This window comes from Streptomyces sp. H27-H1 (genome assembly GCF_026627445.1).
Taxonomy (GTDB): Bacteria; Actinomycetota; Actinomycetes; order Streptomycetales; family Streptomycetaceae; genus Streptomyces.
Map to the genome: position 1 here is coordinate 221248 of NZ_JAPNLJ010000006.1, position 57671 is coordinate 278918.

The window sequence follows — 57671 nt, forward strand, 5'->3', positions numbered from 1 at the left end:
CCCGGGCTCCGCCCGGCGATCCGGAGCGTTCCGGGAACACGACGCGAGGGCCGATGGCAGCCACACCAGAGCACGGTGAAGTCACTCTGCTCGCCGACGGGACCGGGCTCGACGGCGGCCCCGTCGAGAGGTCCGCGGGGCCGGAGGGGCCCGAGGCCTCCGGCAAATCGGCCCGGTTCTCCGCCGGGCCCGCCGCCCCGGCCCGCACCCTCGTCGACGTGTTCGAAGCCTCCGTACGAGCCCACCCCGACGAGCCGGCCCTCGACGACGGCGCCACCCGGCTGACCTACCGGGCGCTCGCCGCCGAGGTCGAGCGCCGACGGCAGGCCCTCGCGGCCGCCGGGGTGGGGCTCGGCGACCGGGTCGGCGTACGGGTGCCGTCCGGGACCAACGATCTGTACGCGGGCATCCTCGCCGTGCTCGCGGCGGGCGCCGCCTACGTGCCCGTCGATGCCGAGGACCCGCAGGAGCGGGCCGATCTGGTCTTCGGCGAGGCCGGAGTACGGGCCGTGCTGGGCGCCGGACAGCGCATCGAGGCCGCCGCGCCCGCCGCCGCGCCCGCGGGCCCGGCCACCGGACCGGCCGAAGTCCGTGCCCCCGCCGCCCGCCCCGGCCCCGAGAACGACGCGTGGATCATCTTCACCTCCGGCTCCACCGGCAAGCCCAAGGGCGTCGCCGTCAGCCACCGCAGCGCCGCCGCCTTCGTCGACGCCGAGGCCGCCCTGTTCCTCGCCGAGGAGCCGATCGGCCCCGGAGACCGGGTCATGGCCGGACTGTCCGTGGCCTTCGACGCCTCCTGCGAGGAAATGTGGCTGGCCTGGCGCTACGGCGCCTGCCTCGTGCCCGTGCCCCGCTCCCAGGTGCGCAGCGGCGCCGACCTCGGCCCCTGGCTGGCGGAGCAGGAGATCACCGTGGTCTCCACGGTGCCGACCCTGGCCGCACTGTGGGAGCCCGAGACCCTCAACGAGGTCCGGTTGCTGATCTTCGGCGGCGAGGCCTGCCCGCCCGAGCTGACCCAGCGCCTGGTCACCGAGGGCCGCGAGGTCTGGAACACCTACGGACCCACCGAAGCCACCGTCGTCGCCTGCGCCTCGCTCCTGACCGGCGAGGAGCCGATCCGGATCGGCCTCCCGCTGAACGGCTGGGAACTGGCCGTCGTCGACGAATCCGGCGAACCGGTGCCCATGGGCGGCAGCGGCCAGCTCGTCATCGGCGGCGTCGGCCTGGCCCGCTACCTCGACCCCGGGAAGGACGCCGAGAAGTACGCCCCACTGAAATCCCTCGGCTGGCAGCGGGCCTACCGCAGCGGCGACCTCGTCCGCGCGGAACCCGAGGGGCTGGTCTTCCTGGGCCGCGGAGACGAGCAGATCAAGCTCGGCGGCCGCCGGATCGAACTGGGCGAGGTGGACGCCGCCCTGCAGGCCCTGCCCGGTGTCGCAGGCGCGGCCGCCGCAGTCCGCACGGCGCGCAGCGGCAACCAACTGCTCGTCGGCTACCTGGTCACCCAGGACGGCTGGGACCACGCGGCGGCGGTGACCCGGCTGCGCGCCGAACTGCCCGCAGCCCTCGTACCGCTGCTCGCGCCGGTCGAGGAGCTGCCCACCCGCACCTCCGGCAAGGTGGACCGCGGCGCACTGCCCTGGCCGCTGCCCGAACTGGAGACCACCGGCCCCGCCGAGCAGCTGTACGGCACCGAGGCCTGGCTCGCCGAACAGTGGAGCGAGACCCTCGGCGTGGCCGTCACCGGCGCCGCCGACGACTTCTTCGCGATCGGCGGCAGCAGCCTCGCCGCCGCCCAGCTCACCACCCGGCTGCGCACCCGCTACCCGAGCGCGGCCGTACTCGACATCTACCAGCAGCCCACCCTGCGCAAGCTGGCCCGGCACCTGGAGAAGTCCGCACAGGACGACACGGCGGTCCGCACCGTCGCGCCCGTGCCGCTGCGCACCCAGGTGGTGCAGTTCCTGCTGCTGCTCCCGCTGTTCACGCTGGTCGGCCTGCGCTGGACGGTGGCGCTGCTCGCACTGGGCAACGTACTGCACTGGTTCGGGGCCTATCCGTGGGCGCCCGCGGCCTCCTGGTGGCTCGTCGCGGCGGGCGCCGCACTGCTCTTCAGCCCGCCCGGCCGCCTCGCGATCGCGGCCGGCGGCGCCCGCCTGCTGATGCGCGGGGTGCGGGCGGGGCGCCACCCGCGTGGCGGAAACGTTCACCTGCGGCTGTGGACGGCCGAGCGGCTGGCCGAATACTCCGGCGCGACCTCGCTCACCGGCTCCTGGCTGGAGCGCTACGCGCGGGCGCTCGGCGCCAAGATCGGCCCCGAGGTCGACCTGCACTCCCTGCCCCCCGTCACGGGCATGCTCAAACTGGGCCGCGGCTGCGCCGTGGAGTCCGAGGTGGACCTCTCCGGCCACTGGCTGGACGGGGACCGGCTGGAGATCGGCGCCGTGAAGGTCGGCGCGGGCGCCGTGGTCGGCACCCGCAGCATCCTCTTCCCCGGTGCCAAGGTCGGCAAGCGGGCCGAGGTGGCCCCCGGCTCCGCCGTGGTCGGCCAGATCCCGACCGGCCAGCGCTGGGCCGGAGCGCCCGCCGTCAAGCTCGGCAAGGCCAAACGCAACTGGCCGAAGGAGCGCCCGCCGCGCGGTCTGCGCTGGCGCACCGCCTACGGGGCGGCCGGCTTCGGCCTCACCGCCCTGCCCGTGGTCGCCGCCCTGCCCGCCCTCCTCGTGGCCGGCCGGTTCGTGCCCGCCGACGCCGGACTCGCCCCGGCCCTGGCCGGAGCGCTGCTCGCCGTGGTGCCGGGGGCGCTCGCCTTCGGGTTCGCGTACGCAACCCTGCTCCTGGTCTCCGTACGCCTCCTCAGCATCGGGCTGCGTACGGGAACCCATCCGACGCACAGCCGGGTCGGCTGGCAGGCCTGGACGGTCACCCAGCTGATGGACCTCTCCCGGGAAACCCTCTTCCCCCTGTACGCCGGACTGATCACGCCGGTGTGGCTGCGGCTCCTCGGCATGAAGATCGGCCGGGGCGCGGAGGTGTCCACCGTGCTCGCGCTGCCGAGCCTCACCACCGTGGGCGAAGGCGCGTTCCTCGCCGACGACACCCTGACCGCCCCCTACGAACTGGGCGGCGGCTGGCTGCGGATCGGCCGCTCCGAGATCGGGCGCCGGGCCTTCCTCGGCAACTCCGGCATGACCGCGCCGGGCCGCAGCGTGCCGGACGACGGGCTGGTGGGCGTACTGTCCGCCACCCCCAAGAAGGCGAAGAAGGGCAGCTCCTACCTGGGCCTGCCGCCGGTCAGGCTGCCGAGGTCCGCCGCCGGCGCCGACCAGAGCCGGACCTACGATCCGCCCGCGCGGCTGCTGTGGGCGCGCGGGCTGGTGGAGCTGTGCCGCCTCCTCCCGGTGTTCTGCTCCGCCGCGCTGGGAGTACTGACCGTGGCGGCGTTCTGTGCGCTGACCGCGGTCGACGGGCCCGGGCTCTGGGGGACCGCGCTGCTCTCCGGTGCGGTCCTGCTCGCGGCAGGGGTGGCCGCCTGTGCGGTCGCGGCGGCCGCGAAATGGCTGCTGGTGGGCCGGCACCGGGCGGGCGAGCACCCGCTGTGGAGCGGCTTCGTATGGCGCAACGAACTGGCCGACACCTTCGTCGAGGTGCTGGCCGTGCCCTGGCTGGTCGGCTCGGTCCCCGGCACACCGGTGCTGTCGCTGTGGCTGCGCGGGCTGGGGGCCCGGATCGGTCGCGGCGTGTGGTGCGAGAGCTACTGGCTGCCCGAGACCGACCTGGTCGCACTGGGCGACGGCGTCAGTGTGAACCGGGGCTGCGTGTTGCAGACGCACCTCTTCCACGACCGGATCTTGAGGACGGATACTGTGGTCCTCCGTGAGGGCGCCACCCTGGGCCCGGGTGGAATCGTCCTGCCCGGAAGCACGGTCGGGGCCCGCAGCACGCTGGGTCCCGCGTCCCTCGTGATGGCCGGGGAATCCGTTCCCGCCGACACCCGCTGGCTGGGCAACCCGATCGAGGCCTGGCGGCCCTGACTGCGCGGCCCCGAACATGCGGGCACGGTTCCACCAGCACGTCGTACGAGCACAACGCAGGGAGCGGAAGCGGCAGTGAGCGGCCAGAAGACAGCGGTATCGGACCCGTACTTTCCGGCCAACGGCGACCACCGCTACCGCGTGCACCGGTACGAGCTCGCCCTGGAGTACCGTCCCGGACCCAACCGGCTCGCCGGGACGGCCCGGCTCAGCGCGATCGCCGGGCGGGCGCCGCTCACCGAGTTCCACCTCAACCTGGCCGAGTTCAAAATAGGCCGGGTCCTGGTGAACGGCCGGGCGCCGCACTACACCCACCGTGGCGGCAAGCTCCGCATCCGGCCGCCCAAGCCGCTCTCCGCCGGCGCCGCCTTCACCGTGGAGGTGCACTGGGCGGGCAACCCCACACCGGTACGCAGCCCCTGGGGCGGCCTCGGCTGGGAGGAGCTGACCGACGGCGCGCTGGTGGCCAGCCAGCCGGTCGGCGCCCCCTCCTGGTACCCGTGCAACGACCGGCCCGCGGACAAGGCCTCGTACCAGATCTCGGTCAACACCCCCTCCGCCTACACGGTCGTGGCCGGCGGCCGGCTGCTCACGCGGACGACCAGGGCCTCCACAACGACCTGGGTGTACGAGCAGCCGGCGCCGACCTCCAGCTACCTGGTCGGGCTGTCCATCGGCATGTACCAGACGGTGCTGCTCGGCGACCCCGGGCTCGGCGGCGTTCCGCAGAGCGCCCACGTACCGGCGCACCTGCTGCCCCGCTTCTCCCGCGACTTCGCGCGGCAGCCCGCCATGATGCAGCTGTTCGAGGAGCTCTTCGGCCCCTACCCCTTCGGGGAGTACGCGGTGGTCGTCGCCGACGAGGAGCTGGACGTACCGGTGGAGGCGCAGGGCCTCTCGCTGTTCGGCGCCAACCACCTGGACGGCGTACGCGGCTCTGAGCGGCTCATCGCCCACGAGCTCGCGCACCAGTGGTTCGGCAACAGCGTGACCATCGCCGACTGGCGGCACATCTGGCTCAACGAGGGCTTCGCGAAGTACGCGGAATGGCTCTGGTCGGAGCGCTCCGGCGGCCGCACCGCGCACGAACTGGCGGCCGCCGCGCACCGCCTGCTGTCGGCGCAGCCGCAGGACCTCCTGCTGGCCGATCCGGGACGCAAGCTGATGTTCGACGACCGCCTGTACCAGCGGGGCGGCCTCGCCGTGCACGCGGTCCGCTGCGCACTGGGGGACGGCCCCTTCTTCCGCATGCTGCGGGAGTGGGCCTCCGTGCACCGCCACGGTGTGGTCACCACGGCCGGTTTCACCGCGCACGCGGCCCGGTACGCGAGCGAACCGCTGGAGGACCTGTTCTCGGCCTGGCTGGCCGAGCCGGCCCTGCCGCCGCTGCCCGCGCCGGCCGGGGCGCTCTAGGCGTTCCGGCCGGTGACGATCAGGGGCAGGTGACGCCGACGGATGCTGCGACGAGTGTTTCGTCGGGACAGGGCGGAAGTTCCGGGCTTGACCTCGGACTTCACGTCCTCGATGAACTGGTCGTGGATGCCGACGTCGGCCAGCGATCCACCGAGGGCGCCCACGGCCGCGCCCACGGCCGCGCCGAGCGCCGCGTCGTGCACCTGTATCAGCTGTTCCTTCTGCAGCGCGCCCGCCGGCCATCTGCACCATCCTGACCTGCGCGTATGCAGGATGGCTGCGGTTCAGTGCTCGCAGAGGGAGAATTCTCGTTCGTAGAGCTGCTCGTTGTGTTCGGCAACGAAGAACTTGCGTTCCTGCATGAGCTGTTCGCGGAAGTCCTTTGCCTGGGCGAGCGTCATGGTCGAGGTCTCGGACCACGGCTGCTGCGGTGGCACATCGGATGTCGAGACGATCTTTTCCGACGGGTCGACCAGGAAGAAGGCGAGAATCTTGCGATGGCCCGGGCGGGTGGAGTCCTTGAGGCGGAACGAGCCGACGCGGTGTTGCAGGATGTTCGGGAAAGCCAGGCAGCGGCCCGCTGGGGTCGATGCCGATCCCAGTATCTGGTTCAGTGCGTCTTCGTTCTCCAGGCCGTAGACCTCACGCATTCCGTTGTCGTCGTTCTGCTCGTAGTTGGGGTCATCGAGCGCCGCCCGGAAACTCAGCCGGCTTTCGGTGATGTTCTCGCTGTCCCAGTAGTAGATGCCGGTCGAGACGATCCGCTCGTTCACCATCCCCTCGACGTGCCAGGAACCGCCGTGGTACTCGGGCTTGTCCGGGGTGAGATGAATGGTGGCGAGCTTGACGATGACCTGGAGACGACGGCCGCGCAGGTCGACTCGGCCGGACGCGTCGGGCAGTTCGGGCGGAGTGAAGGCCGGGGCGTCCGGGACGACGGGGCGGCGGTCCTCCCACCATTGGTCCTGGGCCTGTTCCCAGGCGTGAACGGCGGCTTCGTAGGCATCGTCACTGTAGTCGGATTTGTTCGGGTGCTCCGGCTCCGAGTCGTACCACCCGTAGGGATTGACCTCGATCCGCAGGGGCCGGGGGTGGCGCAGATCGGTGAGTACGTTCTCCAGTAGCGGGCGCATTCCTGCGAGCAAGTCCTGCAAGACGGACACCAGTTCGCGATGAATCTCGGGGTGGACGTTGTTTACGTACGAACGGAAGGCGACATCGCCGTCGTCACTGACGTCGACGTCCGTGGGTAGCCACTGGAATTTCTCCGAGAACTCGTACTTCGAATAGCGGTCCGTCGGGTTCTTCCAAGCCCCCTCGGGCCCGCCGCTCACCTCTCTCACCAGGCAGAACAGTGAGGGATGAACCAGATCCAATACCTGGCCGTCGGATCCGGGATGCCAGTCCCGTTCTGCTTCGGGGACCTGTTCCAGAACCTGAACCGCCTCGCGCAGCCGGTCACTGAGCTTGTCGTCGACCAGTGCGTCCGAGTGCCATACGCCGTCGACGGCGGACACCTCGACACCGGTTTGTCCGTCGCGCAGCGCGGCGTAATGCACGAGTTCGGCAAGCACGTAGCGAACCTGTGCTTCGGTGAGGCCCTGGGCCACCGCCTCTTGTGTCCACCTGGCGACGACCTCGGCATCGTTCATCTTGACGAACCAATCAGGCTTCGCCCGAATGTGTGAGCTGCACTGCATCATCTGGAGTTCCCGCAGTGTTCGGGGTGTCGCGAACGATATGGAACGGGATGCGTGAAAAGGCAGCGGGAAAGCAGACAGGCCGGTCAATTCTCTAGGTCCTCCCAGTAGATGTGCGGTGGCGGGAAGGATACTTCAGCGTGCTGACACCGCAGCCGTGCTCCCCGTCATCGACGGTCCGGGAGGTTCGCCCGACGAGGCCACCGTCGGCCCCGTCCTTACATGGCCGACATGGCCGACACGGCGGACGGCTCTTGCATCAGCTCAGCCCGCCCATCCGGATTCGAATGGCTCTTGTGGGTCTCGCGGCCGATGCCCGACTGCTCGTAGCCGACGCAGGCTTCCTCAGACTACGGAGAGCAAGTCCACCACGAAGACGAGCGTGGAACCCGCCGGGATCAACGGCGAGGGGGACTGATTGCCGTAGCCGAGGCGCGGGGGGACGATGATCTCGCGTCGACCGCCGACCTTCATCCCCCTGAGTCCCCGGTCCCAGCCCTTGATGACCCTGCCACCGCCCACGGCGAACTTGAACGGCTGACCCCGGTCCCAGGAAGCGTCGAACTCCAATCCGGACTCGAAGGTGACCCCGACGTAGTGAACCCGGACAACCCTGCCCGGCTTCGCCTCGGGCCCGTCCCCGACGACGAGGTCCCGGATTGTCAGCTCCTCGGGAGCATCGCCGGCCGGAAGTTCGACCTCGGGCTTGGTCAGTTCACTCATCGCAGCCTCATTGCTCTCCGCGGAATCCCTCGTACAGACCAGCCGGGCGCATGGTCACTCCATGCAGTAGATGATCACGCTACCGAGAAGGCCGACCGACTGAAGTACATCAAACCCCACGGAGCACGGCGCGGCGTCACTGGGCGTGCTCCGTCTTCGGTATCGCCATGGCGAGCCCTGCCGGAACAGGACCTGCAACTCGTACGGCGCAAGTCGCTCGATGAGGTCCGGTACGAACGGTTTCACGAACGATCACGCCTTGGGAAGGGACGTCCTAGAAGAAGCCGAGCTTCTTCGGCGAGTAGCTGACGAGCAGGTTCTTCGTCTGCTGGTAGTGCTCCAGCATCATCTTGTGGGTCTCGCGGCCGATGCCCGACTGCTTGTAGCCGCCGAAGGCCGCGTGCGCGGGGTAGGCGTGGTAGCAGTTCGTCCAGATCCGGCCCGCCTGGATCGCGCGGCCCGCCCGGTAGGCCGTGTTGACGTCGCGGGTCCAGACGCCGGCGCCCAGGCCGTACGCCGTGTCGTTCGCGATGCGCACGGCGTCGTCGAAGTCCTGGAAGGAGGTCACCGACACCACCGGGCCGAAGATCTCCTCCTGGAAGATCCGCATGCGGTTGTCGCCCTCGAAGACGGTCGGCTGGACGTAGAACCCGCCCGCCAGTTCCCCGCCGTGTTCCACGCGCTCCCCGCCGGTGAGGATCTTCGCGCCCTCCTGCCGGCCGATCTCCACGTACGACAGGACCTTCTTCAACTGCTCTGCCGAGGCCTGCGCGCCGATCATCGTCTCCGTGTCCAACGGATGCCCCGGCACGATCAGTTCGGTGCGGGCCACGGCCGCGTCGAGGAAGTCCCCGTAGCGGCCGTGCTGGATCAGGGCGCGGGAGGGGCTGGTGCACACCTCGCCCTGGTTGAGGGCGAACATCGTGAACCCTTCGAGGGCCTTGTCCCGCAGATCGTCGTCAGCGGTCCAGATGTCGTCGAAGAAGAGGTTGGGACTCTTGCCGCCCAGCTCCAGGGTGACCGGCTTGAGATACTCCGCGGCGTACTGCATGATCAGCCGCCCGGTGGAGGTCTCCCCGGTGAAGGCCACCTTCGCGACGCGCGGACTGGACGCGAGCGGCTTGCCGGCCTCCTCGCCGAAGCCGTTGACGATGTTCACCACGCCCGGCGGCAGCAGGTCGGCGATCAGACTCATCAGGTAGTGCACCGACACCGGGGTCTGCTCGGCAGGTTTCAGTACCACCGTGTTGCCCGCGGCCAGGGCCGGCGCCAGCTTCCACACCGCCATCAGGATGGGGAAGTTCCACGGGATGATCTGGGCGACCACGCCCAGCGGCTCGTGGAAGTGATAGGCCACCGTATCGTCGTCGATCTGGCTGAGGGCCCCCTCCTGGGCGCGCAGCGCACCCGCGAAGTAGCGGAACTGGTCGACGGCGAGCGGAATGTCGGCGGCCAGCGTCTCGCGGATCGGTTTGCCGTTCTCCCAGGTCTCCGCGACCGCGAGCGCCTCCAGGTTCCGCTCCATCCGGTCCGCGATGCGCAGCAGGATCGTGGAACGCTCGGTGGCCGAGGTGCGCCCCCACGCGGGCGCGGCGGCGTGCGCCGCGTCCAGTGCGCGCTCGACGTCCTCGGCCGTGCCGCGCGCGACCTCCGTGAAGGTCTCGCCGGTCACGGGGGAGGGGTTGGCGAAGTACCCGCCGAGCGCGGGCCCGACGTGCTCGCCGCCGATGAAATGACCGTAGCGGGACGCGTAGGACATGAGTGCGCCTTCGGTACCGGGCGCAGCGTAACGGGCCATGACGGTCCTCCCCTTGCCGGGCACCGGCCGTCGTCGGCCGGTGCTCGCCGTGACGCTAGGGGCGGGCAGGTTGCCGGTACGTTGCACGGCCGCGCGGAGAACCGGCCGGGTGCGGCGCCGCGTTGGCGCTGCCGCGAGCCGTCCCGTCCTCCCGGGCGGTGTGCACCCGCCCGGCGCGCGGCAAGTCCCCCGGCGGCGCTCCGAGTTCCGTGTCGATGGCCCGTACGCGGGCCAGCGCGGCGATCCGGCCGGCAGACGGGAGCACGGCCGCCAGGGCCCGCCAGACTTCGGCGTCCTCCGCGCCCCACGGGCTGCACACCCAGTCGGTCAGCAGCCCCGGGTCGGCCCGGGCGATCACGGCGGCCCGGGCCTGCTCCTCGATGAGGCGCCGGAGGCGGGCGACGCCGGGCGCGGTGGACGCGGGCAGCAGCGGGCCCGGGTAGCGGGCCAGCGCCGCCGAGACGGCGCCCGAGGCCAGGTGGCGGGTGACGGCGGCGAAGTCGGCCTCCATGGGCGCGGCTGTGCGGTAGGGGCGGGAGAGCGGGGCCTGGTGGCCCAACAGGCCCCGCAGCCGCGACATTTCGGCGCGCAGGGTCACCGGTGACACCGACTCGTCCTCGTACAGGGCGATCGCCAGTTCCTCCCCCGACAACCCCTCGGGGTGGTGCGCGAGCAACGCCATGATCTCGCTGTGCCGCCGCCCGAGCCGCACCTCACGGCCACCTCCGGTCAGCAGCGCCTCGTCGCGGCCCAGCGCGGTGAGACGGTCCCCGGCTGCCGGGGGCGCCGGATCGAGCAGCGCGAGCCGGGCCTCCGCAGCGCAAGCCACCGCCCGCACGAAGCCGAGCGAGTGCGGATGGGCCAGCCAGTCGCCCCCGGTGACATCGACGGCGCCGAGCAGCCTTCCGGTGCGCGGATCACGGACCGGAGCCGCCGCGCAGGTCCACGGGTGCACCCTCCGGCTGAAGTGCTCCGCGCCGAAGACCTGGACCGGCTCCCCGACCGCGACCGCGGTGCCGGGGGCGTTCGTGCCCATCGCCGTTTCCGCCCAGCGGGCACCCGGTACGAAGCCGAGGCCCTCCGCGCGCCGCATAGTGGAAGGTTCGCCCTCCACCCAGAGCAGGCTGCCCCGCGCGTCGCACACCGCCAGCAGATGGGCCCCGTCCGAGGCGAAGGCACCCACGAGGTCCCGGAACAGCGGGAGCACCCGGGCCAGCGGATGCTGCTCCCGGTAGGACCGCAGTTCCGCCCCGGCCAGCTCCACCCGGGGCACGCACTCCGGGCTGACCCGGGCCCGGGCACAGCGCCGCCAGGACCGCGCGATGACCGCCCGCACCGGGGGCTCGACCCGCCCGTCCTGGGTGAACGCGGCGTGGGCCCGCCGTAGTTCCCGCGTCCGCCGGGCGGGGTCGGCCCCACCCGGCAGAGCCACCGAAGGATCGTCCATGTCGCCCTCTCGCGGTGCCTTGGTACCCGGAGCGCCCCATCGTCGTCCCGGCCCGCCGCCTCGACAAGCGGTACGTCGGCCAGTGCGGGCCCGGCCTGATCCACATGGCCGCGCCCGGTTCGAAAGGCGGGTGCCGCAGTCGCGGGGGCGCCGTCCTTCGACAGCCCAGCGCCGACGTTGAGCCATGCACTGGTAGAAGCCGATGCCGAGCTCGTTGTCGGGGGGCGTCTGCCATTCGGCCCAGCCGCACTCCAGGGCGCGGGCGAACTCCCGCAGCCGCTCGAGGAGCAGGCGGCCGATCCCGGCCCCGCGATACCCGTCCTGGATGTAGAGGCAGTCCATGTAGGCGAACCGTTCGGCGCCCCAGGTGGCGAAATCGGTGGTGGCGGTCATGAATCCGCAGGGCTTCCCGGCGTCCGTCGCCGCCCAGCCGTGCAGTGCCGGCGGGTTCGCGAACAGGGCCGCCCGCCAGCGTTCGACCTGGCCGTTCTCGCGGAAGTCCGCCTTCTCGTACGCGGCGTGCTCGCCGCACAGTTCCAGCAGTGCGTCCAACTGGCCCGGCTCGATCGGCCGCACCTCGATGTGGTGGTTACGAGAACAACCCCGCCGTCCGGCGGAGGCCGTCACGGGGCCGTATGCGTGCGGGTTGTCGCATGCACGGGTTCCTCAAGCTGCGGCCCGGGTGCGGGAACCGCATGTCACGACGCCCGTTGCCCGTTCTCCTCGCGGGCGTTGCTCGCTCGGTCCGTGGCCGGTGCGCTGTGCGATGGCTTCGACTCGACGGGCTGCCTTCACCGCGGGCGTCGGGGATTCCCGGGCGAGGTCTTCGGTCGCGGCCGTGACCGTTTCGAGCAGGGTGTCCAGCTCGGGTGGCGGTGGGACGGTCCTCGCGCCGACTTCGACGATGTGGTTGTCGCGGCCAGGAGGACACCCACCCGGCCTCATGCGAACCGCCGAAGACTCAGGGCGGCTCCTTCCTCCACGCGCGCAGCGGTCCCTGCTAACTCCCGTCGTCGACGAGGAACTCGAGATCGCCGATCGCGAACTCGCCGAGCGCGAACGCGCCACCGAGCTTCTGGTACTCCACCCAGGCCGCCGGAGCGATGCGGGCGAAGGCCGCGAGATGCAACCGCAGCAGCAGCCGGAACGCCAGCTCCGCCGAGAGCGTCCGCACGCAGACGGCGAGCACCTCCCGCAGTTCCACCGAGAACGGTGCCGCCTCGACGGCCCGCAGCACCCTGTCCCGCAGCAGCGGCGCATCCCACTCCTGGTCGGTCTCGGGCGGCACGCTCCCGTGGGTGCGCTGCCGGTCATGGCTGACCTGCAGGAAGCGGCGGAGCAAGTCCCGGCCGGACTCGGATGGTCCGAACCGGTAGTCCCCGCCCGTCGCCGCCGTCCAGAGCAGCTTGATCTGCCCGTCGCTCAGTACCGAGCCGATCATCAGTGAGACGTCACGCTCCAGCGCCGCGACCGTCTCCCTGGAGTGCACGGTTTCGAGGACCACGTCCTCGGGCTCCCCGGAATGGCGCCAGTCCTGGTGGAAGGCTCCCGCCAGCCTGGTCAGGCCGAAGTCGAATTCGGTGAATCGCGCGCGGGGCATGTCTCTCCTAGGTCGTCTCCAGCGCGGCCAGCGCAGCCGCCGGGTCCGTGGACGGTGGGCCCGCCGGGAGCCAGTGGCCCGCCGCGCGGCGGTACGGCCACCAGCGGCCGTCGCCGCCCAGGCGGAGCTGGCGGTCGCCGGCCGGCTGCGTCCAGCGGGCGCGGATCCGGCGGAACACCGGGGCGGGGGTGTCGGAGTCCGCCCCGTCGGGCCAGGCCGACGCCAGTGAGGCCCGGGCCCGGGCGAGGGACGCCCGGTCCGGGGTCCAGTCCTCCTCCAGTACCGCGACGGCCGGGGCCCCGCCGAAGCCCCAGGCGAGTACGGCCCGGTCCATGGCAGCCCGGTTCCTGTCGGTAGCCGCCGACAGGCGGGAGCGGACCCGAAGGTCATGGGCCTCCGCCATGAGCCGTACGGCGTCTTGCGCCACCGTGGGCCCGGGCTGCGGGGCGCGCTCCGCGTGGGCCGGAGCGAGCGCCTCCGCGAGCAGCAGGTACGCCTGCGACGCGGCCGCCTGCGCCAGGAACTCCACTCCGTCCACATCCAGGCCCGGCGGCTCCGTCCCCGTCTCCGTGTCCAGCGTCGGAGGCTGCCCCGGCGCGTCCGGTAGCCGCGCGGGCGGAGGCAGCGGGGGCAGGGCGGATGCCGCCGCGTAGACCTCGGACGCGGGGACACCGACCTCGGCGGGGGATTGCGGAGCTTCCGCTTCCGTGCTGCGCTCCTCCAGCTCGGACAGCAGCGCGGGCTCCGCGCGCCCGCGCAGCAGCAGCAACACGAAGGGGTCCTGGTCCAGCAGCCGCGCCACCTGGTAGCAGAGCGCCGCCGTGTGCGGGCAGTGGTCCCACTCGCCGCAGTCGCAGCGCGGGTCCAGGTCCCCGATCCCGGGCAGCAGCTCCACCCCGGCCGCCGCCGCGTCCTCCGCGAGCTCCGGCGGTACCTCCCGCTCGAGCAGCGCCGCGATGTGGCCGGACTCGGCGGCCGCCAGCCCGAGCAGCCGATCCCATTGCGCTTCGGTGAACTCCTGCACCAGGACGTCGGTCCGGTGCGCCGTCCCGTCCGGGTCGCGCACCACGGCCGTCAGCCGGCCCGGCCGTACGGACACGGCTCCGACCGCGCCCGAACGCGCGTACCGCCGGCCCTGCTTGACCTGCTGCCCGTCGAGCGCACTGTCCTCCAGGGCGCGCAGCCAGGCATGGCCCCACCAGGTACCGGCGAAGCCGCGGCCCGGAGTGGGCGGGAGCGGGGGGAAGGTCTTCTCGTACGGGCCCTTCTCGTACGGGTCCTTCTCGTTCATCCGTGTCGCTCCCCGGGGCCGGTCGGGCGGAGCGCGACGAGTTCGGCCAGCTCCGCGTCGCTCAGTTCGGTCAGTGCCGTCTCGCCGCCCGTGAGCACGGCGTCGGCCAGGGCGCGCTTGGCCTCGAGCATTTCGGCGATCCGGTCTTCGACGGTGCCTTCGGCGATGATGCGGTGGACTTGGACGGGCTGGGTCTGGCCGATGCGGTAGGCGCGGTCGGTGGCCTGTTCTTCGACGGCGGGGTTCCACCAGCGGTCGTAGTGGATGACGTGGGCGGCGCGGGTGAGGTTGAGGCCGGTGCCCGCTGCTTTGAGGGAGAGCAGGAACACGGGTACTTCGCCGGCCTGGAAGCGGTCCACGAGTTCCTCGCGGCGGGGCACGGGCGTGCCTCCGTGGAGCAGTTGGGAGGCGATGCCGCGTGCGGCGAGGTGGCGTTCGAGGAGCCGGGCCATCGTCACGTACTGCGAGAACACCAGGACCGAGCCGCCCTCGGCCAGGATCGTGTCGAGCAGCTCGTCGAGGAGCTCCAGCTTGCCGGAGGCCGCTCCGGCGTTGCCCCTCACGCCGTGTTCCGCGGCTTCGTCCCTGCCCAGATACTGCGCGGGATGGTTGCAGATCTGCTTGAGCGAGGTCAGCAGTTTGACGACGAGCCCTCGGCGCTCCATTCCGTCCGCCCCGGCGATCGCGGCGAGGGTCTCGCGCACGACCGCCTCGTACAGCCCGGCTTGTTCGGGGGTCAGGGAGACGGCGTGGTCGGTCTCCGTCTTCGGCGGCAGTTCGGGCGCGATCCCGGGATCGGACTTCTTGCGGCGCAGCAGGAACGGCCTCACCAGCGCGCCCAGTCGGGCCGCCGCGCGCGGGTCGCGGCCGCTTTCGACCGGCTCGGCGTAGCGAGTGCGGAACGTGCCGAGGCGGCCGAGGAGGCCGGGCGTGGTCCAGTCGAGGACGGCCCAGAGCTCGGACAGGTTGTTTTCGACCGGGGTACCGGTGAGGGCCACGCGGGCGTCCGAGTGGATGGTGCGCAGGGCCTTGGCGGTCGAGGAGCGCGGATTCTTGACGTGCTGGGCCTCGTCGGCGACGACCATGCCCCAGCGGACGGCGGCGAGCCGGGGCGCGTCCAGGCGCATGGTGCCGTAGGTGGTGAGGACGAATCCCCCGGTCGTCTCCTCGAGGCTGCGGCCCGCGCCGTGGAAGCGGCGCACGGGTGTGCCGGGGGCGAACTTCTCGATCTCCCGCTGCCAGTTGCCCAGCAGTGAGGCCGGGCAGACCACCAGCGTCGGGCCCTGATGCCTGTGCTCCTGACGGTGGAGGTGCAGGGCGATCAGCGTGACCGTCTTGCCGAGGCCCATGTCGTCGGCGAGGCAGGCGCCGAAGCCGAGCGCGGTGAGGCGGTCGAGCCAGCGCAGGCCGCGGAGCTGGTAGTCGCGCAGGGTGGCGTGGAGGGCGTCCGGGGCCTGCACATCGGCGTGTTCCGGGAGGCCGTGCTCGGGGTCGGCTTGCTCCGGGCCAACTCGCTCCGGGTCGGCGGTGAGGACCGTGCGGAGCTGTGCCAGCGGACCGGTGGCCTCTACGTCGTACCGCGTACCGTCGAGCTCCGCCGAGCCGGTCAGTACGGCGGCCAGCGCGTCGGCGGCCGTCACCTCGAGGTCCTGGCGGGCGAGGTCCCGGGCCCGGCGGGCCTGGGCCGGATCGATCAGGACCCACTGGTCACGCAGCCGGACCAGGGGCCGCTTCGCCTCGGCGAGCCGGTTCAGCTCCTCGGCGGTCAGGTCGCCCTGGTCGCCGAGGGCGTAGCGCCGGCCGACGGGGTGCGCGGCGCCGACGGAGAGCAGGCCGGGCAGGGCGGGTCCGGTGGCGGGGCGGCCCACGACGGCCCGGGCGGTGAGCGTACGGGCGAGCCCGCGCGGCCAGTGCACCAGCACCCCGTGGGCGGCCAGGGCGCCTGCGGCCTCCCCGAGCAGCTCCGCGACCTCCTCGTCGGCGAGTTCCACCGCGTCGGGGACGGCGGCGGTGAGCAGCGGGCTGAGCGGCGACCACAGGCGGGCGGCGCGGCGCAGGGCCCGGAGCGCGTCCAGGCGGGCGCGGGGCGGGAAGGCGGCCGCGGCGGGTCCGGAGCCGGCCCAGACATCGGCGGCGTCCGCGACGAGGGTGGCGTCGGCGAGGCCGTGCATCTGCAGGACGGCGCGGAAGACAGGGGGTTCGGCGTCCGGGTCGACCTCGATGCGGAGCGAGACGCGCACCCCGGCGTCGTGGCCGGCGGCGATCTCCGCGGCCCAGTCGCGCAGCTCGGGGTGGAGCCGGGCCGGGCGGGCGGCGTAGGCGGAGCCGCCGACGGCGGCGGGTGCGGCGGGGGAGCGGGGCAGGGTGTCGGCGACGGCGTCGAGGAAGGCGCGCAACAGCGTCTCCGGGGCGGGCAGCCTCGGCGGGGCGGCGGCTTCGCGATCCCCGCCGAGGCTGTCGTTGCCGCCGTTGCCGTTGCCGTTGCCGTTGCCGTTGCCGCTGCCGCCGCTGGCTGCGTAGCCGTCGCGGGCGTCGACGGGTACGCAGTGTGCGTCGGGCGGCATGGCCGCCGCCAGGTCCCGGACCTCCTCCAGGTCGGCGGCGTCCAGCGGCCCGAGCCGCCATGCGTCGTACCCGGCGGGGCTGAGCCCGGGCAGCAGAAGCCCGCGGGCGGCGAAACGCAGCGCCAGCAGGGCGGCGGCGCCCCAGAAGGGCGCGGCTCCGGCGGAGGAGGCGGCCCGGACCCGGGTGAGCAGCGGCAGGGCCTCGGCGAGGGGCAGGACGCGGGCCGTCACCGTGGCACGCCGCAGGTCGGGCGTGACGACGGTGAGTTCCTCTGCGGCGCCCACGCCGTCGAGGCCGTCGAGGTGGATGTCCGCGTCCGGATCCGCACTCCAGAAGGCGATCCGGCCGTCGCGGGCCGGTTCGGCGGGGAGGAAGACGGCGGAGCAGGGGATGAGGCCGGAGATAGTCGGGAGCACGCATTCCTCAAACTTGACTACCGGATGCAGGGTGGCCGAGAGTAACCCATCCGCGGCTGCCTAGGCCCGCGGCGACACCGTGACCCGGATCACGGTGCCGGCTGCTCTCGGGATGGCGATCGGGATCGGACTCGGGATCGCGATGAGGATCGGGATCGGGATCGCGATGGGGGTCGGGATCGGGATCGCGGATGTGATCGGGAACGCGAGAGCGGGAGCGGGCGTTGTGCGGGGTAGTGGCCGACGGAGAAAGAGGTGCCGCAGATGTCCACGAGCGGAAAGATCGCGGTTGCCGGAGTGGCGGCAGCCATCGTGCTGTTCTGGGCGGTCGGATTCTGGGCAGGGCTTCTGGTCCTGATCGGTGTCCCCGTGGCCGCCTACCTGCTGTTGGACTCCTCCCAGCGTCGTAGGCTGCGGGGGATGTCCAGGAAGCAGATCGGCCGCTGACAGCGGCTGGGGGGTCAGTCATGAGCACGGCGAGTACGGCCGGCGGGGCGCGGGTCGCGGCGGTCAGCAGCAACGAGGTCTATTCGTTCACGAAGCCCACGCGCGAGAGCATCACGCTCCTCGAAGGGCTGGGGGTGGAGGGAGACGTCCATGCGGGGGTCACGGTCAAGCACCGTTCCCGGGTGGCTCAGGACCCCACACAGCCGAATCTCCGGCAGGTGCACCTGATCCACCGGGAGCTCTTCGAGGAGGTGGCCGGTGCGGGCCACCAGGTCGAGCCGGGCCAGCTCGGGGAGAACGTCACCACGGAAGGCATAGACCTGCTCGGCCTGCCCGTCGGCACCCTGCTGCGCCTCGGTGAGGACGCGGTGGTCGAGGTGACCGGTCTGCGCAATCCGTGCCTGCAGATCGACAACTTCCAGCACGGGCTGCTCAAGCAGGTCGTGAGCCGCGACATCGAGGGCAACCTGCTGCGCAAGGCCGGAATCATGGGCGTGGTCCATCAGGGCGGCACCATCCGCCCCGGCGACACCATCGAGGTCACGCTCCCCCCGACCCCGCACATCGCCCTCGACCGGGTCTGACCCAGCCGGAGCCCGGCCCGGCTAGACCCGGCCGGGCCCACCCGGGCACCAACCTGGCCGGGGTCCACCCGGGCACCGCACTCGGCCGGGCTCGCCCAGGCGCCGCACCCCGTGGGAGCCCCCGCTCAGGCAGGCCGCACGGCGATCCGGTCCAGTGCCGCCAGGAGTTCGGCCCGCTCCGGCATGTCTCCGTGCGCCTCCGTCGGTACGGTCAGCACCTCGCTCGGTTCCTCGTCCAGCAGGACGAAGGCGGCCCCGCCGGTGCGGGCCACCATCGACCACCCGGGCCCGTCGACGCGCAGCGCCCGGGCCTCGTCCCCTGCGAAGGACGACCGCACCCTGCCGGGCGGCGGCGGGTTCTTCGTGTACCCCAGAGCCTCCGCCAGGGCCCGCGCCAGCCCCGGGTGCGCGGCGGCCGCGGCCCCGCCGTCCGTGGCCACGCGCTCGCTCCAGTCGGCCCACTCCCGGGCTATCTGGTCGGCGCCCATCCGACGCTGCACCGAACCCCAGGCCTCGGCCGACGGCGGAGCCAGCGGCACCCGCCCGGTGCCGTCCGCGCCCTGCTCGGGATCGTGCGGATCGGGGATCCCCGCCGTGGCCACCGCGAGCATCAGCGGCCAGCCCGCGAGGGAGACCACGATGGACCGTTCGTCGGGGGACAGGTCGTACTCCATCCCGCAGTCCCACGAGGCGATGGCCATGGCCACCAGCGAGACGTCGTCGACCACGACCGTCCAGCGCGCGCCCTCCTCGTCCTGCCCCAGCACCAGCCCGTACCCGGCGGCCGCCGGCGGCACGCCCAGCAGCGAGCAGGCCTCCGGGTAGTCGTCACCCAGGATGCTCGGGAACTGCGCGGGGGTCAGCAGCACGGCTGTCAGCACGTACAGCGAACCGCCGTCCTCCTCTTCGGACACGTGACCTCCCGGTCGTTCTCTCGTCGGCGCACCCTAACCAGCGAGTAACCGCCGCGTCGAGAGCCCACGGGAGCCGATTTCCACGCCCGCCACCTGCGCGTAGGTCCGGTCACCGCCACAGAGGGGCGCCGCGGCCCCGGGCCGAGCCGGGCTGGGGGTGGTCTCCGGGCTCGAATCCGGCCGAGGAGGCTTCGAGCCGGCCGAGGGCTTCCGCGCCGTCCACCGGCTTCCGCGCCGTCCACCGGCTCCCCGCCTTCCACCGGCTCCCCGCCACCTACGGGTTTCCCCCGGGGCTTCGTCCGGTCCCAAGGGCCCGCGAGCCCCGGGCGAGTGGCCGACGTAGAAGATCCGTTGGTCAAAGAGTGCGGACCGCCAGTGCGAGGAAGCGGGTGTCCTCGTCGGCGTACGAGGTCATCTGCCATCCCGAACCGGCCAGCAGCGGGCCGAGGTTGGGCTTGGCGCGCATGTCGTCCGGGGTCAGTTCGCGGCCGTGGCGCGCCGCGAGGGCAGCGCGGCCGATCGGGTGGAACAGTGCGAGCCTGCCGCCCGGGCGGACCACTCGGGCGAGCTCGCGCAAGTTGGCCCCGGGGTCGGGCAGATGGGCGATGAGACCGGCTGCGAATACCGCGTCCAGTGCTCCGTCGCGCAGCGGCAGCCGTGCCACGTCCGCCAGCAGCAGGGCCCCCTCCGCGTCCCGGCCGGCCTCGAGCGCGGCGGCCAGCATCTGCGGGGTGACATCGGCGCCGAGCACCGTTCCCGACGGGCCGACGGCCGCGCGGAGCGCGGTCAGGGCCCGTCCGGTTCCGCAGCCGGCGTCGAGCACCCGGTCCCCGGGGCGCAGTCCGAACTCGCCCACGGCGGTCGCGAAGGCGTGCCCGTCCCCAGGGAATTTGCGGTCCCAGCCGGCCGCGCGAGCCCCGAAGAACTCCTGGACGTGGCCGCGGTCCCGGGTCTGGTCCTGGGGCCGGCCGCGCCTCTTGCCCCCGGACTGGTCCTGGGTGTGGTCCTGCGTACGGTCTTCGCTCATGTGCCCATGATCCCGCACCGCGGCTCCGGCACATGCCTGCGGAACGTGTGCAAGGTGATACGTGGTGTGATCGAAGATGAACGTAGCTCTGTCATATTCCAGCAGTTCCAGTGGCTTTCGAAATGCGCCCCGTGTTCGTGCCCTCACCCGGACTAGCGTCCCGAGGCCATGGGACACCTGGACCACGCCGCCTATGGCTGGCTTACCCCCGCGCTGTCATACGTGATGGCTTCGATCGGCGCCGCCCTCGGCCTGCGCTGCACCGTTCGCGCGCTCGCCGCGACGACCGGAGCCTCTCGCCGCAACTGGCTCCTCACAGCGGCCTCGGCCATCGGAACCGGGATCTGGACGATGCACTTCGTCGCGATGCTCGGCTTCCACGTCGCCGGTACCGAGGTCCGCTTCAACGTGCCACTGACCATTCTCAGTCTGCTCGTCGCGATGATCGTCGTCGGCGCCGGAGTCTTCGCCGTCGGCTACGGAAAGGACCGCGGCCGGGCCCTCGTCCTCGGCGGCCTCACCACCGGACTCGGCGTCGCGAGCATGCACTACCTCGGCATGGCGGCCCTGCGCCTGCACGGCTCGGTCTCCTACGAGCCGCTGACGGTCGGGCTCTCCGTCGCCATCGCGGTCGTCGCGGCCACGGCCGCCCTGTGGGCGGCCCTCAGCATCAAGTCCCCGATGGCCGTCGCCGTCGCCTCGCTCGTCATGGGCGGCGCCGTCACCAGCATGCATTACACCGGCATGTTCGCGGTCTCCGTCGCGGTCACCCCTTCGGACACGGCCCTGCCGGGCGTCACCGCCATGCAGTTCATCTTCCCGCTCGCCGTCGGCCTCGGCTCCTACCTCTTCATCACCTCGGCGTTCGTCGCCCTCTCGCCGACCGCCGACGAACGGGCGGCTTCCGCCGTGGCCTCCGCCGACCTGCGCCTGGGAGAGCAGGGCGCCACAGCCCCCGCGGGCTGAGCCGGAACCGCCCGGCCGCCACCCCCGCCGCCGCCCCCGCGACCGTCACTTACGTACGCACCGCCCGGAACGAGGAGCCCATGCGCAGACCCCGCAGTACCCCGGAAGCAGTGGCGTCGCGGCCGCCCGCGCCCGCCGGCGGCCGTGGCAAGGGGCCGGGCCGCCGGGCGCACGCCGGGCCGCCCGCCGAGGAGCCGGTGGCCCGCGAGACCTCCGGTGTGCTCGCGGCGATACCCGGCGGGGCCAGGGGCGGCGGCGCTCCGCGGCTGCGGCTGCGCCCCGCCACCGTCCGTGCGAAGATCGTTTCGCTGCTGATGGTGCCCGTGGTCTCCCTGCTCGCCCTCTGGGCCTTCGCGACCGTCGACGCGGCCCAGGACGTCGCCCGCCTCAGCCGCGCCCAGCGCGTCGACCGGGAACTGCGGGTACCGGTCGAGGCCGCCCTCACCGCATTGCAGGCCGAACGGCGCACGGCGGTACGCCTGCTCGCCGACCCCACCGCCGGCCAGGCGGCGGCCGCCCAGGCCCCGGGCCAGGCCGTCGCCCTGGACGAGCAGGCACGCCGCACCGACGGCGCCGTACGGGCGCTGCGGCTCGGCGACCACAACACCGTGGCCGACTCCGGCGCCTACCGCGCCGACATCGTCGTCCGGCTGCGCGCCTTCGTCGCCGCCGCCGAGGGGCTGGGTCCGGCACGCGAGGACGTGGCCGAGCACCGGGCGACCCAGGAAGCGGCCTACGAGACGTACACCCGGGTGATCGACGCGGCACTGGAGGTCGGCGGCGCCCTCTCCGGAGGCGGCCAGGAGGCCGAACTGGGCGTCGACGCCCGGGTCCTGCTGGAGTTCGCCCAAGCCGGGGAACAGCTGTCGCGGGAGGACGCCCTGCTGACGGCGCCGGGTGCGCACACCGCCGAAACGCTTCGTCGGCTGACCGGGGCGGTCGAGACCCGACGGACCCTGACCGCCTCGGCGGCCCGGGACCTGCCCGCCGCCCAGCAGGACGCCTGGCAGTCCGTGGCCAAGGGCGCCGCCTACGCCGACCTCACCGGAGCCGAGGACCGGGCGCTGGCCGCGGCCGTCGGGACCGCAGCGGGCGGGACCGCAACCGGCGGAGCCGGGGCCGGCGCTGCGGCCGGCCCGCCCGCCGGCTGGGAGGCGGCGTACGCCTCCGTCGCCACCTCGATGCGGGAGATCGCCGACGCCGCCCACGCGGAGTCCGCGGAGCGCGCCGACCCCTTCGGCGCGGGTGCGCTGAGTCCCGCCGGAGCCGCCGTCGTCCTGGGCCTGGCCGCCGTGGCCGCCTCGCTCGTCATCTCGGTCCGCATCGGCCGGTCCCTCGTCGTCGAGCTGGTCTCGCTGCGCAACACCGCACTGGAGATCGCGCACCGCAAACTCCCCCACGCCATGGACCGGTTGCGGGCCGGACAGGACATCGACGTGTCCGCCGAGACATCGCAGGGACCGGCCGCTGACGACGAGATCGCCCAGGTCGGCGACGCACTGGCCACGGTCCACCGGGCCGCCCTCAGCGCGGCCGTCGAACGCGCCGAACTGGCCAGCGGCGTGAGCGGGGTCTTCGTCAACCTCGCCCGGCGCAGCCAGGTCCTGGTGCACAAGCAGCTCACTCTGCTCGACTCGATGGAGCGGCGCGCCGACGACCCGAACGAGCTCGGCGACCTCTTCCGCCTCGACCACCTGACCACCCGGATGCGACGGCACGCGGAAAGCCTGATCATCCTGTCGGGCGCCGCCCCCGGGCGCGCCTGGCGGACGCCGATCCCGCTGACGAACGTCGTGCGGGCGGCCGTGTCCGAGATCGAGGACTACCCGCGTGTCGAGGTCCGCCAGCTCGCCGAGGCCGCCGTCGTCGGCGGAGCCGTCGCCGACCTCACCCACCTGCTCGCCGAACTCATCGAGAACGCCACACAGTTCTCCCCGCCCCACACCAAGGTCCGGGTCAGCGGAGAACCCGTCGGCGCGGGCTACGTCCTGGAGGTCGAGGACCGGGGGCTCGGCATGGGCCGCGAATCCCTCCAGGACGCCAACCGGCGCATCGAGCAGTCCGAGGCGCTCGACCTCTTCGACAGCGACCGGCTCGGGCTCTTCGTGGTCAGTCGCCTCTCGGCCCGCCACGGTGTGAAGGTGCACTTGCGCATGTCACCGTACGGCGGCACCACCGCGGTGGTGCTGCTCCCGAACTCCCTGCTCCAGGGCGCCCTCACTGCAGCCGCCCCGCAGCCCGAGGCGGAGCGCTCCGCGCTACCGGAGCCGGCGGCGGCCCCCGAACCGGCGGTCCGGGAGTCGTCCCCGGCCATCAGCGTCGTACGGGACCACGTGCTCGGGGTCCCGGTACCGGACCGCGGCCCCGCACGGGAGGAGCCCCGGCCCTCCCCGGTGGCACCGCTCCGCCCCCGCGGCTCCGCGGGCGCCGTCCCGCGTACCCCCGCCCCGGCGGTCACGGCGGCTCCGGCGGCCCCCTCGGGCCCGGCCGCCTCGGTCACGGCCCCCTCGGGCCCGGCCGCCTCGGTCACGGCCCCCTCGGGCCCGGCCGCCTCGGTCACGGAACTGCCGCGCCGGGTCCGGCAGGCAAGCCTCGTCCCCCAGCTGCGAGAGGCCCCCGCCCCCAAGGTCCCGACCGGTGTCCGGGGGGCGCACGAGCCGCCCGGCCGCAGCCCCGAGCAGGCGCGCGAGCGGATGGCAGCGTACCGGGCGGGCTGGATGCGGGGCACCCGGGCGGGCACCGGGCCGGGCTCCCCAGCGCCGGGCACGGGAGCACGTACCGAGGCGGGCATCGGCGAGGAATCCCCGCGCGCGGGCGGCGCGGGCACTGGCGAAGACGAAGGCGAAGGAGCACGGTGATGATCGAACATCAGAGGATCGACCTCGAGGGGGTCCGCAGGTCGGGCGAACTCGACTGGCTCCTGGACGACCTCGTGGTCCGGGTACGGGAGGTCCGGCACGCCGTGGTCCTGTCCAACGACGGGCTGGCGGTGGGCGCTTCCAGCGCGCTCAGCCGGGAGGACGCCGAGCACCTGGCGGCCGTGGCCTCCGGGTTCCACAGCCTGGCCAAGGGCGCTGGCCGGCACTTCCACGCCGGGGGCGTGCGCCAGACGATGGTGGAGATGGACGAGGGCTTCCTCTTCGTGGCAGCTGCCGGAGACGGCTCCTGCCTGGCCGTGCTCAGCGGGGCCGGCGCCGACATGGGGCTGATCGCCTACGAGATGGCCCGGCTGGTCAAGCGGGTCGGCGAACACCTCTACACCCCGGCCCGGTCCGCGGCGCACCCGCCGTCCGCCGGTTGAGGGCGGCGGCTTTGAGCACGAACGGCCGGTGGTACGACGCCGACGCGGGCCCGCTCGTCCGTCCGTACGCCATGACGGGTGGCCGGACGAAGCCGGGACCCCACGGGGTCCGGTTCGACCTGATCGCGCTGGTCGTCGTGGATCCGGCGGGAACGGACGAGGCGGCCGAGTCGCTGCTGGGACCGGAGCATCGGGCGCTGCTCGGCCTGTGCCGGGACGAAACCCAGTCGGTGGCCGAGCTCGCGGCGGACGCGGACCTGCCCGTGGGCGTGGTGCGCGTGCTGCTCGGGGACCTGCTGGAGGCCGGGCACGTCAAGGTCAGCCGGCCGGTGCCGCCCGCACAGCTGCCGGACGAGCGGATTCTGCGTGAAGTCATCGAGGGATTGCGAGCGCTGTGATGGGACTGCACGACAACGGGGCGGCGCCGGCCGCCGAGGGCGGAGAGGAACTGGCCGCGCTCGCGCTGAAGATACTCGTGGCGGGTGGCTTCGGCGTCGGGAAGACGACTCTGGTCGGGGCGGTCAGCGAGATCCGTCCCCTGCGGACGGAGGAGCTGCTCAGCGAGGCCGGGGAGCTGGTCGACGACACCGGTGGTGTCGACCAGAAGACGACGACCACCGTGGCCATGGACTTCGGGCGGATCACGATCAGGTCGGGTCTGTCGCTGTACCTGTTCGGGACCCCGGGGCAGGACCGGTTCTGGTTCCTGTGGGACGAGCTGTCGCAGGGGGCGCTGGGAGCGGTGGTCCTCGCCGACACGCGGCGGCTGGAGGACTGCTTCCCGGCGGTGGACTACTTCGAGCACCGCCGGATCCCGTTCGTGGTGGCCGTCAACTGCTTCGTGAACGCGCGGCGTTACTCGTCGAACGAGGTCGCGCGGGCGCTGGACCTGGATCAGGGGACGCCGGTGGTGCTGTGCGATGCGCGGGACAAGGACTCGGGGAAGGAAGTGCTGATCCGGCTGGTCGAGTACGCGGGACGGGTGCACACGGCACGGTTGCTGGAATCGGTGGCGCCGCGGGCCGACTCGGTGTGAACCGGCCCGCGGTGAAGGGGTGGTGGGGTGGTGCGCCGGTGCGGGGACGCGGTCAGTCGGCCACGCCGGCGGCAGAGATGACCTTGTCGACGGTGACGCGCACGAGGAGTTCGCCGGGGACGGCGTTGCGGCGGCCGAAGGCCCCGCCCTGGTCCGCGCCCATGTAGCGGGCGCCGATCCTGGTCGACCAGGGGAGCATCTCGTCCAGGTCCTCGCTGATCTCCGCCCGGCCCTGGAGAACGACGTAGGAGAAGGGCGGCCGGTCGTCGTCCACACAGAGCGCGACGCGGCCGTCGCGGGCCAGATTGCGCCCCTTGACGGTGTTCTTTCCGGTGTTGAACACGAAGGAATCACCGTCGAGAACGAACCAGATGGGAGCGATGTGAGGGCTTCCGTCCTCACGGACGGTGGACAGTTTCCCGGTGCGGGTGGAGCGGGAGACGAACTCCCGCCATTCCTCTTGAGTCATCTTCTTCACCATGGGTCCATCCTCCTTGCCGGAAAGCCGCTGGTGGGGAAGGCTTGCGGCACGACTATGCGGGGTGGGGCGCGGCCGGACCGGCCGCGTCGATGGGGAGGGACTGTAGATGGCACTGGACAAGCAGCTCGACTGGCTGCTGGACGATTTGACGCGACGGGTGCAGCAGGTGCGGCACGCGGTGGTGCTCTCCAACGACGGCCTGGTGACAGGGGCGAGCGCGGGACTGGCACGGGAGGACGCGGAGCACCTGGCGGCCGTAGCGGCGGGGCTGCAGAGCCTCGCAAAGGGGTCGGGGCGGCACTTCCGGGCGGGTGAGGTCCGCCAGACGATGGTCGAGTACGACGAAGGGGTCCTCTTCGTCATGGCGGCGGGGGCAGGCAGCTGCCTGTGCGTACTGAGCGCCGCCGAGGCCGATATCGGGCACGTGGCCTACGAGATGACACTGCTGGTGAACCGGGTGGGGGAACACCTGGGCGTCGCGGAACGGCGGATCACCGGCGGCTGAGGCGGGTGGGCGGGCGGCTTCGCGTCCGGTCCGCTCGGCGTTGTCCACAGCCCCTGCGGGCTGTCGTCGCTCTGAGTTACGGTCTTCACACAGGGTAATCACTCGGGTGGGGGAGAGCGTGATGACGCAGACGGCACAGGCGCCGCAGACGACGGGGACGGCGCAGACGCAGGGAGCGCTACGGAATGCACGGGCCTCGGGGACGCCGCGGGCGGCTGGGGCGGAGACCGCCGTGGCGGCGTGCGAAGAGGCCGCCGGGCTGATGGGCGGCGGGCGGGCCGCCGGGGAACTGGGGCTGAGCCGCAGCGAGTTCGCCCGCGCCGTCCAGCTGGGCATCGTGCGGACCGGGCCCCAAGGGGTCGCCGGGACCGCCGCGCGGTACACCCGGACCGAGCTGGACCGGGTCCGGTCGGCCGAGGGATCCGCGGAGGCGCTGCGCGAGCGCGTGGAGACGGTCGCGGGAGCGGCGGCCGCGGCCGCCGTCCTGGGGGTCGGCCCGAGCCGGTTCACCCGGCTCGCACGCTGCGGACACCTCGTTCCGGTGGGATACCGGATCAACCGCTACCGGGTGGTGGTGTGGCTCTATCTGGCCACAGAGCTACGGGACTTCGCGGCCCGCGAGCCCGGAATGCTGCGCGGGAGCGCGCCGCCCGAGGACCGGGAGCTGGTGGCGGCCAGGGCCGACCTGCGCCCCCGGAAGTGGCGGGAGCGGCACGTCGGGCTCCTGCTGAGACGGACCGGGGACCCGTGGGAGCGGGCTGCCGTACTGGCCTCGATACTGCCCGAAGCGGACGTGCGCGAGACCGTGCCCGACGCGGCGGAGCGCATCGTGCTCGGGGCGCTCGCCCCGCCCCCGCCCTACGGGCACCCGCAGGTTCCGGCGGCCGCCGAGGTGGCGGCCCGGCTGCTGCGGGCCGGACCACCGGACGAGATCGGCTGGTACCGCACCAGCCTGGAGTTCGCCCTGACCGGAGCTCGGGGTCAGTCGAAGTCGACGGGGGAGAGGGGGCCGACGTAGACCCAGGCCCCGTTCTCCCGGGCGAAGGAACTGTGCTCGTGCAGTGAGCCGGTGCGTCGGCCCTCGCGGTAGTGCGCCCGGAACTCCACCGAGCCCTCCGTCTCGAACATCCCACCGCGCTCGGTCGCCAGAATCTCCAGCCGTTCCCAGCGCTGGCCGGGATCCAGGTCGAGCACGCCCGGCCGGGTCGAGCCGTGCCAGGAGCGCAGGAGGTAGGCGGTGTCGCCGACGGCGAAGGCGCTGAAGCGGGAGCGCATCAGCGACTCGGCCGTGGGGGCCTGCCGTCCGCCGGAGTGGAAGCGGCCGCAGCACTCCGGGTAGGCGGCGGGCAGCCCGCAGGGGCAGGGGAGGGTTGGGGTGGGCATGGGCACACGCTCAGTTCTTCGAGGACGGGAGGGACTACTGGGGTGACACGGCCGGCTTGGAGGCCTTGGCGCCGTAGGGGCGGAAGAGCCCCTCCTGGACCACCGACACCAGCAGCTTGCCCTCGATGTCATAGATGCGGCCGCGGGCCAGGCCCCGGCCGCCGTGCGCGATGGGCGACTCCTGGTCGTACAGGAACCACTCGTCCGCCCGGAACGGCCGGTGGAACCACATGGCGTGGTCCAGGGAGGCCATGTCGAAACCGCGCATCCCCCACAGGGGTTCCACGGGGATGCGCACGGCGTCGAGGAGGGTCATGTCACTGGCGTAGGTGAGCGCGCAGGTGTGCACGAGCGGATCGTCGCCCAGCGGGCCGACGGCGCGCATCCACACAGCGCTGCGCGGATCGGCGTCCTTGAGCTCCTCGGGGGTCCAGCGGAGCCGGTCCACGTACCGGATGTCGAAGGGCTGACGGCGGGCCATCCGCTCCAGCGCCTCCGGCAGGGTGCCCAGGTGCTCGCGGATCTCGTCCACGACCTTCGGGAGTGTTTCCGGGTGCGGGAAGTCGAGGCGGGGCGGCAGCTGGTGCTCGATGCCGCCCTCCTCCGGGTGATGGAAGGAGGCGGTCAGATTGAAGATGGTCTTGCCCTGCTGGACCGCGGTGACCCGGCGGGTGGTGAAGGAACGCCCGTCGCGCACCCGCTCCACCTGGTACACGATCGGCACTCCGGGGATGCCGGGGCGCAGGAAGTACGAGTGGAGGGAGTGGACCGGCCGGTCGCTCTCCGTGGTGCGGCCGGCCGCCACCAGCGCCTGGCCGGCGACCTGGCCGCCGAAGACGCGCTGGAGGGACTCCTGGGGGCTGGCGCCCCGGAAGATGTTGACCTCGATCTGCTCCAGGTCGAGCAGATCGACCAGTCTCTCGGCGGGGTTCGTCATCAGAGGATCTCCACTGTCGGGCCCGGCGGCCGTGGCGGCGCCGGTCGGTTGCGGGGCGGGGGGCCACCCGGACGGAGCCGGGTGGAGGTCACAGCCGGCCGAGCTCGCCGACCGGGGTGGGAGGTCAGAGCTGGCCGAGCTCGCCGACCGAGGTGACGCGCAGGACCGCCCGGCCCTCCTCGTCGGAAGCCGCGAGGTCCACTTCGGCGCTGATGCCCCAGCCATGGTCCCCGTTGGGGTCGGCGAAGGTCTGCCGGACGCGCCACAGTCCGTGCGCCGGGTCCTCCTCGATCTGGAGCAGCTTGGGGCCGCGCGCGTCGGGGCCCGTGCCCAGGTCGTCGTACTCGTCCCAGTACCCGTCCATGGCCTCGCCCCAGGCGTCGGCGTCCCAGCCGGAGTCGCCGTCCAGCTCGCCCAGCACGTTGACGTGGTCCAGGGCCGCCAGCTCCACCCGGCGGAACATGGCATTGCGGACCAGGACGCGGAAGGCACGGGCGTTCGCGGTGACCGGCTTGACCTGGTCGGCCTTCTCCTGGGCCTGCTCCGCCGTCTCCACCTCCGGGTTCGCCAGCTGCTCCCACTCGTCGAGCAGACTGGAGTCGACCTGGCGGACCAGCTCGCCGAGCCACTCGATCAGGTCCTGGAGGTCCTCGGACTTGAGGTCGTCGGGGATGGTGTGGTCCAGCGCCTTGAAGGCGCCCGCCAGATAGCGCAGCACGATGCCCTCGGTGCGCGCCAGTTCGTAGTACGAGGTGAACTCGGTGAAGGTCATCGCGCGTTCGTACATGTCGCGGATGATCGACTTCGGGGAGACCGGGTGGTCGCGGACCCACGGGTGGCTCTTGCTGTACACGTCGTAGGCGTGCAGGAGCAGCTCTTCCAGGGGCTTGGGATAGGTGATCTCCTGGAGCCGCTCCATCCGCTCCTCGTACTCGATCCCGTCGGCCTTCATCGCGCCCACGGCCATGCCGCGTTCCTTGTTCTGCTGGGCGGCGAGGATCTGGCGCGGGTCGTCCAGCGTGGACTCCACCACCGAGACCATGTCCAGCGCGTAGGAGGGGGACTCCGGGTCCAGCAGGTCGAAGGAGGCCAGCGCGAAGGTGGACAGCGGCTGGTTCAGCGCGAAGTCCTGCTGGAGGTCGACGGTCAGCCGGATCGTGCGGCCTTCGGCGTCCGGGGTGTCGAGCTTCTCGACGACACCGCCGTCCAGCAGGGAGCGGTAGATCGCGATGGCGCGGCGGATGTGGCGCAGCTGGGCCTTGCGCGGCTCGTGGTTGTCCTCCAGCAGGTGGCGCATGGCCTTGAAGGCGTCCCCGGGCCGGGCGATGACCGACAGGAGCATGATGTTGGTGACCTTGAAGCGCGAGATCAGCGCCTCCGGGTCGGCGGCGATGAGCTTCTCGAAGGTGATGTCCGACCAGGCCACGAAGCCCTCGGGGGCCTTCTTGCGGACCACCTTGCGGCGCTTCTTCGGGTCGTCGCCCGCCTTGGAGAGGGCCTTCTCGTTCTCGATGACGTGCTCGGGCGCCTGGGCCACCACATAGCCCGCCGTGTCGAAGCCCGCCCGGCCGGCGCGGCCGGCGATCTGGTGGAACTCGCGGGCGCGCAGCGTGCGGACCCGGGTGCCGTCGTACTTGGTCAGCGCGGTGAACAGCACCGTGCGGATCGGGACGTTGACTCCGACGCCGAGGGTGTCGGTGCCGCAGATGACCTTCAGCAAACCGGCCTGGGCCAGCTTCTCCACCAGGCGGCGGTACTTGGGCAGCATGCCCGCGTGGTGCACGCCGATGCCGTGACGGACGTAGCGGGAGAGGTTCTGGCCGAACTTTGTGGTGAAGCGGAAGTTGCCGATCAGCTCGGCGATCTTGTCCTTCTCCTCGCGGGTGCACATGTTGATGCTCATCAGCGACTGCGCCCGCTCGACCGCCTGGGCCTGGGTGAAGTGCACGATGTAGACCGGCGCCTGCCGGGTCTCCAGCAGCTCGGTGATGGTGTCGGTGATCGGCGTCGTGACGTACTCGTAGGACAGCGGGACGGGCCGGTTCGCGGAGCGGACCATCGAGGTGGGCCGGCCGGTGCGCCGGGTCAGATCCCCCTCGAACCGCTTCATGTCGCCGAGCGTCGCGGACATCAGCACGAACTGCGCCTGCGGCAGTTCCAGGATCGGGATCTGCCAGGCCCAGCCGCGGTCGGGCTCCGCGTAGAAGTGGAACTCGTCCATCACGACCTGGCCGATGTCGGCGTACTTGCCGTCGCGCAGGGCGATCGAGGCCAGCACCTCGGCGGTACAGCAGATCACCGGCGCGTCCGAGTTCACCGAGGCGTCGCCGGTCAGCATGCCGACGTTCTCGGTGCCGAAGAGCTTGCACAGGTCGAAGAACTTCTCCGAGACCAGCGCCTTGATCGGTGCGGTGTAGAAGGTGACCTTGTCCTGGGCCAGGGCCGTGAAGTGCGCGCCCGCCGCCACCAGGCTCTTGCCGGAGCCGGTCGGGGTGGACAGGATCACGTTCGCGCCCGAGACGACCTCGATCAGCGCTTCCTCCTGAGCCGGGTACAGGGTGATGCCCTGGTTCTCCGCCCACGAGGAGAAGGCCTCGAAGAGGGCGTCGGGGTCGGCGTTCGGCGGGAGCTGATCAATGAGGGTCACACCCCCCATCTTGCCTGGCTTCCCGCCGGATCAGGGAACCGGCGGACGGAAGGAAGATCATCGACGGTACGCTGTGCCGTCGATGCGGCCCGAACGACACCGTCGACAGGGCCCGACCAGCAAATCACCGGGGCGGGGAACGACCATGATGGGTCCGGCGCACTCACTGTCCGGGGCAGCGGCCTGGCTGGGGGTGGGTGCCGCGGCAGCCGCCGCAGGACACCCGATGCCCTGGCCCGTCCTCGTCGTCGGCGCCCTCATCTGCGCCGGAGCCGCCCTCGCCCCCGACCTGGACCACAAGTCGGCGACGATCTCCCGCGCCTTCGGTCCGCTCTCCCGGGGCCTGTGCGAGGTGGTCGACAAGATCTCCTACGGGGTCTACAAAGCCACCCGCGCCCCGCGAGACGCCCGCCGCACCGGAGGCCACCGCACGCTGACCCACACCTGGGTCTGGGCCGTGCTGATCGGCGCCGGCTCCTCCGCGCTCGCCGTCACGGCGGACCGGTGGGGCGTGCTCGCCCTCCTCTTCGTCCACCTGGTCCTCGCCGTCGAAGGCTTGCTGTGGCGGGCCGCCCGGATGTCCAGCGACGTCCTGGTCTGGCTGCTCGGGGCGACGAGCGCCTGGATCCTGGCGGGCGTGCTGGACCAGCCCGGCAACGGCTCCGGCTGGCTCTTCACCGACCCCGGCCAGGAATACCTGTGGCTGGGCCTGCCGATCGTGCTCGGCGCCCTGGTCCACGACATCGGCGACGCGCTGACCGTCTCCGGCTGCCCGATCCTGTGGCCCCTGCCCATCGCGGGCAAGCGCTGGTACCCGATCGGGCCGCCGAAGATGATGCGCTTCCGTGCCGGCAGCTGGGTGGAGCTCAAGGTCCTCATGCCCGTGTTCATGCTGCTCGGCGGCGTCGGCGGAGCCTCGGCCCTCGGCCTCTTCTGAGAGACCGGCCCGGTCCGTCCCCGTGCCGCCGCCGCGCGGGGCGGCGGCACGGGACCCGTCAGCCGTGCCAGGAACGCCACAGGGCCGCGTACGCCCCGTCGGCCGCGACCAGCGCGTCGTGCGAGCCCAGCTCGCTGATCCGGCCGGCCTCGACCACCGCGATCACGTCGGCGTCGTGCGCGGTGTGCAGCCGGTGGGCGATCGCGATCACCGTCCGGCCGTCCAGCACCCGGGCCAGCGAGCGCTCCAAGTGCCGTGCCGCGCGCGGGTCCAGCAGCGAGGTGGCCTCGTCCAGCACCAGCGTGTGCGGATCGGCCAGCACCAGCCGGGCCAGCGCGATCTGCTGCGCTTGCGCCGGGGTCAGTGCGGCGGCCCCCGAGCCGACCTCGGTGTCCAGACCGGCGTCCAGGGCCCGCGCCCAGTCCTCCGCGTCGACGGCGCCGAGCGCCGCCCACAGCTCGGCGTCGCCGGCCTCCGTGCGCGCCAGGCGCAGGTTGTCGCGCAGGGAGCCCACGAACACGTGGTGCTCCTGGTTGACCAGGGCCACGTGTTCGCGCACCCGTTCCGCCGGCATCCGCGACAGCCGCGCCCCGCCGAGGGTGATCTCGCCGGTCCGGGGGGCGTAGATGCCCGCCAGGAGCCGGCCCAGCGTGGACTTGCCGGCGCCCGAGGGCCCGACCAGGGCCATCCGGGTGCCCGGTGGTACCGACATCGACACCTGGTGCAGTACGTCGACGCCCTCGCGGTACCCGAAGTGCACCTGGTCCGCCCGGACGTCCCTGCCGTCCGGGGTGACGGTCGCGTCCCCCGCGTTCGGCTCGATCTCCCGCACGCCCACCAGCCGGGCCAGCGACACCTGCGCGATCTGCAGTTCGTCGTACCAGCGCAGGATCAGGCCGATCGGGTCGACCATCATCTGGGCGAGCAGGGCGCCCGTGGTCAGCTGCCCCACCGACATCCAGCCTTGGATCACGCAGTACCCGCCGATCATCAGCACCGAGCCGAGGATCGTCATGTAGGTGACGTTGACGACGGGGAAGAGCACCGTCCGCAGGAACAGCGTGTACCGCTCCCACGCCGTCCACTCCTTGATCCGCCGCTCCGAGAGCGCGATCCGGCGCCCGCCGAGGCGGTGCGCCTCGATGGTGCGGCCCGCGTCCACCGTCTCGGTGAGCGCGGCCGCGACCGCCGCGTACCCGGCCGCCTCGGAACGGTAGGCCCGGGGCGCCCTCTTGAAGTACCAGCGGCAGCCGATCAGCAGCACCGGAAGAGCCACCAGCGCCGCCAGCGCCAGCGGCGGCGCGGTCACGGCGAGCGCCCCGTAGAGCAGTGTCGCCCACACCACGCCGATGGCCAGCTGGGGCACGGCCTCGCGCATCGCGTTGGCCAGCCGGTCGATGTCCGTGGTGATCCGCGACAGCAGGTCACCGGTGCCCGCGCGCTCCAGCACGCCCGGCGGCAGGCCCACCGACCGCACGAGGAAGTCCTCGCGCAGATCGGCGAGCATCTCCTCACCGAGCATTGCCCCGCGCAGCCGTACCAGCCGCACGAACAGGGTCTGGACGCCGAGCGCCAAGGCGAACAGCAGTCCCACCCGCCCCAGATGGAGCTCGCGTGCCCCTTCGGAGAGTTGGTCCACGACCTCGCCGAGCAGGTACGGGCCGACCATGGAAGCGATCACCGCGACCGTGTTGACCCCCACCAGCACCAGGAAGGCCTGCCGGTGGCGGCGGAACAGACCGCGCACGTAGCCCCGTACCGTCGCGGAGCTGCCCACGGGCAGGGTCGCGGCCGTTTCGGGGGCGGCCGGATCGTAATGCGGCGGCGCCACGCCGATCATGCGGATTCCTCGATCTCTGTCAGTACGGACTCGGTCGGTAGGGATGCCAGCCGCGGGAGCCGCTGTTCTTCCTCGGTCTCGCGGGTGACGACCGCCCGGTAGCGCGGATCGTCATGCAGCAGCTCGCGGTGCGTACCGCTGGCCGCCGCCTTGCCCTCGTGGATCAGGACCACCCGGTCGGCGCGGTCCAGCAGCAGCGGCGAGGAAGCCAGTACCACTGTCGTGCGCCCGGCGCGGAGGGCGCAGATGCCCTCCGCGATCCGGGCCTCCGTGTGCGAGTCGACCGCCGAGGTCGGCTCGTCCAGCACCAGTACCTCCGGATCGGTCACCAGGGACCGCGCCAGCGCCAGCCGCTGGCGCTGCCCGCCGGACAGCGAGCGGCCGCGCTCGGTGATCCGGGCGTCCATCGGGTCGCCCACCCCCTCCGGCGCGGACTGCAGCAGTGCGTCCAATACGTCCGCGCACTGGGCCGCCGCGAGCGCCGCCGACGCTTCGACCGCCCCGGACGCCGGTACGTCGAACAGCTCACGCAGGGTTCCGGACAACAGGACCGGATCCTTGTCCTGTACGAGGACCAGCGTGCGCGCGGTGTCCAGCGCGAGGTCGTCCAGCGCGACCCCGCCCAGCAGGACGGAGGCCGGGGCGTCGTCGCCGCCGGAGTCGATGGGATGGCCGCCGAGGCGTTCCGCGAGACGGCCCGCCAGGTCGGGGTCGCCGCACACCACGGCGGTGAACCGGCCCGCCGGGACGAGCAGACCGGTCCGCGGGTCGTACAGGTCGGCGCCCGGGGCGGGAGCCTCGGCCACGGCGGCCCGTTCCCTGCCCTTCGCGTCGCCCGTGTCTTCCGCGCCCTTCGAGGCGTCCGCGTCCGTCCGCGTCAGCGCCAGCACCCGCGCCGCCCGCTTGGCGGAGGGGCGCGAGAAGGAGTACGCCATCGCGATCTCCTCGAAGTGCCGCAGGGGGTAGAGCATGGTCGCCACCGCGCTGAAGGCGGCGACGAGTTCGCCGACGTCCAGCCGGCCGTCCAGGACGAGCGCGGCCCCGTACCAGACCACCGTGATCAGCAGCACGCCCGGCAGCAGCACCTGGATCGCGGAGATCAGTGCCCACATGCGGGCACTGCGCACGGCGGCTTCGCGGACCTCCTGCGAGGCCACCCGGTAGCGGCCGAGGAACAGTTCCTCGCCACCGATGCCGCGCAGGACCCGCAGGCCCGCCACGGTGTCCGCGGCCAGTTCGGTGGCCTTGCCCGCCTTCTCCCGCTGGACGTCGGCGCGCTGGGTGGCGCGCGGCAGCAGCGGCAGGACGGCCAGCGCGAGCACCGGCATGCCGATGGCCACGACCACACCGATCGTGGGCGCGTAGAACAGCAGGACGACACAGCCGATGACCAGGGTCAGAGCGGCGGCCAGGAAGCGGGAGACCGCCTCGACGAACCAGCCGATCTTCTCCACGTCCCCCGTGGACACGGCCACCACCTCGCCCGCCGCGACCCGCCGGGTCAGGGCGGAACCCAGCTCGGCAGTCCTGCGGGCGAGCAGCTGTTGGACCCGCGCGGCGGCGGTGATCCAGTTGGTGACGGCGGTGCGGTGCAGCATCGCGTCGCCGACCGAGACCGCGACGCCGAGCAGCGCGAGCAGGCCGCCGACCCACAGCAGCCGGTCGCCGTCGCGGTTCACGGCCGCTTCCACGCCCATGCCCACGGCGTACGGGATTCCGGCCACGCCGCCGAAGTGGAGCAGCCCCCAGGCGAGGCTTTTGGCCTGTCCGCCGATTTGGCCCCGCCCCAGCCACCAGAGGAAGCGGGGACCGGAGCGAGCGTCCGGTACCCCCGGGTCCGGATACGGAAGATCGCTGATCTGCATGACGCCCCATGACTGGTCGAGTGGTCCAAACCGTGCAAGGTTCGCGTTCCGGACCGGTCCGGGGCAATCGATTTTCCGTTGCGCACGGCCCGTCTCGGCCGGGCTTGTGGGCTCAGGGCCGGGTGGCGCGCTCCAGTTCCAGCAGCGCCGAGTAGTAGCTGCGGCCCGTGGCCCGGTCCATGCCCACCTCGCACATCCGGTTCGCCGACAGGTGCGCGTAGAACTCCCGCGCCGTCACTTCGGCGGCCTCCCGCGCCGTCGCCGACTCCGTCAGCTCCGGATGCAGCATGCCGCGGTCACCCGCGAAGGCGCAGCACTCCGCGTCGTACGGGACCACCACCTCGTCGGCGCAGGCCTCGGCCACGGCCCGCAGGTGTGCCTCGTCGTCCAGGTGCCGCATCGAGCAGGTGGGATGGAGCACCGCCGAGCCGACGGTACGCAGGACCTTCAGATGGGGCAGCAGCTCCTCGGCGGCCCAGACGATGGAGTCGACGATCCGCAGCTCGGCGTGCAGGGTCCGGTTGTCGTCCGTCAGGTACGGGACCACCTCGTGCGCGATGCCCAGGGTGCAGGAGGACGCGTCGACCACCAGGGGCAGCCGGCCGCCGGCCGTCCAGCCCCAGGCGGCCTCGACGATCCGGTTGGCCATCACGCGGTTTCCGGCGTCGTACCCCTTGGAGTGCCAGATCGTCGCGCAGCAGGTGCCCCTGACGTCCCCGGGGATCCACACCGGCTTTCCGGCCCGCTGCGACACCGCCACCACGGCCTGCGGAAGGGAGGGGCCGGGCCGGCCGTCGGGACCGCCGAAGATCCGGTTGACGCAGGCCGGGTAGTACACCGCGGCGGCGCCCCCGCGCGAGGTGGAAGGGAGCTTGCGGGCCGCGGCGCCGGGGATCTGAGGCAGCCACTCCGGGACCAGGTCCGGTCGGATGGCCTTGCGCGCGACACCTGTCACGGCCCGCAGGATCCTGTCGCCGACGGCGTCGGTGACCTTGTCGGCGGCGGCCACGGCGAGCCGCGCGGCCACTTCGACCGCGCCGAACCGCCGGGCGGCGAGCTCGGCCGCGCGCTCCTCGCGCGGGCTGTGCCGGCGGTGGCGGAAGTCCCTCATCAGGGCGCCGGTGTCGATCCCGACGGGGCAGGCGAGTTTGCAGGTGGAGTCCCCGGCGCAGGTGTCCACGGCGTCGTACCCGTACGCGTCGAGCAGTCCCTCGAGCACGGGGGAGCCGGGCTGCTGGCGCATCATCTCGCGGCGCAGCACGATCCGCTGGCGCGGGGTGGTCGTCAGGTCCTCGCTGGGGCAGGTCGGTTCGCAGAACCCGCATTCGATACAGGGGTCCGCCACGGCCTCCACCTGCGGGATCGTCTTCAGGCCGCGCAGGTGGGCCTTCGGGTCGCGGTCGAGGAGGATCCGGGGGGGCGAGCACCAGGTCGGGGTCGAGGATCCGCTTGGTGCGCCACATCATCTCGGTGGCCCGGGGGCCCCACTCCAGTTCCAGGAAGGGGGCCATGTTGCGGCCGGTCGAGTGCTCGGCCTTCAGGGAGCCGTCGAAGCGCTCCACGGTGAGCCGGCAGAAGGCATCCATGAACGCGGCGTACCGCTCCACGTCAGCGGGCCGGGCGGCGTCGAAGGCGAGCAGGAAGTGCAGGTTGCCGTGGGCGGCGTGGCCGGCGACGGCGGCGTCGAAGCCGTGCTCCGCCTGGAGTTCGAGGAGGGCCTCGCAGGCTTCGGCGAGCCGCGACGGGGGGACCGCGAAGTCCTCGGTGATCAGAGTGGTGCCGGAGGCGCGGGCGCCGCCGACGGCGGTGACGAAGGCCTTGCGGGCCTTCCAGTAGCCGGAGATGGTCTTCGCGTCGCGGGTGAAGGAGTTGGTCACCGAGGCCACCGGCGCCACCAGGTCCAGCCCGGCCACCACCTCGGCGGCGCGTCGCTCGTACTCCGCGCGGCCGGCCTCGTCGGGGGCCCGGAACTCCACCAGCAGCGCGGTGGTGTCCTTGGGCAGCCCGGCCCAGTCGGCGGGGACGCCTGCGACGCTCACCGAGGCGCGCAGGGTGTTGCCGTCCATCAGCTCGACGGCCAGCGCCCCCGCCTCGTTGAAGAGCGGTACGGCGGCGGCCGCGGCGGGCAGCGAGGGGAAGAAGAGCAGGGCGCTGGTGAGCTCGCGGTCCAGCGGCAGGGTGTCGAAGACGACCTCCGCGATGAACCCGAGGGTGCCCTCGGAGCCGACCATCAGCCCGCGCAGGATTTCCACCGGGGTGGCGCCGTCGAGATAGGCGTCGAGGCGGTAGCCGGTGGTGTTCTTGATCTCGTACTTGGCCCGGATGCGGGTGACGAGCTCCGCATCGGCCTCGATCTCCTTCTTGATCTCCATCAGGCCGTGGCACAGGGCGGGCTCGGCCCGCTCCAGCTCCTCGTCGGCGCGCGGGTCGGCGGTGTCCACGACGGTGCCGCTCGGCAGGACGAACGTGAGCGAGGACAGGGTGCGGTACGAGTTCCTCGTGGTGCCCGCGGTCATGCCGGAGGCGTTGTTCGCGACGACCCCGCCGAGGGTGCAGGCGATGGCGCTGGCCGGGTCCGGGCCGAGGACTCGGCCGTGCCGGGCGAGCGCGGCATTGGCGCGCACGACGGTGGTGCCGGGCTGGATCCGGGCGCGCAGGCCCTCCTCCAGCACCTCGACCCCGGACCAGTGGCGGCGGACGTCGACGAGGATGTCCTCGCCCTGGGCCTGGCCGTTCAGCGAGGTTCCGGCGGCCCGGAAGACCACCTCGCGCTGTTTGCCGTGGGCGTAGGACAGGACGGCGGAGACGTCGTCGATGTCCTCGGCGATCACGACGACCTGCGGCAGGAACCGGTAGGGGGAGGCGTCGGAGGCGTAGCGGACCAGGTCCGAGATGCCCGAGAGCACCTTGTCGGCGCCCAGCAGCTCGGTCAGCTCTCCGCACAGCGGCTCGGGGGTTCCCGTCGCCCTGCGGTCGGGCACCCGGTCGGGGGCGGGGCCGCTGATGGTGCGCGGGCGCAGGGCCCCCGGCTTCGGTTCCAGCAGTGGCATCTGAAGCCCCTCAACTCGCGCCGTGTCAGTCGTTCTCACTCGTTCGGCGCAGCCCCGGCCCTGTCTCGGCCGGGCCGTCGCCCGTCAGCAGCCGTGCTCCGCCGGAGCATCCGCCAGAGCGTTCAGCAGACCGCCGAGCACCTCGCGCTGATCGGCGGTCAATGGAGCCAGGATCTCCTCTGCGGCGCCGGTTCGCGCGTTGCGCAGGCGGCGCAGCGTGGCGCGGCCGGTGTCGGTGAGCTCGATCCTTATGACACGGCGGTTCGCCGGGTCGGGCACGCGGCGGACGCAGTCGGCGCTCTCCAGGCCGTCGACCAGCGTGGTCACGGCGCGGGGCACTACCTCCAGACGGGCGGCGAGGTCCGCCATCCGGGGCGGCCGCGCCGTGGAGAGGTGGGCGACGGTACGCAGCAGCCGGGACTGCGCCGGGGTGATGCCCAGCGGCTCCAGGTGGCGTTTTTGGATGCGGTGGAGCCGCCGGGTCAGGCGGAGCAGCTGCTCGGCGAGAACGCTGTCGGTGGTGTCGGTGCCGTCAGTGCCGTCGGAGGCGACGGTCTCGGAAGCGGTGCTCATGCTGCGGTCCTCATAATGGGAACGATATCAGGACCAGATTCATTGTGAGTATAGGTAACAATGAGCTATGCTCATTCGAGTCTCGTCGTCTGTCACGAAGGAGGCCCATGCGCCCCAAAGAACCCGAGTGGGAACCCTCGAAGGAATCCCTCGACCCCAGTGGCCCAGCCCCGGAGGAGCGGCCGCGCGAGCTGCGCCGCATCGTCGGCCTCTTCCGGCCCTACCGGGGCCGTCTCGCCGTCGTCGGCGTGCTGGTCGCCGCCTCCTCGCTGGTCGGAGTCGCCACGCCCTTCCTGCTCAAGGAGGTCCTCGACGTAGCGATCCCGCAGGGGCGTACCGGGCTGCTCAGCCTGCTCGCCCTCGGCATGATCGCGACCGCGGTGGTCACCAGCATCTTCGGCGTGCTCCAGACCCTGATATCCACCACCGTCGGCCAGCGCGTCATGCACGATCTGCGCACCGCCGTCTACGCACAGCTCCAGCGGATGCCGCTGGCCTTCTTCACCCGTACGCGGACCGGCGAGGTGCAGTCCCGCATAGCCAACGACATCGGCGGCATGCAGGCCACGGTCACCTCCACGGCGACCTCCCTCGTCTCGAACGCCACGGCCGTCATCGCCTCCGTCGTCGCGATGCTCGCGCTCGACTGGCGGCTCACGCTCGTCTCGCTGCTCCTGCTGCCCGTCTTCGTGTGGATCAGCCGCCGCGTCGGCGGCGAGCGCAAGAAGATCACCGCGCAGCGGCAGAAGCAGATGGCCGCGATGGCCGCGACGGTGACCGAGTCCCTGTCGGTCAGCGGCATCCTCCTCGGCCGCACCATGGGCCGCGCCGATTCGCTCACCAGCTCCTTCTCCGAGGAGTCCGAGAAGCTCGTCGACCTCGAAGTGCGCTCCAGCATGGCCGGGCGCTGGCGGATGTCCACCATCGGCATCGTCATGGCCGCCATGCCCGCGCTCATCTACTGGGCGGCCGGCATAGCCCTGCAGAGTGGATCTCCCTCGCTCTCGGTCGGCACCCTCGTCGCCTTCGTCACCCTCCAGCAGGGCCTGTTCCGGCCCGCCGTGAGCCTGCTGTCGACCGGCGTCCAGATACAGACCTCCCTCGCGCTCTTCGCCCGCATCTTCGAGTACCTCGACCTGCCGGTGGACATCACCGAGCGCGAGGACCCCGTCCGCCTTGACCGGGCGAAGGGTGAGGTCCGGCTGGAGGACGTCCACTTCGCCTACGACACCAAGAGCGGCCCCACCCTGACGGGCATCGACCTCACGGTCCCGGCCGGCGGCTCTCTCGCCGTGGTCGGCCCGACGGGATCCGGCAAGAGCACGCTGAGCTACCTCGTACCCCGGCTCTACGACGTCACCAGCGGCCGGGTCGTCCTCGACGGCGTGGACGTGCGCGACCTCGACTTCGACTCCCTGGCCCGCTCCATCGGCGTGGTCTCCCAGGAGACCTATCTCTTCCACGCCTCCGTCGCCGAAAACCTGCGCTTCGCAAAGCCGGACGCCACCGACGAGGAGATAGCGCAGGCGGCCCGCGCGGCCCAGATCCACGAGCACATCGAGTCCCTGCCCGACGGGTACGACACCCTGGTCGGCGAGCGCGGCTACCGGTTCTCCGGCGGCGAGAAGCAGCGCCTGGCCATTGCGCGCACCATCCTGCGCGACCCGCCAGTGCTGATCCTCGACGAGGCCACCAGTGCTCTGGACACCCGCACGGAGCACGCCGTGCAGCGCGCCATCGACAATCTCTCCCAGGGCCGCACCACCATCACCATCGCCCACCGGCTCTCCACCGTCCGCGACGCCGACCAGATCGTGGTGCTCGACGGAGGCCGCATCGCGGAGCGCGGAACCCACGAGGAACTGCTCCACGCCGACGGCCGGTACGCGGCCCTCGTCCGGCGCGACCAGGAAACCTCGCTCAAGCCGGAGAAGCCGGCACCCAAGGAGCTCCTGTCCGGGGCGCTCGGTTCCGAGATGCGCAAGGCGGATCTGGTCAAGCCCGGGACGTTCAAGCCGAACACGCTGCGTGGTACCGAGCCGACCCCGGTGAATGTGTGATCGTATGACCGGCACACCGGTCGGATGTCGGGAATCGGATGGTTCGCGGGTTAGCGTGCCCGCATGCGTCATGAGAACCGGCCGCCGTCACCGCGCCGTTCCCGGCTCACTCGCCGGGGCAGGCTGGGGCTCTTCCTCGTAACCGTCCTAGGACTCGGGGCAGCCCTTCTGATCCCCCTGTTTCCCGGGAAGGAAGCGCCCGAGAAGCCGCGCCAGTTGCTGATCCCCGAAGGCTGGCGGGCCCCGCAGGTCTACGCCGCCATCGACCGCGAACTGAAGCTCCCGGCCGGCTCCGCCAAGGCTGCGGCCGCCACGGCCGCCCTGTCCCTGCCCGCTGAGGCGAAGGGCAATCCGGAGGGGTACCTCTTCCCGGCCACCTATCCGGTGACTTCCAAGTCCACTCCGGCCTCGCTGCTCGGGTACATGGTCGAGACGGCCAACAAGAGCCTCGCGACCAAGGTCGTCGCGGACGGCGGCAAGGTTCACGGGATGACCCCGTACCAGACGGCCACCCTCGCGAGCATCATCGAGGCGGAGGCCGAGACCCGCGGGGACATGGGCAAGGTCGCCCGGGTGGTGCACAACCGGCTGGCGAAATCGATGCCGCTCCAGATGGACTCCACCATCAACTACGCGCTGAACCGCTCCACGGTGGACACCAAGCTGAGCGAGACGAAGATCGACAGCCCCTTCAACACGTACGAACGTCAGGGTCTGCCGCCCACCCCGATCGACAGCCCCGGCCTGCGGGCCATGGCGGCCGCAGTGGCTCCGACGCCGGGGGACTGGCTGTTCTTCGTCACCGTGAAGCAGGGGGACACCCGGTTCTCGGCGACGTACGAGGAACACAAGCGCCACGTGGCGGAGTTCAACCGCCTGCGGGCGGCCTCGCGCACCACCTGAAGCAGTCCACGAGGCCCGGCCCGATCGGACGGGCACGCCCTAGCTAGCGGATGCCGGCCCGGGTGCGGGTGAGCAGGCGCTGGATCTCGCGGACCGCGGCGCCGCCGGCGCGGTTGGCGCCGATGGTCGATGCCGAAGGGCCGTAGCCGACCAGGTGGATCCGCTCGTCGCGGACCGCGCGGGTGCCGTCGAGCCGGATGCCGCCGCCCGGCTCGCGCAGGCGCAGTGGAGCCAGGTGGTCGATGGCCGGGCGGAACCCGGTGGCCCACAGGATCACGTCGGCCTCCACCCGGTTCCCGTCCGGCCAGGCGGCCCCCGTCCTGGTGAGGTGGTCGAACATCGGCCGGCGGTCCAGCACCCCCGACGCCAGCCCGCCCCGTACCGCCTCGTTCAGCGGCAGCCCGGTGACGCTGACCACGCTCCGGGGCGCCAGCCCCTGCCGTACCCGGTCCTCCACCAGGGCCACCGCCGCCCGGCCCTGGGCCTCGCCGAAGCTCCCGTCGCGGAACACCGGGGGCCGTCGGGTGACCCAGCTGGTCTCCGCCGCCACCTCGGCGATCTCCAGCAGGTGCTGCACCGCCGAGGTGCCGCCGCCCACCACGATGACCCGGGCTCCGGCGAACTCGGCCGGCCCGGGGTAGTTCGCCGTGTGCAGCTGGCGGCCCCGGAAGAGTTCCTGCCCCGGGTAGCGCGGCCAGAAGGGCCGGTCCCAGGTCCCGGTGGCGTTGATCAGCGCCCGCGCCGACCAGGTGCCGGATGCGGATTCCACCAGCAGCCGGTGGTCCGCCCCGTCGCGTACCGCGGTGACGTCCACGGGCCGGCGGACGAGCAGGCCGAAGCGGTCCTCGTAGGCGGCGAAGTATTCCGCGATCACCTCGGAGGACGGCCGCAGCGGATCGGCGCCGGTGAGTTCCATCCCGGGCAGCGCGTGCATGCCGTGGACCTTGCCGTAGGTCAGCGAGGGCCAGCGGAACTGCCAGGCGCCGCCAGGGCGCGGCGCGTGGTCCAGGACCACGTGGCCGATGCCCGCCCGCGCCAGGTGGTAGGCGCTGGACAGGCCTGCCTGCCCCGCTCCCACGACCACCACGTCGAGCTCGTCCGCCGCGTCGACGTCCGTGTCCGCCACGCCCTGCTCCGCGAATTCGTTCACGGTTCTACTAACCGGGCCCGGCCGCGAGATCTTCCCGGGCCCGAGCCCTGTCCCGAGCCCCGGGCGCAGCGGACGGCGTCCCCGGCTCAGCGCGCGAGCAGGCCGCGCGCCGCGAGTTCCGGAGTCACCCCCTCGCCGAACCAGTACGCCTCCTCCAGGTGCGGGTACCCGGACAGGACGAAGCTCTCGACCCCGAGCGCGTGGTACTCCTCGATCCGGTCCGCCACGTCCCCGTGGCTGCCGACCAGGGCGGTACCGGCGCCCCCGCGCACCAGGCCGACGCCGGCCCACGGGTTCGGGGAGATCTCCAGCTTGCCGCGCGAGCGCCGTGCAGGGCCAACATCCGCTGCTGGCCGACCGACTCGCTCGCACCCAGCGCCGCCTGCGCCGTGGCGATGGACGCGTCGCCCCGGTCCCCGAGCAGCCGGTCCGCCGATGCCCAGGCCTCCTTCGCCGAATCCCGGGAGATGGTGTGCAGCCGGATGCCGAACCTCACCGTCCGCCCCCGCTCCTCGGCAAGAGAACGGATCCAGTCGATCTTCTCCTTCACCTCCTGGGGCCGCTCGCCCCACGTGAGGTACACGCCCGAGTGCTCGGCGGCCACCGGACCGGCCGCAGCCGAGGACCCGCCGAAGAAGATCTCCGGCAGCGGGTCGGGCGGCAGCGCCGTCAGCCCGCCGTCGATCTGGTCGTGCTCGCCGTGGAAGTCGAAGGGCTGCCCGCCCCAGACGCCCCGTACGACCGAGAGGAACTCGGCGGTGCACGCGTAGCGGAAATCGTGGCCGAGGTGGTCCCCGAACCGCCGCTGCTCCGCCGAGTCGCCGCCCGTCACCACGTTGAGCAGCAGCCGGCCGCGCGTGATCCGCTGGTACGTCGCCGCCATCTGCGCGGCCAGCGTCGGCGAGATCACTCCCGGCCGGAAGGCCCCCAGGAACGTCAGCCGCTCTGTGTGCTGCGCGAGCGCGGCGAAACCCAGCCATTCGCCCGCGCCGGGTCAATGGCGTCTCGGCCCCTGGGATCGTGATCCCCCCGTCGGGACACGATCCGTCGGGACGCGATCCGTCGGGACACGATCCGTCAGGCGCGGTGCGCGCGGAGCGTGGCCAGGACCGGGTCCCTGGGCTGGAGGGTGAGCCCGGGGAGGACCCTTGCCCGCGCCGGGCCGCTGTCCACGTGGAAGCGCTGGGCCACCACGGCCAGTACGAGGGCGGCCTCGACCAGGGCGAAGCGGGCGCCGAGGCAGGCGCGGGGGCCGCCGCCGAAGGGGAACCAGGCGTGCTCCGGGATCTGGTGCGGGGCGTCAGCGTCCCACCGCTCGGGGCGGAAGGCCTCCGGCTCCGGGAACCAGCGCTCGTCCCGGTGCATCGACCACGGGCTCGTCCACACCGACAGGCCGGCCGGGACCGGGCGGCCGCCCAGCGTGGCACCCTCCTGCGCCACCGCGGAGATCAGCCAGATCGGCGGGTAGATCCGCAGCGCTTCCTTGACCACCTGCTGGGTCCAGGGCAGCCGCGCGTAGTCCTCGTAGGCCGGCAGCCGGCCGCCGAGTACCCGCTCCAGCTCCTCCGTCAGCCGCTCGCGCGCCTCCGGCGCCCCCGAGAGGAGTTGCCAGGCCCAGGTCAGAGTGGTCGACGTGGTCTCGTGGCCGCCGATGTACAGGGTGATCGCCTCGTCCCGCAGCTCCGTGCGCGACAGCGGCCCGCCGTCCTCGTCGCGGGCGGCGAGGAGCCTGGCGAGCAGGTCGTCCCGCTCCTCGCGGGCCGCCGAGGCCGCCTCGTGCTCCTGGATGACGTGCTCGATCTCGCGGTCGAGGACGGCCACCGCCGCCCGCATCCGGCGGCGGCCCGGCGTCCGCACCCATGGCGGCAGGAACAGGGTCACCCCGCGGAATTCGGCGCCGAGTTCCCGCTGCGCCGTGGCCATGGCGGCGCTGATGGGAGCCTCCCGGCCGGCGGCGTCGCTGCCGAACAGGGTCCGGACCGCGATCCGTTGGGTGAGCCCGGCCATCTCCCGGTGCACGTCGATCCGGGTGTTCTCGGTCCAGCCGGAGACCAGCGCGTCGGCGCACTCCACCATCGTGGCCGCGTACGAGCGCACTTGGCGCGGCCGCACCGAGGGCTGGACCAGTGCCCGCTTGCGCCGCCAGTCCTCGCCGGTGGCCACGACCACCCCGTTACCGAGCAACTGGCGGAAGGCCCAGCCCAGTTCGGTCGGGCTGAAGGTGGACTCCACGGCGCCGAGCAGCTCACCGGCGTGCTCGGGCCTCGAGACCAGTACGTTGCGCTGCGGGCCGAGCGACCAGGGCACCCAGTCCCCGTACTCGTCGCGCAGCGACTCGAAGAAGGCCAGCGGATCGCGGGCGAAGGCGGGGAGGTTCCCCACCAGGGGCCAGCGGCGCGGTCCGCGCTCGGAGCCGGAGGGCAGCAGGGTGGCGGTCACCCGGGCATGGTGACAGCGCCGCCTCCAGGACGCCAGAGTATCGGGGAAGCCGGAGCGCCCGAAAGCCGGGAGCCCCCGCGGCGCCCGAGCGGCTCAGACCGCCCCGGCCGCCGTGAGCCAGCTGTAGGCGCTCTCCGCACTGAACTCCCGCTGCCCGGAGGGGAAGAGGAGCCCGGCCGAGGCGAAGGCCGGGTCGTCGGCGGTGGCCGCCACGTACGGCACGGCCACGCACCGCATGCCCGCCGCGTGCGCGGCGCGTGCGCCCGGCGCCGCGTCCTCGACGACCACGCAGTCGGCGGGGTCCGTGCCCAGTCGGCGCGCCGCTTCCAGGAACACGTCCGGGGCGGGCTTGCCCTGCGCCACCTCTTCGGCGGAGACCACCGTGGTCAGCAGTGTGTCCAGCCCGGTGCCCGCCAGGACCGCGTCGATCGCCTCGCGCGAGGAGCCCGAGGCCACCGCCATCGGGACGCCCTCGGAGTGCAGCCGCTCCACGAACTCGCGCATCTCGGGGTAGGCCTCGGTGTGGGTCCGCGCGAGCTCCAGGTAGGCGGTGTTCTGTTCGGAGAGCAGCTGCTCGACCGGCGCCGGGATCCCGTACTCGTCCCGGAGGATCTCCAGGGTTTCCAGGGTGCCGATCCCGATGTACCGGGAGTGCTGCTCCCACGTGAAATCGGGGACCCCGTGCCGCTCCAGGGTGCGCCGCCCCGACTCGTAGTAGTTCGGCTCGCTGTCCACGAGGGTGCCGTCGAGATCGAATATGACGGAGATCATCCGTTGTGCCCGCCCTTGCCGGTGCCGGTCTTGTGTCTGTCCCGACCATCTTGTCAGGATTTGCGGGCTGCCCGTCCCACCGATTCGACCAGCGGCAGGAGCCGGTGCGACACCCGCTCGCGCAGGGCGACCTCGGTCCGGGTGCGCACCACGCCGGGCAGCTGGATCAGCCGCTGGATGACGTCCTCCAGATGCGCGTTGTCCCGCGCGGCCACCCGGGTCAGCAGGTCCCCGCCGCCGGTGATGGAGAAGGCCTCGATGATCTCCGGCACCGCGGCCAGCGCGTCGCCGACCTCGTCCAGGTGCCCCTGGGTGACCTCGATGTGCACGAAGGCCAGGACGGGGTGCCCGAGTGCGGCGGGGGAGAGCGCCGGCCCGGTCCCGGTGATCACCCCGGTGCGCTCCAGCCGGTCGATCCGGGCCTGGAGGGTGCCGCGTGCGACGCCGAGGATCCGGGCGTACTCCCGGACGCTGGTGCGCGGCTGCTCGATCAGCAGGCGCAGGATCCGTGTGTCGAGCTCGTCCACCGCCATACCGCGACTCTACCAATGCGACCCCGGTCAAACCCCCTGTGACCTGCGCGGGCGCCGTGGCGGCGGGGCAGGAACCCGCTGGTGCGGGCCCGGTTCGCGGCGTAGCCGGGGCGGTCCGCCATGTGCCGCTCCAGCAGCCGCTTTCCGCTGCCGCCGATCAGCAGGTACGACATCACGAGCGGGGAGACCACCGAGACCGCCACCGCTCCGGCGGAGGTCCAGGCGGTCAGCGACAGCCCCCACCACACGCAGAAGTCGCCGAAGTAGTTCGGGTGCCGGGTCCAGGACCACAGGCCCCGGTCCATGGTCCGTCCCCGGTTCGCCGGATCGGCCTTGAACCGGGCCAGCTGGTGGTCGCCCACCGTTTCGAAGAGCAGCCCGCACAGCCACAGCGCCACGCCCGCCGCGGCCAGGACGCCGGGGCGCCCGGTCGCGTACGCCGCCGCCTGTACGGGCAGCGAGACCAGCCAGACCAGGGCCGCCTGGAGCAGGTGGATCATGCGCAGCCCGTACAGGTTCCGGTTGCCCGGAGCCCTGGCGAGCATCCGCTCGTAGCGCGGGTCCTCACCGTGGCCCCGGCCGCGCCACGCGATGTGCCCGGCCAGCCGCAGCCCCCACACCACCGTCAGGAGGGCCGGCAGCGGGTTCCGGCCGCCCGACATCGCGTACGTGGCCACCGCGACGGCGGCGAACCCAAGGCCCCACGCCACGTCCACCACGCGGTGCAGGCCCAGGCGCGCCCCGACGGCGAAGGCGGCCCTTCGGAGCGGAAGGGGGTCTTGGATGTGCCGTACGGGGGAATCCCGCATCCGATCCGGCGCGCCGCGGGGAAGCGGATGAGGGGGGCAGAGGTAACGAAGGACGGAGCCGAAGAGCGGAGAAAGCCATGACGGGCCAGAACTGCCTGGTCACCGGGGCCACCGGATACATCGGCGGACGCCTCGTGCCCGAACTCCTGGATGCCGGGCACCGGGTCCGCTGCCTGGCCCGCACCCCCGAAAAACTGCGCGACCACTCCTGGGCCGGACGCGCCGAGATCGTCCGGGGCGACGTCACCGACCCCTCGTCCCTCGACGGGGCGATGACCGGCATCGACGTCGCCTACTACCTCGTGCACTCCCTCGGAACCGGATCCGGCTTCGAGGAACGCGACCGGGCCGCCGCCAGGGCATTCGCGGACGAGGCCCGCGCCGCGGGCGTGCGCCGCATCGTCTACCTCGGCGGCCTCACCCCCACGGACATGCCCGTCCGCGCCCTCTCACCGCACCTGCGCTCCCGCGCCGAAGTCGGAGAGATCTTCCTCGCCTCATCCGTTCCCGCGACCGTGCTGCGCGCCGCCGTCGTCATCGGGTCCGGGTCGGCCTCCTTCGAGATGCTGCGCTACCTGACCGAACGGCTGCCCGTCATGGTCACCCCCAGCTGGGTCGGCACCCGCTGCCAGCCCATCGCCGTCCGCGACGTCCTGCGCTACCTCGTCGGCAGCGCCGACATGCCGCCCGAGGTGAACCGGGCCTTCGACATCGGCGGGCCCGACGTGCTCACGTACGAGGAGATGATGCGCCGCTACGCCGTCGTCGCCGGGCTGCCCGCCCGCCTGATCCTGCGGGTCCCGATGCTCACCCCGAGGCTGTCCAGCCACTGGATCGGCCTGGTCACCCCCGTGCCGAGGGCGCTGGCCCGGCCGCTCGCCGAGTCCCTGCGGCACGAGGTGGTCTGCGCGGACCACGACATCGCCGGGTACGTTCCGGACCCGCCGGGCGCGCCCATCCCCTTCGACGAGGCCCTCGCGCTGGCCCTGCGGCGGATCCGCGAGGCCCGGGTGACGACCCGCTGGTCCTCGGCCTCCCTGCCGGGCGCCCCGAGCGACCCGCTGCCCACCGACCCCGACTGGGCGGGCGGCAGCCTCTACACCGACGAGCGGGAGCTGGCCCTCGAAGCCCGGCCCGAAGCGCTGTGGCGGGTGGTGGAGGGGATCGGCGGGGAGAACGGCTGGTACTCCTTCCCGCTGGCCTGGGCCGTACGGGGCTGGCTGGACCGGCTCGTCGGCGGAGTCGGCATCCGGCGCGGCCGCCGGGACGCGGCACGGCTGCGGGTGGGGGACTCCCTGGACTTCTGGCGGGTGGAGGAGATCGTGCCGGGCCGGCTGCTGCGGCTGCGCGCGGAGATGCGGCTGCCGGGGCTGGCCTGGCTGGAACTGCACTCCGACCCGCCCGCTCCGGGGGAGTCCGGATCCTGCTACCGCCAGCGGGCGCTGTTCCATCCGCGCGGCCTGCTCGGCCACATGTACTGGTGGAGCGTGTCACCGTTCCACGCCGTCGTCTTCGGCGGCATGGCACGCAACATCGCCCGCGCGGCGGAGCGCGCCCAGGAAGGTGCGGAGTAGGCCGTGGGCGGGGGGACCGGCGGCGGGCCGCTGCCGCCCGTCGGGGCACGGAGACGAAGCCCGGACCCGCGACGGACGTAGCGTCCGCTGCCTGCCTGCCTGCCTGCCTGCCTGCCTGCCAGGCCTGGGCTGGGCTGGCGAGCACCGGATCCGCGGTTGCCGCTCCGGCCCGCTCCGGCCCGGCCTGGCGAGCAGCTTCGGAGCGGGCCGGTCGCTCCCCTCACGGCCTCCTGCCCCGACCCGCCCCCGGGCGCGCCGGGCCGGCCGCGCGGCTGCCTGGAGTGCCCCCGGGAGGCCAGGTTCCATGAGCGGCCGGCGCCGCCGCATCCGTAAACGGTCCCGGCGGCGAAGTACCTCCCGACAGCCCGTCCCCCCTCACGCGGAGCGAACCCCATGAACGTCGCGGTGGTCCTCTACACCTCCGACCTCCGGCTGCACGACCACCCGCCGCTGAGGGCCGCCCTGTCCTCCTCCGAGCAGGTGGTGCCGCTCTTCGTGCGCGACCCGGGGGTCGCCGCCCCGCCCAACCGGCTCGCCTTCCTCGCCGACTGCCTCGCCGGCCTCGATGCCGGGCTGCGCTCCCGCGGCGGCCGTCTGGTCGTACGGTCCGGCGACCCGGTCGCCGAGACCATGGCCCTCGTACGGGAGGCCGACGCCGACGAGGTGCACATGGCGGCCGGAGTCAGCGCCTACGCCCACGCCCGTGAGGAGCGGCTGCGGGACGCCCTCGAAGCCGAGGGCCGGTGGTTCCACGTCCACGACGCCGTGATCACCGCGGTTGCCCCCGGGGCCGCCGTGCCGGCCGGGTCCGACCACTACGCCGTCTTCACCCCCTACCACCGCCGCTGGTCGGAGCAGCCCCTGCGCGCCGCCGCCCCCGCCCCCCGCGCCGTCCCGGTGCCCGACGCGATCCGCTCCGAGCCCCTGCCCGAGCGCGCCGCCGTCACCGGCACCTCGCCGGGCCTCGCCCCCGGCGGGGAGCCCGAGGCGCGCCGGCTGCTGGCCCGATGGCTGCGCTCCGGCATCGACCGCTACCCCGAGACCCACGACGACCTGGCCGGCGACGCCACCTCCCGGCTCTCCCCGCACCTGCACTTCGGCACGCTCTCGCCCGTCGAGGCCGTCCACCGCGCCCGCGCGGCCGGCGGCCCCGGCGCGGAGGCCTTCGTACGGCAGCTGTGCTGGCGCGACTTCCACCACCAGGTGCTCGCGGCCAGGCCCGGGGCCGCCGCCGCGGACTACCGGGACCGGGGTGACCGCTGGCGCACCGGCCCCGATGCCGAGGAGGAGATCCGGGCCTGGAAGGAGGGCCGCACCGGCTACCCGGTGGTCGACGCGGCCATGCGCCAACTCGCCCACGAGGGCTGGATGCACAACCGCGGCCGACTGCTGGCCGCGAGCTTCCTCACCAAGACCCTGTACGTCGACTGGCGCGTCGGCGCCCGCCACTTCATGGACCTCCTGGTCGACGGGGACCTCGCCAACAACCAGCTCAACTGGCAGTGGGCGGCGGGCACGGGCACCGACACCCGCCCCAACCGCGTCCTCAACCCGGTTCGTCAGGGCCTGCGTTACGACCCCGAAGGCGCCTACGTCCACCGCTGGGTCCCCGAGCTGGCCGGACTCCCAGCGCCGCGCGTGCACGAGCCCTGGCGACTCCTCGGGCTGGAACGGGCCCGCTACGACTACCCCGACCCGGTGGTCGGACTCGCCGACGGCCTCGACCGCTTCCGCACCGGCCGGGGTACGGGGACGGGGCCGGGGCCCGAGTGAGCGCCCGCCGGTCCGCCGCGCCGTACGGTGGAGAGGCGGAGCCCGAAAGCCCGCAGCCCCCGCCCGTCGCGCTCGGAACCGGCGCCGTCGCCCGGCGCCTCGGCGTCTCGCCGACCACGCTGCGCTCCTGGGAACGCCGCTACGCCATCGGCCCGGCCCGCCGCGACGAGGGCCGGCACCGGCGCTGGACCCCCGGGGACATCGCCCGCCTGGAACTGATGTGCCGCCTCACCGCCCAGGGCGCGCCGCCGTCCGAGGCGGCGCGGGTCGCCCGGGACGCGGCCCCGGACACCCCCTCCGTCGCTCCTCCCGCCGCCGCACATCCGGGCGGGCCCCGCGCGCTGCCCCTGGGGGACGTCCGCCCGGAGTGCAGGGGGCTCGCGCGGGCCGCCGTACGGCTGGACGCGCCGGCCGTGGAGGACCAGCTGGCGGCGGCGCTGGCCGAGCTGGGCGCGGTCACCGCGTGGGAGGAGGTCATCGCGCCGACCCTGCACGCGGTGGGGCGCAAGTGGGCCTCGGTCGGGGAGCGGTACGTGGAGGTCGAGCACCTCCTGTCCTGGTACGTCTCCGCCGCTCTGCACCGGATCAGGCCCGCCCCGGAGCCGCGCAAGGCCCCGCCCGTACTGCTGGCATGCGCACCCGGGGAGCAGCACAGCCTGCCGATGGAGGCGCTGGCCGCCGCCCTCGGCGAACGGGCCCTGCCGGTAAGGATGTTCGGTGCGGCCCTGCCCTGAGTGAGGCCGTCCGGCGCACGGGCCCGCGGGCCGTCGTCCTGTGGGCGCAGTCCCGTACGACCGCGGACACCTCGCTCGCCAGGGCGGTGGCGGGCATCGAGTGGGGGCCGCGCGGGGCCCGCGGCCACTCGGCCCTGTTGCTCGCGGGACCCGGCTGGGGCGGCGCGGCCACGGCCCCGCCCGCCCGCGCCGAGCGGCTGTTCGGGCTCCGGTCGGGGCTGGCCGTCATCGAATCGGTTGTGGCACCGCGGGCTCCAGGGACCGTCGCAGGACGTGCAGAGCCCGCCGCATATGGCTCTTGACGGTCCCGAGCGGCAGACCGGTGTGCTCCGCGATCTGCGACTGGGTCAGGTCGGCGTAGAAGGCGAGCCGCATCACCCGCTGCTGCGCAGACGGCAGTCGGGCCAACTCGCCCAGCAGCAGCACCCGTTCCACGGCCCGCTCCGGTCCCGGCTCCGGCTCCGGACGGGCCCGGGCGCAGACGCGCGCGGCGGCCTCCACCACCCGGGCCCGCCGGGTGCGTGCCTCCAGGGCGTCGGCCACCTTGTGCCGGGTGATGCCGGTCAGCCAGGCCCCGAGGCCGCCCGGCCCGGGCCGGTACCCGCCGCGGCCCCGCCACGCGGCGAGGAAGACCTGCTGGGTCACGTCCTCGGCCTCCCGTTCGTCCCCCAGAGAACGGCCGGCGAGCGCGTGCACCAGCGGCCGCCAGCGCCGGTAGACCGCCGCCATGCACTCTTCGTCGCCCGCCGTGAACCCCGCCGCCAGACGGGTGTCGCCTTGCTCTTCCATGCCCCGAGCCTCGCGAGCGCGGCAGCGCCGACCAACTTGCACCGCTTGCGCATCGATTTCCCGTCCGGCGCCCCGGCGGCGCAGGGACTAGGGTCCGGAGGGTGAGCGATCTGCTTCTGGTGAGGCACGGCGAGACCGCCTGGAGTGCGACCGGACGGCACACGGGCCGCACCGACGTCCCGCTGACCGCGCGCGGGGTCGAGGAGGCCATCTCCCTCGCCCCGTACTTCCGCGACCGCAACCCCGCCCTGGTCCTGACCAGCCCCCTGCGCCGGGCCGCCGCCACCGCCCGGCTCGCCGGACTGAGCGGCGGCGTCACCGACCCGGACCTGTACGAGTGGGACTACGGCGGCTACGAGGGCATCACCACCGCCGAGATCCTGCGCGGACGCCCCGACTGGTCCCTGTGGACCGACGGAGTGCCGCCCGGCGACGAGGAGCACCCCGGCGAGAACGCCGCCCAGGTCGGCGCCCGCGCGGACCGGGTGCTCGCCCGGGCGGCCGAGGTGCTGCGCGCCGACGGGGACGATGTCGTCCTGGTGGCCCACGCACATCTGCTGCGGGTGCTGACCGCCCGCTACCTCGGTCTGCCGCCCGAGGCCGGACGCCTCTTCCTGCTCCGCACGGGTACCGTCAGCCTGCTGTCGACGGAACACGGCCTGCCGGTGGTAGCGGGTTGGAACACCCGCCCCTGAGGCCCCGCCTCGCGCGTCGGCGCCGTCTGCGTGACGATGCGTACATGGCCCACCATGGCTCGGACGGCGTGCCCCCTGAGCGCCCGGGACCGGTTCCGGAGCCGGGAGCGAGGGCCGTCACCGACCCCGCCGCCGACGGGGACCCCGGGCTCAAGGCCAACGCGATCGGCTTCCTCGACGCGCTCGTCATCGGCCTGAACTCGACCTCGCCCGCCTACTCCCTGGCCGCGGTCATCGGGCCGATCGTCGCGCTCGCCGGCATCTACGCACCCGGCGTCATGCTGGCCTCCTTCGTGCCGATGCTGCTGATCGCCGCCGCCTTCTACTACCTCAACAAGGTCGACCAGGACTGCGGCACCACCTTCTCGTGGGTGACGCGCGCCATGGGCCCCTGGGCCGGCTGGCTCGGCGGCTGGGCCATCGCGATGACCGGCGTCCTCGTCATCGGCTCGCTGGCCGACGTGGCCGTCCACTTCGGCCTCCTGGCCGCCGGACTCGACAGCTGGGCGGCGAACGAGGCGCTCCGGCAGACCCTGACCGTCGTGGTGATCCTGGCCATGACCGCCGTCTGCGTCATCGGTACCGAGATGTCCGCCCGGCTCCAGGACGTGCTGATCCTCGCCCAGGTCTTCTTCCTGCTGGTCTTCGCCGTGGTCGCCCTCTACCGCGTCTACGCCGGCACCAGCAGCCTGGACGGCACCAGACCCGCACTGGAGTGGCTCAACCCCTTCGGCGCCGGCGGCGCCGCCCTCACCGGCGGACTGCTGCTCGGCGTCTTCATCTACTGGGGCTGGGAGTCGGCGGTCAACCTCACCGAGGAGGTCGAGGACTCCGCCACCGCACCGGGCAAGGCCGGCATCTGGTCCACCGTGGTGCTGCTGGTGACGTACCTCTCCGTGGGCTTCGCCGTCGTCGGCTACGCCGGGACGGAGTTCCTCGCCGCCAACGCGGGCGAGGAGGAGGCCGTCTTCGCGGTCCTCGCGCACGAGGTCATGGGCGGCTGGGCCTGGGTGGTCCTCCTCGCCGTCTGCACCTCAGCCCTCGCCTCCACGCAGACCACGATCATCCCCGCTTCCCGTACCGCACTGTCCATGGCCCGCCGGCACGCACTGCCCCCGCACCTCTCGCACATCCACCCCCGGTTCCGCACCCCGGACGTGAGCACCTGGTGGGTGGCCGGCATCGCCATCGCCTGGTACCTCGCCGTCAACCAGATCAGCGAGAACGCACTCCTGGACTCCCTGACCGCCCTCTCCCTGCTGATCTCCTTCTACTACGCGCTCACCGGCCTGGCCTGCGCCGTCTACTACCGCCGCCACCTGCTGGAGAGCGTGCACAACTTCCTGTTCATCGGCCTCGGCCCGGTGGTCGGCGCCGCCCTGCTGGCCTGGCTGCTCGTGAAATCGGTCAGCGCCATGTCCGACCCGGAGAACTCGGCGAGCGGGGCCTCCTGGTTCGGGCTCGGACCACCGCTGGTCATCGGGATCGGGATCGCCGTCGTGGGTGTGCTCGTCATGTGCTTCTGGCGGATCAGGGACGGCCACTTCTGGCAGGAGCGGCGCGGCGTCGCCGACCCGGCCCTCGTCCACACGACGAAGAAGTCCTGAACCCGAACTTCCTTGCCGGAAGCCGAGAGGAGCCCCGATGTCCGTCGTCCTCGGATACGACGAGTCGCCCGGCGCCGAGCGCGCCCTGCGCGTGGCCCTGGAGGTGGCCACCGCCTTCGGCGAGCCGCTCGTCCTCGTCTACGGGGCCGCCGCCCCGGGCCCCACCGGCGAGGAGTACCGCGCGCACCGGGAGGCCGTCCGGGAGGCGGGCCGCAGTGCGCTCGCCCGGGCGGTGGAGGCCGCCGACGAGGCGGGAGTGCCGTCCACGGTCGAAGTGGCCGACGAGAAGCCGGCCCAGGCGCTGCTCGACGCCGCCGAGCGGTACGGCGCCCGGGTGATCATCGTGGGGAGCTGGGGCGACAGCCCGATCCGCGGCGCCCTCCTCGGATCCACCCCGCACAAACTCCTGCACCTCTCCCCGGTCCCGGTCCTGTGTGTTCCGACGGAGCGGATTCCCAGAGCGTGAGCGGCGGGCGGCGACCCGTACGGAGTCGTGCCCGACGGACGGGTCCGTTGGTATTCCCCTGGCCGAAGATCAGCGCTCATTCCTGTACCAATGGCCCAGTAGGGGTCGGCCGAGTTGAGCCATTGCCCCTGCGGATGCTTATCTGTGTCCTATCCATGTATCTACGGCGCCACGCAGCGCCGGACGGCAACGAGGCCGATCCGGACCGTGGCGCCTTCGCCGTGCCCGTGTAGCGCCCACCACCCCAGGGCGCGAGTGGGACCGGCGTGTTCCATCGCAAGGGGGGCGGCACACCGCCGTGAAGAGGATGTTCGTGGCTCCGGATCCGGGGCGCGCAAGACTCAGGAACTCGTTGCGGGCCGTCATCGGCGTCGCCCTCGCCGTGGCCGAGCTCTGCGGGCTCTCGCTCGTCGCATCGATCACCGGGGGCCTGACCGCCCTGCTGGCCCTCTTCACGGTGACCGACTCGACCGTGCGCGCCCAGCGGGTGACCACCGCCCTGCTGCCGGCCGCCGGTTTCCCCGTGCTGGCCCTGGCAACGAGCCTGCACGGCGTACCGCCGGCCCGCGACGCGGTGTTCGTCGCCGTCGTGTTCGCCGGCGTCTACGCCCGCAGGTGGGGGGTGCGCGGCCACGCCCTCGGGATCTTCGCGTTCATGAACTTCTTCGTCACGCAGTTCCTGCATGCCCGGCCCGGGCAGCTGCCGGAGCTCTACGCGGCCGTCGCACTGGCTCTCCTGTCGGCGGCCGCCGTGCGGTTCGTACTGTGGCCGATCGAGCGGACCGTGCCGCCCGCCGCGGCGCCGCCCGCGCCGCCCGGCACCGGGCTGGCCCGGCCGACCACCCGGCAGGCCTTCCAGGCCACCGCCGCCTGCGCGGTCGCGCTGGGCATCGGCCAGGTCCTCTCGCAGGACCGCTGGTACTGGGCCGTCGGCACCGCCTGGTGGATCTTCGTCAACACCGCCTCGCGCGGCGAGACGCTGGTACGCGGATTCCGCCGGGTCCTCGGCACGGTGATCGGGATCGGGGCGGGACTCCTGATCGCCATCCCGCTGCACGGGGCGCCGGCGCCCACGGCCGTACTGGTCGCGCTCTGCGTCTTCGGGATCTTCTACACCGCCGCCGTGTCCTACAGCTGGATGATGCTGGCCGTGACGGTCATGGCGGGCCTGCTCTACGGGCTGCTCGGCGTGCTCGATCCGGGCCTGCTCGTCCTGCGCCTCGAGCAGACGACCGTCGGCGCGGTGTGCGCCGGGCTGGCCGTGGTCCTGGTGCTCCCGGTGACCACGCACGCGACCAACGACATGTGGATCCAGCGCGCGCTGCGCTGCGTGCGCACCTGCACGGCGCAGGCCGCGGCCCGGCTCGCCGGTTCGCCGGTCGCCGACCCCGCGCCGCACGCCGCGGAGCTGGAGCTGTTCCTGGGCCGGGTACGGCTTTCCCTGGCTCCGCTCGTCCACCCGCTCAGTCCCTACCGCGGCCGCAAGGCCAGGGCCCGCCGGGTGCTCGCGCTGCTCGACGAGTGCGCCGTCGAGGTCCGCGGCCTGGTCTCCGTGGCGGCGGACCCGGACGCGAGCCACGACGCCCGGCTCGCGGCGGCCTGCTGGCGCGTGGAAGCCGCCGTAGAAGCCCTGCTGACGCCGGAGGCGCCGGGTGGGGTGCAGCGCGGGGCGCAGGCGCAGCACCGGCCGGCCACCGCGGCCGCGCGGGTCGCCGCGGAGCCCGCGCTGGCGCATCTGCACGGTCTGGAGCGGCTCCTCGCCCAGCTCGACGGACCCTTGCGCAGCGCGTCACGCTCCCCGTTGGTGGGCGCCTGATCCCGGTGGCCGGGGCCGGCCCCGGTCGGTGTCGAGGGCTCCGGCCCTCGCGAGGCTGAAACCGAGCTCGGC

At 72.8% G+C, this 57671-nt stretch carries 44 protein-coding genes and 4 pseudogenes (1 of these 48 running past the window's edge); 21 read left to right on the forward strand and 27 right to left on the reverse strand.

Annotation, left to right across the window (positions count from 1 at the left end):
- Positions 1–53: 53 nt before the first annotated feature.
- Entirely contained in the window at positions 54–4034 is a 3981-nt protein-coding gene (locus OTB20_RS09035; protein WP_267816207.1) for a Pls/PosA family non-ribosomal peptide synthetase, read from the forward strand.
- A gap of 75 nt (positions 4035–4109) precedes the next feature.
- A complete protein-coding gene (locus tag OTB20_RS09040; RefSeq protein ID WP_267816209.1) occupies positions 4110–5447 on the forward strand; it encodes a M1 family metallopeptidase in 1338 nt (445 codons plus the stop codon).
- On the opposite strand, the gene OTB20_RS09045 is transcribed toward OTB20_RS09040, so the two are convergent.
- The 9 genes and pseudogenes from OTB20_RS09045 to OTB20_RS09085 form a co-directional block, all read right to left on the reverse strand.
- Positions 5444–5650: a DUF1269 domain-containing protein gene (locus OTB20_RS09045; RefSeq protein WP_267816211.1), complete on the reverse strand. Its 207-nt coding sequence runs from the start codon at positions 5648–5650 to the stop codon at positions 5444–5446. The genes OTB20_RS09040 and OTB20_RS09045 overlap by 4 nt on opposite strands.
- Positions 5651–5731: 81 nt before the next feature.
- Positions 5732–7237 (reverse strand): DUF4246 domain-containing protein, encoded by a 1506-nt coding sequence (locus OTB20_RS09050; protein WP_267816213.1) that lies wholly within the window; start codon positions 7235–7237, stop codon positions 5732–5734.
- Between the two features lie 255 nt (positions 7238–7492).
- Positions 7493–7870 (reverse strand): FKBP-type peptidyl-prolyl cis-trans isomerase, encoded by a 378-nt coding sequence (locus OTB20_RS09055; protein WP_324290352.1) that lies wholly within the window; start codon positions 7868–7870, stop codon positions 7493–7495.
- Between the two features lie 274 nt (positions 7871–8144).
- A complete protein-coding gene (locus OTB20_RS09060; protein ID WP_267816215.1) occupies positions 8145–9668 on the reverse strand; it encodes an aldehyde dehydrogenase family protein in 1524 nt (507 codons plus the stop codon).
- A 55-nt stretch (positions 9669–9723) separates the two neighbouring features.
- The gene (locus tag OTB20_RS09065; RefSeq protein ID WP_267816327.1) at positions 9724–11115 is read right to left on the reverse strand and encodes a GAF domain-containing protein; all 1392 of its coding nucleotides are present in this window, start codon (positions 11113–11115) and stop codon (positions 9724–9726) included.
- A gap of 201 nt (positions 11116–11316) precedes the next feature.
- Positions 11317–11742 (reverse strand): annotated as a pseudogene (locus OTB20_RS09070) (GNAT family N-acetyltransferase); the annotation flags it as partial.
- Between the two features lie 373 nt (positions 11743–12115).
- Positions 12116–12715, reverse strand: a complete 600-nt coding sequence (locus OTB20_RS09075) for a hypothetical protein (RefSeq protein WP_267816217.1) — start codon at positions 12713–12715, stop codon at positions 12116–12118.
- Between the two features lie 7 nt (positions 12716–12722).
- A complete protein-coding gene (locus OTB20_RS09080; protein ID WP_267816219.1) occupies positions 12723–14006 on the reverse strand; it encodes an SWF or SNF family helicase in 1284 nt (427 codons plus the stop codon).
- Positions 14003–16987, reverse strand: a complete 2985-nt coding sequence (locus OTB20_RS09085; protein ID WP_267816221.1) for a DEAD/DEAH box helicase — start codon at positions 16985–16987, stop codon at positions 14003–14005. The genes OTB20_RS09080 and OTB20_RS09085 overlap by 4 nt, the downstream gene beginning before the upstream one ends.
- A 264-nt stretch (positions 16988–17251) precedes the next feature.
- On the opposite strand from OTB20_RS09085, the gene OTB20_RS09090 reads away from it, so the two are divergent.
- Both OTB20_RS09090 and OTB20_RS09095 read left to right on the forward strand, forming a co-directional pair.
- Positions 17252–17434, forward strand: coding sequence for a hypothetical protein (locus OTB20_RS09090; RefSeq protein ID WP_267757303.1), 183 nt, complete (start codon positions 17252–17254; stop codon positions 17432–17434).
- Positions 17435–17454: 20 nt separating this feature from the next.
- Positions 17455–18018 (forward strand): MOSC domain-containing protein, encoded by a 564-nt coding sequence (locus OTB20_RS09095; protein WP_267816223.1) that lies wholly within the window; start codon positions 17455–17457, stop codon positions 18016–18018.
- A 125-nt stretch (positions 18019–18143) separates the two neighbouring features.
- On the opposite strand, the gene OTB20_RS09100 is transcribed toward OTB20_RS09095, so the two are convergent.
- Positions 18144–18932, reverse strand: coding sequence for a hypothetical protein (locus tag OTB20_RS09100; protein ID WP_267816225.1), 789 nt, complete (start codon positions 18930–18932; stop codon positions 18144–18146).
- 355 nt (positions 18933–19287) lie between these two features.
- Positions 19288–19959 (reverse strand): class I SAM-dependent methyltransferase, encoded by a 672-nt coding sequence (locus OTB20_RS09105; protein WP_267816227.1) that lies wholly within the window; start codon positions 19957–19959, stop codon positions 19288–19290.
- 168 nt (positions 19960–20127) lie between these two features.
- Here OTB20_RS09105 and OTB20_RS09110 point away from each other — a divergent pair, with 168 nt between their 5' ends.
- The 5 genes from OTB20_RS09110 to OTB20_RS09130 all read left to right on the forward strand — a co-directional run bounded on the left by OTB20_RS09110 (position 20128) and on the right by OTB20_RS09130 (position 25262).
- Complete coding sequence (locus tag OTB20_RS09110) at positions 20128–20925, forward strand: MHYT domain-containing protein (RefSeq protein ID WP_267816229.1); 798 nt, start codon at positions 20128–20130, stop codon at positions 20923–20925.
- An 80-nt stretch (positions 20926–21005) separates the two neighbouring features.
- On the forward strand, positions 21006–23783 hold the full coding sequence (locus OTB20_RS09115) for a nitrate- and nitrite sensing domain-containing protein (RefSeq protein WP_267816231.1): 2778 nt from the start codon (positions 21006–21008) through the stop codon (positions 23781–23783).
- Positions 23783–24226: a roadblock/LC7 domain-containing protein gene (locus OTB20_RS09120; protein ID WP_267816233.1), complete on the forward strand. Its 444-nt coding sequence runs from the start codon at positions 23783–23785 to the stop codon at positions 24224–24226. The genes OTB20_RS09115 and OTB20_RS09120 overlap by 1 nt, the downstream gene beginning before the upstream one ends.
- An 11-nt stretch (positions 24227–24237) precedes the next feature.
- Positions 24238–24624 (forward strand): DUF742 domain-containing protein, encoded by a 387-nt coding sequence (locus OTB20_RS09125; protein ID WP_267757296.1) that lies wholly within the window; start codon positions 24238–24240, stop codon positions 24622–24624.
- Complete coding sequence (locus tag OTB20_RS09130) at positions 24624–25262, forward strand: GTP-binding protein (RefSeq protein WP_267816234.1); 639 nt, start codon at positions 24624–24626, stop codon at positions 25260–25262. The genes OTB20_RS09125 and OTB20_RS09130 overlap by 1 nt, the downstream gene beginning before the upstream one ends.
- 52 nt (positions 25263–25314) lie before the next feature.
- On the opposite strand, the gene OTB20_RS09135 is transcribed toward OTB20_RS09130, so the two are convergent.
- Positions 25315–25743, reverse strand: a complete 429-nt coding sequence (locus tag OTB20_RS09135; RefSeq protein ID WP_267816235.1) for a PPOX class F420-dependent oxidoreductase — start codon at positions 25741–25743, stop codon at positions 25315–25317.
- Between the two features lie 106 nt (positions 25744–25849).
- Here OTB20_RS09135 and OTB20_RS09140 point away from each other — a divergent pair, with 106 nt between their 5' ends.
- Both OTB20_RS09140 and OTB20_RS09145 read left to right on the forward strand, forming a co-directional pair.
- Positions 25850–26248: a roadblock/LC7 domain-containing protein gene (locus tag OTB20_RS09140; protein WP_112449847.1), complete on the forward strand. Its 399-nt coding sequence runs from the start codon at positions 25850–25852 to the stop codon at positions 26246–26248.
- Between the two features lie 121 nt (positions 26249–26369).
- Positions 26370–27266 carry a DUF6397 family protein gene (locus OTB20_RS09145; protein ID WP_267816237.1) on the forward strand — a complete coding sequence of 299 codons (897 nt, stop codon included), beginning with the start codon at positions 26370–26372 and terminating at the stop codon, positions 27264–27266.
- Here OTB20_RS09145 and OTB20_RS09150 read toward each other — a convergent pair.
- The 3 genes from OTB20_RS09150 to OTB20_RS09160 all read right to left on the reverse strand — a co-directional run bounded on the left by OTB20_RS09150 (position 27230) and on the right by OTB20_RS09160 (position 31215).
- On the reverse strand, positions 27230–27631 hold the full coding sequence (locus OTB20_RS09150; protein ID WP_267816239.1) for a YchJ family protein: 402 nt from the start codon (positions 27629–27631) through the stop codon (positions 27230–27232). The two genes, OTB20_RS09145 and OTB20_RS09150, sit on opposite strands and share 37 nt — an antisense overlap.
- Before the next feature lie 34 nt (positions 27632–27665).
- Positions 27666–28568, reverse strand: coding sequence for an acyl-CoA thioesterase (locus tag OTB20_RS09155; protein WP_267816241.1), 903 nt, complete (start codon positions 28566–28568; stop codon positions 27666–27668).
- A 124-nt stretch (positions 28569–28692) separates the two neighbouring features.
- Positions 28693–31215 (reverse strand): DEAD/DEAH box helicase, encoded by a 2523-nt coding sequence (locus tag OTB20_RS09160; protein WP_267757290.1) that lies wholly within the window; start codon positions 31213–31215, stop codon positions 28693–28695.
- A 145-nt stretch (positions 31216–31360) separates the two neighbouring features.
- On the opposite strand from OTB20_RS09160, the gene OTB20_RS09165 reads away from it, so the two are divergent.
- A complete protein-coding gene (locus OTB20_RS09165; protein WP_267757289.1) occupies positions 31361–32152 on the forward strand; it encodes a metal-dependent hydrolase in 792 nt (263 codons plus the stop codon).
- A gap of 58 nt (positions 32153–32210) precedes the next feature.
- Here OTB20_RS09165 and OTB20_RS09170 read toward each other — a convergent pair whose 3' ends face one another.
- The 4 genes and pseudogenes from OTB20_RS09170 to OTB20_RS09185 form a co-directional block, all read right to left on the reverse strand.
- The gene (locus OTB20_RS09170; protein ID WP_267816243.1) at positions 32211–33992 is read right to left on the reverse strand and encodes an ABC transporter ATP-binding protein; all 1782 of its coding nucleotides are present in this window, start codon (positions 33990–33992) and stop codon (positions 32211–32213) included.
- Positions 33989–35857 carry an ABC transporter transmembrane domain-containing protein gene (locus OTB20_RS09175; RefSeq protein ID WP_267816245.1) on the reverse strand — a complete coding sequence of 623 codons (1869 nt, stop codon included), beginning with the start codon at positions 35855–35857 and terminating at the stop codon, positions 33989–33991. Before OTB20_RS09175 ends, OTB20_RS09170 begins: the two co-directional genes overlap by 4 nt.
- 112 nt (positions 35858–35969) lie before the next feature.
- A pseudogene (locus tag OTB20_RS09180) lies at positions 35970–38907 on the reverse strand (FAD-binding and (Fe-S)-binding domain-containing protein).
- 84 nt (positions 38908–38991) lie between these two features.
- Complete coding sequence (locus OTB20_RS09185) at positions 38992–39480, reverse strand: MarR family winged helix-turn-helix transcriptional regulator (RefSeq protein ID WP_267816247.1); 489 nt, start codon at positions 39478–39480, stop codon at positions 38992–38994.
- Between the two features lie 107 nt (positions 39481–39587).
- Between OTB20_RS09185 and OTB20_RS09190 the strand changes: the two genes are divergently transcribed.
- Positions 39588–41540 (forward strand): ABC transporter ATP-binding protein, encoded by a 1953-nt coding sequence (locus OTB20_RS09190; protein ID WP_267816249.1) that lies wholly within the window; start codon positions 39588–39590, stop codon positions 41538–41540.
- A gap of 63 nt (positions 41541–41603) precedes the next feature.
- Positions 41604–42443 carry an endolytic transglycosylase MltG gene (gene mltG, locus OTB20_RS09195; protein WP_267816251.1) on the forward strand — a complete coding sequence of 280 codons (840 nt, stop codon included), beginning with the start codon at positions 41604–41606 and terminating at the stop codon, positions 42441–42443.
- A 43-nt stretch (positions 42444–42486) separates the two neighbouring features.
- On the opposite strand, the gene OTB20_RS09200 is transcribed toward mltG, so the two are convergent.
- The 6 genes and pseudogenes from OTB20_RS09200 to OTB20_RS09225 form a co-directional block, all read right to left on the reverse strand.
- Positions 42487–43593 (reverse strand): FAD-dependent oxidoreductase, encoded by a 1107-nt coding sequence (locus OTB20_RS09200; protein WP_267816253.1) that lies wholly within the window; start codon positions 43591–43593, stop codon positions 42487–42489.
- A 7-nt stretch (positions 43594–43600) separates the two neighbouring features.
- Positions 43601–44572 (reverse strand): annotated as a pseudogene (locus OTB20_RS09205) (LLM class flavin-dependent oxidoreductase); the annotation flags it as partial.
- A gap of 98 nt (positions 44573–44670) precedes the next feature.
- A complete protein-coding gene (locus OTB20_RS09210; RefSeq protein WP_267816255.1) occupies positions 44671–46032 on the reverse strand; it encodes a cytochrome P450 in 1362 nt (453 codons plus the stop codon).
- Positions 46033–46125: 93 nt separating this feature from the next.
- The gene (locus OTB20_RS09215; RefSeq protein WP_267816256.1) at positions 46126–46803 is read right to left on the reverse strand and encodes an HAD family hydrolase; all 678 of its coding nucleotides are present in this window, start codon (positions 46801–46803) and stop codon (positions 46126–46128) included.
- Between the two features lie 53 nt (positions 46804–46856).
- Positions 46857–47336, reverse strand: coding sequence for an Lrp/AsnC family transcriptional regulator (locus tag OTB20_RS09220; protein ID WP_267816257.1), 480 nt, complete (start codon positions 47334–47336; stop codon positions 46857–46859).
- The gene (locus OTB20_RS09225) at positions 47294–48145 is read right to left on the reverse strand and encodes a DUF1295 domain-containing protein (protein ID WP_267816259.1); all 852 of its coding nucleotides are present in this window, start codon (positions 48143–48145) and stop codon (positions 47294–47296) included. The genes OTB20_RS09220 and OTB20_RS09225 overlap by 43 nt, the downstream gene beginning before the upstream one ends.
- A gap of 77 nt (positions 48146–48222) precedes the next feature.
- Between OTB20_RS09225 and OTB20_RS09230 the strand changes: the two genes are divergently transcribed.
- The 3 genes and pseudogenes from OTB20_RS09230 to OTB20_RS09240 all read left to right on the forward strand — a co-directional run bounded on the left by OTB20_RS09230 (position 48223) and on the right by OTB20_RS09240 (position 52528).
- On the forward strand, positions 48223–49719 hold the full coding sequence (locus tag OTB20_RS09230) for an SDR family oxidoreductase (protein WP_267816261.1): 1497 nt from the start codon (positions 48223–48225) through the stop codon (positions 49717–49719).
- 393 nt (positions 49720–50112) lie between these two features.
- A complete protein-coding gene (locus tag OTB20_RS09235) occupies positions 50113–51492 on the forward strand; it encodes a cryptochrome/photolyase family protein (RefSeq protein ID WP_267816263.1) in 1380 nt (459 codons plus the stop codon).
- A pseudogene (locus OTB20_RS09240) lies at positions 51489–52528 on the forward strand (MerR family transcriptional regulator). The gene OTB20_RS09235 and the pseudogene OTB20_RS09240 overlap by 4 nt, the downstream one beginning before the upstream one ends.
- Here the strand turns inward: OTB20_RS09240 and OTB20_RS09245 are convergent.
- Positions 52452–53015, reverse strand: coding sequence for an RNA polymerase sigma factor (locus OTB20_RS09245; RefSeq protein WP_267816265.1), 564 nt, complete (start codon positions 53013–53015; stop codon positions 52452–52454). The pseudogene OTB20_RS09240 and the gene OTB20_RS09245 sit on opposite strands and share 77 nt — an antisense overlap.
- A gap of 101 nt (positions 53016–53116) precedes the next feature.
- On the opposite strand from OTB20_RS09245, the gene OTB20_RS09250 reads away from it, so the two are divergent.
- The 4 genes from OTB20_RS09250 to OTB20_RS09265 all read left to right on the forward strand — a co-directional run bounded on the left by OTB20_RS09250 (position 53117) and on the right by OTB20_RS09265 (position 57599).
- Complete coding sequence (locus OTB20_RS09250; RefSeq protein WP_267816267.1) at positions 53117–53710, forward strand: histidine phosphatase family protein; 594 nt, start codon at positions 53117–53119, stop codon at positions 53708–53710.
- Positions 53711–53754: 44 nt separating this feature from the next.
- Entirely contained in the window at positions 53755–55317 is a 1563-nt protein-coding gene (locus tag OTB20_RS09255) for an APC family permease (RefSeq protein WP_267816269.1), read from the forward strand.
- A 37-nt stretch (positions 55318–55354) separates the two neighbouring features.
- Positions 55355–55783, forward strand: a complete 429-nt coding sequence (locus tag OTB20_RS09260; RefSeq protein ID WP_267816271.1) for a universal stress protein — start codon at positions 55355–55357, stop codon at positions 55781–55783.
- Positions 55784–56090: 307 nt separating this feature from the next.
- On the forward strand, positions 56091–57599 hold the full coding sequence (locus tag OTB20_RS09265) for an FUSC family protein (protein WP_267816329.1): 1509 nt from the start codon (positions 56091–56093) through the stop codon (positions 57597–57599).
- Here the strand turns inward: OTB20_RS09265 and OTB20_RS09270 are convergent.
- Positions 57573–57671 carry the 3' end of a helix-turn-helix transcriptional regulator gene (locus OTB20_RS09270; RefSeq protein WP_267816272.1) on the reverse strand. Its footprint extends 927 nt past the window's final position, so only the last 99 of its 1026 coding nucleotides appear in the window; its start codon lies beyond the right edge, outside the window; its stop codon occupies positions 57573–57575. The two genes, OTB20_RS09265 and OTB20_RS09270, sit on opposite strands and share 27 nt — an antisense overlap.

What these genes read in the sequence shown, in the direction of transcription:
- OTB20_RS09035 (WP_267816207.1), top strand. Translation starts at nt 54, where the DNA reads ATGGCAGCCACACCAGAGCACGGTGAAGTCACTCTGCTCGCCGACGGG.
- OTB20_RS09055 (WP_324290352.1), bottom strand. Translation starts at nt 7,870, where the DNA reads ATGAGTGAACTGACCAAGCCCGAGGTCGAACTTCCGGCCGGCGATGCT.
- OTB20_RS09060 (WP_267816215.1), bottom strand. Translation starts at nt 9,668, where the DNA reads ATGGCCCGTTACGCTGCGCCCGGTACCGAAGGCGCACTCATGTCCTAC.
- OTB20_RS09065 (WP_267816327.1), bottom strand. Translation starts at nt 11,115, where the DNA reads ATGGACGATCCTTCGGTGGCTCTGCCGGGTGGGGCCGACCCCGCCCGG.
- OTB20_RS09075 (WP_267816217.1), bottom strand. Translation starts at nt 12,715, where the DNA reads ATGCCCCGCGCGCGATTCACCGAATTCGACTTCGGCCTGACCAGGCTG.
- OTB20_RS09080 (WP_267816219.1), bottom strand. Translation starts at nt 14,006, where the DNA reads ATGAACGAGAAGGACCCGTACGAGAAGGGCCCGTACGAGAAGACCTTC.
- OTB20_RS09090 (WP_267757303.1), top strand. Translation starts at nt 17,252, where the DNA reads ATGTCCACGAGCGGAAAGATCGCGGTTGCCGGAGTGGCGGCAGCCATC.
- OTB20_RS09095 (WP_267816223.1), top strand. Translation starts at nt 17,455, where the DNA reads ATGAGCACGGCGAGTACGGCCGGCGGGGCGCGGGTCGCGGCGGTCAGC.
- OTB20_RS09105 (WP_267816227.1), bottom strand. Translation starts at nt 19,959, where the DNA reads ATGAGCGAAGACCGTACGCAGGACCACACCCAGGACCAGTCCGGGGGC.
- OTB20_RS09110 (WP_267816229.1), top strand. Translation starts at nt 20,128, where the DNA reads ATGGGACACCTGGACCACGCCGCCTATGGCTGGCTTACCCCCGCGCTG.
- OTB20_RS09115 (WP_267816231.1), top strand. Translation starts at nt 21,006, where the DNA reads ATGCGCAGACCCCGCAGTACCCCGGAAGCAGTGGCGTCGCGGCCGCCC.
- OTB20_RS09120 (WP_267816233.1), top strand. Translation starts at nt 23,783, where the DNA reads ATGATCGAACATCAGAGGATCGACCTCGAGGGGGTCCGCAGGTCGGGC.
- OTB20_RS09130 (WP_267816234.1), top strand. Translation starts at nt 24,624, where the DNA reads ATGGGACTGCACGACAACGGGGCGGCGCCGGCCGCCGAGGGCGGAGAG.
- OTB20_RS09135 (WP_267816235.1), bottom strand. Translation starts at nt 25,743, where the DNA reads ATGGTGAAGAAGATGACTCAAGAGGAATGGCGGGAGTTCGTCTCCCGC.
- OTB20_RS09140 (WP_112449847.1), top strand. Translation starts at nt 25,850, where the DNA reads ATGGCACTGGACAAGCAGCTCGACTGGCTGCTGGACGATTTGACGCGA.
- OTB20_RS09145 (WP_267816237.1), top strand. Translation starts at nt 26,370, where the DNA reads ATGACGCAGACGGCACAGGCGCCGCAGACGACGGGGACGGCGCAGACG.
- OTB20_RS09150 (WP_267816239.1), bottom strand. Translation starts at nt 27,631, where the DNA reads ATGCCCACCCCAACCCTCCCCTGCCCCTGCGGGCTGCCCGCCGCCTAC.
- OTB20_RS09155 (WP_267816241.1), bottom strand. Translation starts at nt 28,568, where the DNA reads ATGACGAACCCCGCCGAGAGACTGGTCGATCTGCTCGACCTGGAGCAG.
- OTB20_RS09165 (WP_267757289.1), top strand. Translation starts at nt 31,361, where the DNA reads ATGATGGGTCCGGCGCACTCACTGTCCGGGGCAGCGGCCTGGCTGGGG.
- OTB20_RS09170 (WP_267816243.1), bottom strand. Translation starts at nt 33,992, where the DNA reads ATGATCGGCGTGGCGCCGCCGCATTACGATCCGGCCGCCCCCGAAACG.
- OTB20_RS09175 (WP_267816245.1), bottom strand. Translation starts at nt 35,857, where the DNA reads ATGCAGATCAGCGATCTTCCGTATCCGGACCCGGGGGTACCGGACGCT.
- OTB20_RS09185 (WP_267816247.1), bottom strand. Translation starts at nt 39,480, where the DNA reads ATGAGCACCGCTTCCGAGACCGTCGCCTCCGACGGCACTGACGGCACC.
- OTB20_RS09190 (WP_267816249.1), top strand. Translation starts at nt 39,588, where the DNA reads ATGCGCCCCAAAGAACCCGAGTGGGAACCCTCGAAGGAATCCCTCGAC.
- mltG (WP_267816251.1), top strand. Translation starts at nt 41,604, where the DNA reads ATGCGTCATGAGAACCGGCCGCCGTCACCGCGCCGTTCCCGGCTCACT.
- OTB20_RS09215 (WP_267816256.1), bottom strand. Translation starts at nt 46,803, where the DNA reads ATGATCTCCGTCATATTCGATCTCGACGGCACCCTCGTGGACAGCGAG.
- OTB20_RS09220 (WP_267816257.1), bottom strand. Translation starts at nt 47,336, where the DNA reads ATGGCGGTGGACGAGCTCGACACACGGATCCTGCGCCTGCTGATCGAG.
- OTB20_RS09225 (WP_267816259.1), bottom strand. Translation starts at nt 48,145, where the DNA reads ATGCGGGATTCCCCCGTACGGCACATCCAAGACCCCCTTCCGCTCCGA.
- OTB20_RS09230 (WP_267816261.1), top strand. Translation starts at nt 48,223, where the DNA reads ATGACGGGCCAGAACTGCCTGGTCACCGGGGCCACCGGATACATCGGC.
- OTB20_RS09235 (WP_267816263.1), top strand. Translation starts at nt 50,113, where the DNA reads ATGAACGTCGCGGTGGTCCTCTACACCTCCGACCTCCGGCTGCACGAC.
- OTB20_RS09245 (WP_267816265.1), bottom strand. Translation starts at nt 53,015, where the DNA reads ATGGAAGAGCAAGGCGACACCCGTCTGGCGGCGGGGTTCACGGCGGGC.
- OTB20_RS09255 (WP_267816269.1), top strand. Translation starts at nt 53,755, where the DNA reads ATGGCCCACCATGGCTCGGACGGCGTGCCCCCTGAGCGCCCGGGACCG.
- OTB20_RS09260 (WP_267816271.1), top strand. Translation starts at nt 55,355, where the DNA reads ATGTCCGTCGTCCTCGGATACGACGAGTCGCCCGGCGCCGAGCGCGCC.
- OTB20_RS09265 (WP_267816329.1), top strand. Translation starts at nt 56,091, where the DNA reads ATGTTCGTGGCTCCGGATCCGGGGCGCGCAAGACTCAGGAACTCGTTG.